This is a genomic window from Paraburkholderia sp. A1BS-2L, from assembly GCF_051125205.1.
Lineage (GTDB): Bacteria > Pseudomonadota > Gammaproteobacteria > Burkholderiales > Burkholderiaceae > Paraburkholderia.
Genome location: NZ_CP120430.1, coordinates 56,109 through 112,063 on the forward strand (window position 1 = coordinate 56,109; position 55,955 = coordinate 112,063).

Consider the following 55,955-nt stretch of genomic DNA (forward strand, 5'->3'; position numbering starts at 1 on the left):
TCGCGACGGTCGATCCCGCCACGGGAGCGCGAACCGATCTGTTTTCGGCCAACCCGTTCCCGGTGGACAAGCAGGGCACATTCGGCATTGGATCGAGCTATGCGATCGGCAATGTGACGCTGATGGGTAACTTCACGTACACCGCGATCAAGGGTCTTGGCGTGACGTCGCACATGAAGGTGGGTGAGGGCGGCGCCAGTTGGCAGGTGACGCCTGCGTTCAGTGTGATCGGCGGCTATCAGTACACGAACTTCGAAGGGCACCACTGGAATCAGGGCTCGCTCGGCGCGCACTATCTGTTGTCCAAGCGCACGGATGTGTATATCTCCGGTGACTATCTGAAGGCGTCGAGTGGCGTGGACGCGGTGATCGGCTATAGCTTCACGCCGTCGACCTCGACGACTCAAGCCGACGTGCGGATCGGGATGCGGCATTCGTTCTGAGTGCGCCGCTCGCGCCTACGTCTCGCTCCAAAGCCGCAAAAGATTGTGATAGCAGCCCACGAGACTACGGCGCGCGCCGGCGTCCGCGTCGCTGGCGTTCAGCCGCTGGATGGCGGTATCCATGTCGAACAGCAGCGCGCGTTTCGTGTCGTCGCGCACGAGGCTTTGCACCCAGAAGAAGCTCGCAACGCGCGCGCCGCGCGTGACTGGCCTGACCTGGTGCAGGCTCGTGGCCGGATAGACGATCATGTCGCCCGCAGGCAGCTTCACTTCCTGCACGCCATAGGTGTCTTCGACCACGAGTTCGCCGCCTGCGTATTCCTCGGGCGATGAGAGAAACAGCGTGACCGAGACGTCGGTGCGCAGCTTCAGCCCATTGGGCAGCACGCGCACCGCGCCGTCGACATGGCTGCCGAACGTCATGCCGCCTTCGTAGCGATTGAAGAGCGGCGGATACACCTGGTTGGGCAGCGCCGCGCTGATAAAGAGCGGATGGCGCTCGATGGCCGCGAGCACCACGTCGCCCAGCTCGCGCGCGAGCGGCGTGTGCTCGGCAATCTGCCGGTTGTGCTTGACGGGCGCGCCCGACCATCCGGCCGTGGCGCGGCCATCGACCCATGCATCGCCGGCATGATCGAGCCGCTCGCGCAGCGCGCGCACCTGCTCGGGCGTCAATACGTTGGGAACATGGATCAGCATCGCGTGCTTCCTTTTCGAATCAGAAACGATAGTTCGCCGTAGCGAGGAACGTGCGGCCGACGCCCGGCACCGAACGTCCGCCATCGGAGGGAACGAGTGCGTCGTAATAGAACTTGTTGGTGATGTTCAGCAGATTGAGCTGCACGTCCCACTTCTTTGCGTGATACGCGGCCATCGCATCCCAGCGCGTATAGCCGCCCGTTTCCACATAATTCGTGTTCGACGCATAGCGCGACGACATATAGGTCGGCCCGCCGCCGATTTCCCAATGCGGCGTGAACGCATACGTGGTCCACAGCGTGAAGGTGTTGCGCGGCGTGTTGGCCGGCGTGTGGCCCTGGGTGCCGTCGAGCGCCTTGAGGATCACGCCGTCCATATACGTGTAACCCGCGAACACTTGCCACTTGTTCGTGATGTGGCCCGTGGCGCCCGCCTGAAAGCCGCGCACGCGAATGTCGCCTTCGAGCATGTATTGGCCGGTCGATGTCTGCGTGCGCGCATTGTCTTTTTCCTGCTGGAAAAGCGCCGACGTCACCGAGAGATTGCCGCCCAGCAGATCCCATTTGCCGCCCACTTCATACGATTTGCTGCTCTCGGGCGCGAGGTTCTGCGTGTTGTTCGTGACCGTGAGCGCTTCGAGCGACGGATTGAACGAGGTGCCGTACGAGAAGTAATACGACTGCCAGTCGGTGGGCTGGTAGATCGCGCCGGCGCGCACGCTCGTGAAGGTATTGGTCTGGTCCGCGTAGGCGGGCGCGCTCACGGTGTTCGCAATGTGCGCCTGGAAGCGATCCCAGCGCACGCCGCCGATGAGCTTCCAGTGCTCGCCGATCGACATGGTTTCATTGAAGTACGCGGCCAGCGAGGTCGCGCCCGATTCCGCATGATTGCCCACGGTCTGCGTGACGTTCGAAGGTGTCGGAATATAGACGGGGTCGAGCAGCGAGACGATCGGCAGGTTGTTGCGCGTCGTGGCCTGGTTCGTATAGCTGTCGTGGCCGATTTCGACGCCCGCAATCATCTCGTGCTTCACGGCGCCCGTGGAGAACTTGTATTGCGCCATCGTATCGTTATAGATCGAGTGGTTCTCGATCACGCGGTCGTGGCTCGCGAGCTTCACGTACAGCGATGAAAGCGGCAACGTCGTGTAGTTGCCGTTTTTCAGCGCCGGGCTCGAGGCGAGCGGGCCGGTCAGCACGGCGCCCGGAGCGGTCTCGCGCGCATCGGTGCGCGAGTGCGAGAACTGCGTCTGGTTGCTGATCTTGAACTGCTCGTTGAAGGTGTGATCGATGCGCGCCGACACCGTTTGCACGTCCTGGATCGTGCGGTCGTCGGTGAGGCCGTAGAAAGTGCTCTTCGACGGCGCGAACGGATGCCCGTTAATCGACTGCACACCATAATCGGGCATATCGCGGTTGTGCTGGATGAGCGCCGAGAGCGTGATCTCGGTGGGGGTGCCAATCCCGAAGCGCAGCTCGGGAGCGAAGCCGTAATCCTTGTTCTTCATCTGGTCGCGCGTCGAACCCATCGACTGGCCAAACGCGTTCAGGCGGAACGCGGCATGGTCGCCGAGCGGGCGGTTCAGGTCGAGCGTCGTGCGATAGCGGTCGTCGGTGCCGAGGGTGGCCGAGACTTCGGTGAACGGCTTGCGCGTCGCGTGCTTGGTCACCTGATTGATCACGCCGCCTGTCGAGCCGCGTCCGAACAGCATCGACGAAGGACCGTAAAGCACTTCGATCGACTCGAGGTCGAAGGTGTCGCGGTAGTACTGGTTGCGGTCGCGAAAGCCGTCCAGATAGATGTCATTCTGTGCGGTGAAGCCGCGCAGATTGATGTTGTTGCCGATCTGCCCGCCTTCCGCGCCGCCGATCGTGATGCCCGGCGCGTTGCGCAAGGCGTCCTGAAACGAGGTGGCGCCCTGCGACTGCATCACGGCCTTGTTGATGACGGTGACGCTTTGGGGGATGTCGCGCAGCGCCGTGGGCGTTTTTGCGCCCACGGTCGAGGTCTCAGCCTGGAAGTCCTGATTATGCTGGCCGGGGGCCTGGGCCGAGACGGAGATGGCGGGCAGCGTGGCGTTATCCGTGGCCGGAGTCGCCGGAGCTGGCGGAGTGGCCGGAGTGGCCCGAGTTGGCGGAGTGGCCCGAGCTGGCGGGGCAGCCTCGCTCTGCTGCGCGGCAACCGGCGCGCTCTGGGCGAGCGCGGACGAAGCAAAAGGTACGGCAAAGACCAGCGCGAGCGCACTCGCGAGCGGCGTCCTGTTCGACATGGGGGCCCTGTGCAAGGAATAATCCGCGCGATCGATTGCGCACGCATGGCGCAACAGCGCGGGCGGGGTGGCTGGCTGAGCCGCCCCAGATGCACGGGGAAACGACGCTAGGCTGGCTGGTCCTGGTTTAAACGTCCCGAATTCTGCCGGGAAATGAGAATCGATATCATTCCATATATTTCAGTCGGTTTCAATCAGTTGGCAGCATTTCAGCAACACTTTCAGCCGCTCATCGCGAGGGCCGCCGTGTCGCGGTGGGTGATCGCCGTCGAATTAATGGGCCCAAGCAAAAGACGGATGCGCTGACCCTCGTAGGGTTGGTCATCATGCTGCCGGACCGCCCGCAGAACCGTCTGCTTTCCCAGCTGGAAGGCGAGCCGGATCTGCGCTTCAGTGTGGTCGGCTGCGCCCAGCGTTTCGCAGACGACTTCATACGGAATGGCAAAGGCACGGTATCCCCACGCAAACCCGTACGCGGAAAACCACAATTCGGTGCCGTGAGAGAGGACGGGCGCCGTAAGCCAGATGGTTGGCTCATTCATGGAGTTCACCTTTCAGAAGACATCAAGTCATCGATTTCGCGTTTCCCGTGCCGCTCGGTTGTGTGCTGGGCGTTCTGATGTATCGCCGAACAACAGGCTATGCCTCGAGAGCAACGTTCGTTTGACGTATATCAATGTCGTGCGAGCGCCTGAAAAATACGGGCATTGATCTGCGATGCCTTGGAAACGAGGGGGAATCGCTCATACGTGCATTGCTGGAACGATCGACGGCCGCGAAATCTCAGCATGCTCCGGCGATCACGGCGGCGTTGATATGCATCAACTGGCGAAGGGGCAAGGGCGAGTCTAGTTCCAGATAGCGGCCGTACCTGGACGAAGGAGGGTGAAATGGCCTGGAACCGCCGATACAGCCTGATCAGCCACGTGCGCTCGTCGCTGTGGATCGTACCGGTTTTCGCGGTGATGTCCGCCATGATTCTCAAACGTGTCGCTGTTGCCGTCGGCGAGTGGCTCATCAGCACGCATGGCTATGACGTTGAGAACGGATTCCTCTCCGTGAGCGCGGATGAGGCCCACGCCATACTCGACCGCATCTTCACGCTCAACCTGTCGTGCCTCGTATTTACCTTCAGCTCATTGCTCGTCGCGATCCAGATCGCGGGGGGGCAATACACGCCACGCATCATCGCGACAACCCTGCTCCGGAACAACGTCATCCGTTGGGTGGTGGGGCTATTCGTCTTCTCGATGCTCTGGACCCACAGGACGATGACCGAGCTCGGCCAGGGCACGCTCATACCGCAATTGCAGGTTGCCCTTGCCACCGCGATCGGGCTCGCGTCGCTCGTGGCGTTCATCCTGCTGATCGACTATTCGGCGCGACTCCTGAGGCCAGTGAGTCTCGTGGGCCGTGTCGCCGAGCTGGGATTCATCGTCATCCGCAATGTGTATCCCGACAAGTTGTCCGAGCAGGGAGACGCCGCCCTGGCGGACGACGCCGCGGCCGCGGAAGTGGACAGCGCACGAATGAGACGTGAGCCGGCGAACCGCGTCGTTTGCCTGCGCGGCAGGTCCGGCGTCGTGCTGGCCGTCAATCTGCCAGGCCTTGTGCGCGAGGCGCAGCGTGCGGATTGTTTTATTGAATTCGCGGTTCAGGTCGGCGATTTCGTTGCAACCGATGAGCCGCTTTTCTATTTGTATGGCAATTCCTGGGCGCTGGACGGCCGTCGGCTGGAAAACCTCGTCGCACTCGGCTCCGAGAGGACGATGGAGCAGGATCCCATGTTCGCGTTCCGCATCGAGGTGGATATCGCGCTGAAAGCGCTGTCGCCGGCCATCAACGATCCGACGACAGCAGTTCTGGCAATCGATCAATTGCACAGGCTGCTCGGGATGATTGGAAAGCGCTCGCTGGCCAACCGCGAAATCTACGACGAGAGCGGGCAACCCCGGGTGGCCTTTTACACGCCTGACTGGGAAGACTATGTTCATATGTGCTTCAGGGAAATCCGGATGGCAGGAGCCGGAAGCATCCAGATTGGCCGGCGCCTTCGGGCCATGATCGATAACCTGACGACGACGTTGCCCGCATCGCATCACGCCGCTTTACGCAGCGAACGTGACCTCCTGGACGCAGCGATTGAACGGGAGCACATTCTGGCCGAAGACGCGATCCTGGCGCGTATCGGCGACACCCAGGGGCTGGGCGGCTCGTCCGTCGCGTCCAGCGCAAGGAGCCGGCCTCGACTCATTGTCAGCATGGACCCCGACCACACATCAGAGCCGGAAGCCACCACGCATGCGGGGCGATAAAGAAGCAGGCTGCCTTGCGGCAGGCAACTGACCTGCATCAATTGCAAGGTCCGGTGCATGATTATCGTGGATCGATGATGGCCGGTTACATGGGACCGGGCAAACCTTCGACGACGCGATCGGCAAATTCCGGTTGAATGGCCGGGTAGGAGGACGCGATGGACAAAGAGCACGTTCCCGCCGCGAGCACTGACGCGACTTCCCCTGCCAGAGGCTGGCGCGCGATACTCGTGCCGGCGCAATGGCTGCCCGATTACCGGTTGCCGTGGCTTTCATCCGATCTCGTGGCCGGGGTCACGCTGGCTGCGTACGGAATACCCGTGTCGCTTGCCTATGCGACGCTCGCCGGTTTGCCGGCCCAATACGGCATTTACTGCTACCTGGTCGGCGGCATCTTCTACGCCTTGTTCGGCACCTCCCGCCAACTGGCCATTGGGCCGACTTCGGCGATTTCGATGCTCGTTGGCGTGACGGTCACGGACATGGCAGGCGGCGACCCTGGGCGGTTCGCCTCCATTGCCGCATTGACGGCGATCCTTATTGCGATCATGTGCCTGATCGGCTGGATTCTGCGGCTAAGCTCGCTCGTCAACTTCATCAGCGAGACCATATTGCTGGGCTTCAAAGCGGGCGCCGCACTGACTATCGCGCTAACCCAGTTGCCCAAGCTTTTCGGGGTCAAGGGGGGCGGGGAGCAGTTCTTCGAACGCGTTTCGATCCTGTTCGGGCAGCTTCCAGACACCCAGCTCGTTGTGCTCGCCTTCGGGGTTGGTGCGCTAGCCCTGCTGGTTCTCGGCGAAAAATTTTTGCCGGGGCGTCCCGTCGCGCTGTTCGTGGTCGCGCTATCCATTGTTCTGCTTTCGCTGACGCCGTTGGGCACGATGGGATTCAAGGTCGTCGGCGCATTGCCGCGCGGTCTGCCGGATTTTCACCTGCCCTCGCTGCGCATTCGCGACGTGGACGGCATTGTTTCGTTGGCGTTTGCCTGTCTGCTGTTGTCGTATGTGGAAAGCGTGTCTGCGGCTCGCGCCATTGCCCAGAAAAATGGCTACGAAATCGATCCGCGTCAGGAACTGCTCGGACTCGGCGCGGCAAACCTCGCCGCGGGTCTCTTCCAAGGGTATCCCGTCGCGGGTGGCTTGTCCCAGTCGTCCGTCAACGACAAGGCTGGGGCCAAAACTCCGCTCGCGCTGGTATTCGCTTCGATCGCCATCGGTCTATGCCTGATGTTTCTCACAGGCTTGCTGACCAACCTGCCCAACGTCGTACTCGCAGCCATCGTGCTGGTGGCGGTCAAGGGTCTCATTGACATTCGCGAGTTGCGTCACCTTTGGCGCGTCAGCCGCTATGAGTTCATGGTGTCGATGGTCGCATTCGTTGCGGTCCTGTTGCTGGGAATTCTCAAAGGGGTGATCTTTGCGGTGCTGGCGTCGATGCTTTTGCTCATCCGGCGCGCGGCACATCCGCACGTGGCGGTTCTTGGCCGCATTCCCGGCACGCACTTCTATTCGGACATCGAGCGCCATGCCGACAACGAACAGATTCCCGGCGTGTTGATGTTTCGCGTCGAGGCGTCGCTGCTTTACTTCAACGCCGACCACGTGCGCGCTGCGATTACGGCGAGAATCTTGTGCGCAACTTGCCCCGTGAAACTGGTGATACTGGACCTCTCGAACGCTCCCGCGGTGGACATCGCGGGAGCGAGGATGCTGGCCACTTTGCACACGGACCTTGCCAGCGCAGGAAGGCGGCTGCGCCTCGTGGCTGCTCATGGCAGCGCGCGCGATATGTTGCGCGCCGAAGGACTGGAAGAACTCGTTGGCGATATTAGCCGACGGGTCTCCGTGGACGACGTCATCGAAACGTACCTGCGCGAGATGGACATGAAGGATATCGAATCGATATCTGAAGAGCATCGAGATGCCGGAATGGCGCCTTCATAGCGCAGGTTTGTGAAAGTGTCGCGCGTTGCGGTCTGCCTGCCCTGATCGACAATTTTTGCGTATCGCTAAAGACTGGTGCGGGCGATGCCATCGCGCGGCAAGGCCCTTCTCTGATTGACGAGGGTCAACCAGGTGGCGATGAGCGAGCTTATCGTAGATGCAGGCTGTGCCGTTTCCGAAGATAGCCTTTATCTGCACTCCAAACGTTATCGATTACGAACTGCTAGCGGGGAGCATGGCCCGAATGCGGGCCCACGATGACCATGGTGAATACGCCTGCACCTATCGTGTCCATCGTCGATGGCGATGAGCACGTCCGCAACGCCCTGTGGCGCCTGCTTCGCGCCAGTGGTTACACCACGCGGGCATACGACAGCGCAACTGCGTTCCTGCAGGACGTAGACCTGGAGAACTCGCCTGCTTGCCTGCTGCTCGATCTCGAGTTGCCGGACTCGAGCGGCATCGAATTGCAGCGTCGGCTCGACGGCATCGTGCCGATCGTGTTCATCTCCGCGCACGGTGACTTGACCACCGCTGTGGCCGCGATGAAGGCGGGCGCGACCGATTTTCTGGCGAAGCCAGTCGATGCGCTGACCCTTCTCGACGCCACAGCGCGCGCCGTCGAGCGCGCCTGCCAGCTATTTGCACGCCGCAAGGAGCGTGCTGAGATTCAGAGCCGCGTCGACAGGCTGACCCCGCGCGAACGCGAGGTCATGGCGCTGGTGGTCAAAGGCCGCCCTAACAAGCTCGTTGCAGACGAACTGGGCGCAGCAGAGAAGACCATCAAGATCCACCGTGCACGCGTGATGGAGAAGATGCAGGTGCGCTCGCTGGCCGATCTGGTTCGCCTCGTAGTGGGCGCGCAGGCCGATGACGAGGCGTTTCTGGCCGTGCCCGGCCGCGCGCGAGCGATGGCTTATCGCACACATGATTTGCATAGAAGGGGATCTTCATGATCAATGCACTTGCCAGGTGGCACGCCGATCACGTCAATTTTGTGCGGCTACTGGATCTGCTGGACGAACAGGTGGGGGCCTTCCATCTGGGAGAGACTTCGGACTACGCTCTTATGAGCGATATCCTTTACTATCTGCGAGACTACTCGGATCGTTATCATCACCCCCCGGAGGACGTTGCCTATGCGCGGCTCGTCGAACGCAATCCCGGGACTCGGTTGATAGTGAACCGGCTTCTGCAAGAGCATCGCGTGATTGCCACGGCTGGAGAAGAACTCTTCAATCGCCTGAATGACGCAGCGGCAGATGTACTGGCGCCGAGGGCGGATCTCGAGGCGGCCACGGCTACCTATCTTGTGTACTACCGCCACCATATCTTCTCTGAGGAGCGCGATATCATGGCCAGCGCAGCTCAGGCATTGACCGAAGAGGACTGGGCTGAGGTAGCCGCGGCGGTGCCAGCCGGTCCCGACCCGCTCTTCGGCGACAATGTGCTGGAGCGCTTCGTCTCGTTACGCAGGAAGATTGCCCCTGACGTCTGAGATCGGTTCTCGTCCGCGTATATTCAGGCGCGCTCATCGCGCCCTGCGTTCCCGGCTGCGTTTCAGCGCCTGCTGAGCGATGGCCGCCATCTCGCCGTCGCTAAGGGTGTTCGCGACGGCGCACGCGTAGGCATGATGCTGCTGCGTCATTGGCACGCACAAATCACGCGCATCCATATAGCGCAGCAAAGCGATCCGCTTGTGTCCGGCTGCAATGCTGTGCTCGTACAGTGACAGAGCGGCCTGCGGGTCGCGGCCCTGCGCGACCCGCTTGACGAGGACACTCGTTTCGGTGCGGTTCATTTTTTTGCGGTCTTCGCGTTACCACGCCGGCCTGGCGACCGGCCATCATCCCAACGCAGTGCGCTTCTTCTTCTCAGGGTCGTCGAAGGGCAGAGCGGCCGTCACGCCGCGCGTCTCGATACTGCCCCTGACTTCCAGCGCGATACCGTCGCGTGCCTGGTCCACGTCCACGCGTGCGATCGCGAGAGAGCGCTTCGTGAGCCGCGAGTACATCCCGCAGGTAATGACGCCAACCTTGCGGCCGTTTTGCCACAACGTGTCGCCTGCCGCGGTGGCGCGCGACGCACTGACATCGACGCCGTAGATCTTGAAGCGCTCTTTATTGGCGAGACGGAAATGCTCGGTGGCGCCGCAGAACTCCGTCTTTCCCGGTGACACGGTGAAGTCGAGGCCCAGTTCCCACAGCGTGTCTCCGGCTTTCTCGTCGCTGAATGGCCAGGTTTCCGAATTATCGTAGGGATAGAACAGCAGATAGCTCTCCACGCGCAGCCAGTCGAGCGCCGCAAACGCACAGGGAATGATGCCGAAGCCCTTGCCTTTGGCGAGGATCGTGTCCCAGATCAGCGGCGCATCCACGGCCTTGCAGAAAATTTCGTAGCCGCGCTCGCCCGTGTAACCGGTGCGCGAGATGGTGACGGGCCGGCCGAAAAGGCGCGTCTGTATATGGTGGAAGTAGGGCAGTTCCCGTATGCCAGCCACATGCTCGGCAAGGAAGTCCACAGCGGCCGGCCCTTGCAGCGAAAGGTCATGCAAGTCGTCGTCGAACAGCACGGCAACCTGACGGCCCACGGCGGAGCGCACAAGCCGTTCGTAGCCGGTGCCTGCGCCATGCACGACCATGAAGGCGTTCGGGCCGGTGCGGTAGACGATGCAGTCGTCGATGAACTTGCCGTCTTCGTTGAGGATGGATGCGTAGGCCGACTTTCCCGGGTAGAGCTTGCTGATGTCGCGCGTGGTCGCCCAGTTCAGCAAACTCTCGGCGTGCGGGCCGACGTAATGAACTTTCTTCAGGCCCGAAACATCCATGAGGCCCGCCTTGGTGCGGATAGCCTCGTGATGGTCCGCGAGATCCGCTGCATAGCTCCATGCCATGCCCATGCCGTTCCAGTCTTCCAGGTTGGAACCCAGCGCGCGATGACGGTCCGCGAGTGCCGAAATACGCCATGAATTTGCCATGGATAACGCTCCGTAAAGTAGCGATGAGGGATTGGCGAACCGCGCAGCGCCGGCAGTCTTCGATACTGCCGGCGCACGCAGTTTCCTTAACCTGCATTTTTGACGAACGCAGTTGGGGCCGCTATCCAGAAGAGGGGGTATGCCCAACGTGGTAGCGGCGCTCGCCACACGCGCAGTGCCTGGCAATGCTTCGAATATCCATCAGGATTGCATTAGAAGCGATGCAGAAAGCCGATGCGGACCACAGCCTGGTTCTCGCTCGAAGAGAGGTCCGCTGCACCGACAATGTGTGCCGCATCGAGATCGGTGCCCGTCTTGCCGTTCGTGTGCTGATAAGCGCCTTGCGCGTAGACCGAGGTCCGCTTGCTGAGCGAATAGTTCAGCGCCAGCGCGACCTGGTGCCAGTTCGGACTCGATCCGCTCGCCGTCTCCTTGAGGTTGCCGTGCGTGAAGGTGTAGGCGGCGGCGACGGACAGCGCAGGATCGATGAAGTACTGACCGTTGATTTCGACGTTGTCGAACTTCCACGACGACCACGCTTGCGTGCCGATGTCGGGCGCATAGGCGTTGCCGGTTGGGTCATAGACGTCGACATGCGAATAGGCAAGGCCGATGTTCGAACCGTCGCCGAAGGTCCATTTCACGCCCGCGCCGATATTCTGCTGGCGCGCGGCGGTGAAGACGCCGTCGCCGCCCACCGCGCCGGTGCTGTTCAAGTTGCCGTTGGACTGACGCGTGTAGGCCACCGTGGCCGAGAAAGGGCCGGCGCCATAGCTGATCCCCGCGCTATAAGCGCGGTTGTTGGCGAAGTTGGTGGCATTGCTGAACCCATACACGCCTTCTGCCTGAAACCCGGCGAACGTCGGACTCACATATTTGACCGCGTTGTTGAAGCGGAAGTCCTGGTCCGCGTTGTCGTTGTCGAACGGATGCGATGCGAGGTCGCCGATGGTGTTGCCCGCCGCCGTGAATGGGCTCCACATGTCGACGATTGCGTCGTACTGGCGTCCGAACGTGAACGTGCCATAGTTCGCTGAACTGAGCCCGACGAATGCCTGGCGGCTAAAAAGCGTGCCGTTCATGCTCAATGCGCCGTTGTTGACATTGAAGCCGTTTTCGAGGGTGAAGATGGCCGAAAGACCGCCGCCAAGATCCTCGACGCCCTTGAACCCGAAATTCGACGCGTTGGAGTCGCCGCTGACCATGGCGTAAGCGCTATGGCCACGCGCGTTCGACGTGTAGTTCAAGCCGTCGTCGATCACGCCATAGAGCGTGACGCTGCTCTGCGCATGGGCGTGGCCGGCCACGAAAAGTGCCGCGAGCGCGGCGCAAGGAAGGTGCTTGTTCATGAGCTAGCGTTGGCTCCTGATTTGACGGGCGAGACAGGGGAGTTCGTACTGGTGCTGGAGTTTCGTCGGGCGCCCGGAACCCGTACAGAACTGCATTGATAGCTCGCCGGTGATGCGAACGACGGCGGCGAAACATTCACCATGAACCGATGATGCGGGACTTCCACTTGCATTCTTCCCACTCGCGCGACGGGTCGGAATCCATGACGATGCCGCCGCCCACGCAGTACACGCCCTCGCCGCTGCGATCGAGAACGAGGGTGCGTATGGCGACGTTCATCGAGAACCGGCCATCTGGCGCGAGCCATCCGATGCTTCCGCAATAGACGCCTCGCGGCGCGATTTCGAGGCGGCGGATGTGGCGCATCGCGGCAATCTTCGGCGCGCCGGTGACCGAACCGCACGGAAAGAGCGCGCGCAGGATGTGTTCGAGATTCGGCTCGCCGATATCGGCGGTGATCGTCGAGGTGAGCGTCCAGACCGTTGCGTATCGTTCCAGCGCGAACAGGTTCTCCACCGCGACCGAACCGGTGCGCGCAATGCGCCCGAGGTCGTTGCGCAGGAGATCGACGATCATGAGGTTCTCGGCCTTGTCCTTCGTGCTCGCCTGCAATTGCGCAGCAAAGCGGTCGTCTCGCCCGGGATCGGGATCGCGCGGCGCGGTGCCCTTCATGGGCCGTGTCGTGAGCTTGCCGTCGCTGTGCTTAAGGAACAGTTCCGGAGAAAACGAAAGAATCCGGCGATCGCCGTCTTCGATATACGCCGCATGCGCAGACGGATTCGCGCTGGCCAGACGCCGGTAGAGCGCCCCGGTATCGCCGCGCATGCTCACGTCGAGCGGAAACGTATAGTTGATCTGATAAACCTCGCCCGCGGCGATCAGGCTGCGGATCTCGGTCACCTGCTCCATATAGCGATGCTTGCCGATGCGTGGCGTGATCGAGATGATCTCGCTTTGCGCATCGTTCGCGAGGGCCTCGCACGATGGCGCTTCATTCGCATCGTCGAAAACGAGCGCGGTCAGCGGCGCTTGCTGTGCGTCTTCCTCATTGCTGCGTTCATGCAATGACGGCTCGAGCCAATACCCCACCTCATAATCGGCGATCAAGGCAATCCAGTGTCCTCGCGCGCGCGCCGTGTCGATTTCCTGCATCGCCCCCGCGAACTCGCGGCGATTGAGGGCCGTGATCCGCGAGTGCGGGCCGCGCATGACGAGCGCACGTCCAGCAACGAAATCGTCGAATCGGCAAGTGTCCATGGACGAGGAGAAGTTGAACCACGAATCAATGCGCCGAGCATCGACGACCAAAAGTGCTTCATCAATGATTCGTAGTAGGTATCCCCCATGGGGTAGGCGCGATGCGCCCGTACGCGCCGGGCGCACGGTGCAGGCGCGGCATGGCGGCAATGGGTAGCGCGCTTCTACCCGCTTCTACCCCTTAGGGGAGACGCGGCGGCCGCGCACCGTTGTCTATGCTTCGCGCAGGCATCACCCGGTATCGGGACACTATGAATCCGAGGAAATCGTGGAGACAAGACATCGAGCAGCGGACCAACGCGCCCCGACCGTGCATGAGATGATAGGCGGCGAGGCCGCGCTCGCGCGCCTTGTCGAGACGTTCTACGACATCATCGAAACCGATCCCGAAGGCGCGCGCATTCACGCGCTGCATTTGAAGGGCTTTGGCCTCGCCCATGTCAGGCAGGCGCAGTTCGAATTTCTCTCGGGCTTTTTCGGCGGCCCGCATTACTACCTCGAGCGCATGGGGCACGCGAATCTGCGTACCATGCACGCGCACATCGAGATCGGGCTGGCGGAGGTCGAGGCGTGGCTGACGTGCATGCGCAAAGCCATCGCGCAACTCGGCTATGACGACGACGTCGCGGCGACGCTGATGCGGCACTTCACACGGTCCGCGCAAGCGCTGCGCAATACCGGCTAGCTCGCACTTCCAGGCCGATACCGGGCGTGCGGCCACCCAGGGTCTCTATCTACCTACAAAAACAGTATTGACACTCGGGGCTCCATCCACAATAAATACCACGGTGAAACTTTGGTTCCGAAAGGGAAACTCGACCAGATCGGTCGAAATTCCCCAATCGTTTCGCCGTGACTGATGGAGGGATTGAGCATGAGTTACCGCTTGAGAAAGCGCATCGACAGCATGTTTGCCCGGGACCGTTGGATGGCAGGCACCGCATTGCTTGCGCTATGGGTTGCGCTGGGCTTCGTCTACTTTGCGGTGAGCATGTCGGTGGCGGATCCTGGGGTCCGGATTGCGCTGACGGTTGGCGCCACCGGCGTGGTCGTGTTCAATACCGCGTCGGTGACGGCGATGGTGCGGCACTACAAGGAAGACAAGGACCATATTTACGGTCTGGACATCCACCATCTCGACGAGAACCGTCTGCGCAAGGCGGCGCTTCGCGACAGCGAGCAAGAAGAAGTGCTCGCCTGACTTCCCCGCCGCTGGACCACACAACGCAATGCCGACCGAAGAGGAAACTCGTCATGGCATCCGTATATGTTCCCCCTGTGCAGAAGGGCTTCGGGCAGCTGGTGGATAGCCTGTTTCTGCTGGTGCTCGTGTATTGCAGCCTGCTCGGGCCGCTGTTGCTCAAGGTGCCGGACAAGCAGCCCGATCAGGCACAGGCCGCGACCAGCCAGGTGTCGTGGCAGACGCTGGGCCAGAATCCCACCATGCAGGCGCAGTGGCAGAAGCTCGGCTACAACGCCGGGCAGGCCAAGCCCATCATCACCACCCGGTTCGACTACGTAGTGGAGCCGGGCTCACTGATCGTCACGGCGCTCGTGATCGTCGGCTATTTCGTATTCGTGCTGCGCGTGTCAGAGAAGCAGTATCGACAGGTGATCGCGGAAAAATTCGGAGAGTGACGCCATGAACTTCTGGTCATTGCTGAGTCATGCCGCCTGGGCGCTCGCAATCCTGCTGTTTGCGTGGATTCTTGTCGATGCGCTGCGGGTCTCCCGCACATACGACGACGATTTCCTGATGAGTTCGACCGAAGGCAGCGAGTAACCCACGCGATAACCCCCGCGACGGATCCGCCTCAACCCGTCTGGATAGCCAATCTGTACAGGAGCGGTGCATGAGCGACGCAGCAACGGCAGGACAGTCCGGAGAGCGCATTGCCCTCCTGAAAGTACTGGGACCGATTCACGTGTGGGCGCTCGGCGTGGGCATCGTGCTCGTGGGCGAGTTCATGGGGTGGAACTTCTCGGTTGCCAAAGGCGGTGCATATGGGTCACTGATCGCCTGCTGGATCATCGGGCTGCTGTACACCTGCGTAGCCATGATCGACTCCGAAGTGACCTCGACAGTCGCGGCGGCCGGCGGCCAGTACACGCAGGCGAAGCACATCATCGGGCCGCTCATGGCGTTCAACGTAGGCCTCTATCTGGTGATGGCCTATACGATGCTGGAAGCGGCCGACGCGCTCGTGGTGGGCGACCTCATCAAGGCCGTGGCGGCGGATTCGGGTTATGCCGTCGACTCGCGCCCGTTCGCGCTCCTGACGATTGCCTTTCTCGCGTGGCTCAATTACCGCGGCGTGTTCGTCACGCTCACGGTCAATTTCGTGATCACGGCGATTGCCTTTCTCGCCATCGTCGTGCTGTTCTTCGGCGTGCAGCCGTGGAATCCGGGCCAGGTCCTGCTCCATCATCAGTTGCTGACGCAGTTGCCGTATGGCTGGCTCGGCGTGGTCGCCGCGCTGCAGTTCGGCATGTGGTACTACCTGGGCATCGAAGGCACCTGCCAGGCCGCCGAGGAGGTGCGCTCGGCAGGACGCTCGATTCCGCTCGGAACCATGTGCGGGATGATCACGCTGCTGATTGCCGCCGCACTGACCTGGTATGTCGCCACCGGGCTCATGCCGTGGGAGTATCTCGGCCAGGCAGTGACGCCGCTCTACGACGCTGCGCGCCTCACGGGCAACAAGGGGCTGCAAACGCTGCTGTTCGTGGGCACGCTGTTCTCGGCCATCGCATCGGCCAACGGATGTATCAACGACGCCTCGCGCGCCTGGTTTTCGATGTCACGCGACCGCTATATGCCGATGTGGTTCGGCGCGGTGCATCCGCGCTATCGCACGCCATACCGCGCGATCATCTTTCTGGTGCCGATTGCGATCTCGTTCGCATTCACCGGCTTGCTCGATCAGGTCATTACGTTTTCCATCCTGTCCGGGCTGCTCGGCTATACGTTCATGTCGATCAACATCGTGAAGTTTCGTCGCAAATGGCCGCTTGGCAGCATCAATCGAGGTTACGTCCATCCGTTTCATCCGATCCCGGCGATCGTGCTGGCCTGCCTGTGCTCCGCGACCTATTTCGCCACCTATCTCGGCTATGGCGCCTCGCTGCTGTCGATCATGGCGTTCTATATCGTCGCGTCGATCTGGTTCGCGCTGCATCGCTACAAATACGTCAAGCGTGGCGACCAGTTCACGATGAACTGGCCGCGGCCGAGGGACTATTGACGGGCATTGAAATCGACGCTAGCCGTGGCAGCGGCGCGGGCGGGTCATACCGCCCGCGCCGCATTCGTATAGGGAGGGTTCCGTCATGTGGCTCGCAGGCAGCGCTCCTGCCACGGCGTTTTCTGCCGTATTGACTGCCGTATTCGTCGCGGTATTTGCGCTGACACTCGCCATCCTCAATCGACGCGCGCGCGAATCGCTCAGGACGCGACGCCGCAAGCTGTTCGATGGGTGCTTCGCGCTTTTCGATCACGCCACCTTGACCCAGGACGACGTCGCCTTTCCCGTGCTCACGGGCTCGTATCGCGAGCATAGCGTCAGGATCGAACCCATCGTGGATCAGGTCGTGTTCCGGCAGGTGCCGTCGCTCTGGCTGACCGTATCGGTGAGGCAGAACTTGCCCGTCGCCGGAACGTTCGATCTGCTGGCGCGCAGGGCGAACGTCGAATTCTGGTCAGACGCCGATGCATTGCCGCGGTGCGTCCCGCTCCCGCGCGATTGGCCGGGCCATACCTCGCTCAAGTCGGATCGCGAGGCATCCGAATTGCCGCTGCGCATACTCGATCCGCACGTGAGGACACTGTTCTCCGACCCGCGCTCGAAAGAGCTGGTCGTGATGCCGCGCGGCGTGCGCATCGTCTATCAGGTTCAGGCGGCGGATCGCAGCGAATACCTGGTGCTGCGCCGCGCGACGTTTCATGGGGCGCACGTGAGCGTGGCGCTGCTCGAGTCGCTGCTCGAGCGCGCGACGGCCGTATGCGCCGATCTGATGCAAGGAGGCGAGCATGCAAGCGCACGAAATCGAAGCAGCGCAGAAACGTGTTGACGAAGCAACCGGAGAAGCCGTCGAGAAAGCCTCAAAGCGGCCCCCGGATCCAGTCGTGCGCCGCCCTTTGCACCCCTGGGTCGTGCTGGCCGCCGCGGCGGTATTGCCGGGCGCAGGGCAGGTTCTCAACCGCATGCCGAGGCGTGCGCTCATCATGGTGTTCTTCATGCTGTTGCTGGGCTTTGTGACGCTGCAACTCGCCGCGCCCGGGCGATCGTTCGCCGGCCGTCACGCGGGCGGCATCTTTGTCTATGCGATTGCGGTGCTCGACGCCTACGCGGTCTCGCGATATCGCCGCGAGTACTTCGTGCAACGCCAGCGCGCAGGCGACATGTAGCGCGCGGCAGCGGACGGCTCGCATTTTTCTACCCCCAGAAGGGTAGTGCTTACCCAGTGGGCTATACCCCTGATTGGGTTCGTGGCAGGAAAAAAAGTTTATTGGCGTTGACAAGTGAAATTCCGCTGATTACTTTTAATCCACGTTCAATCCTGTCGAGAAATGGGTGCCCCTCATGTCAGAAACGCGCCGCTTTACACTGACGTTGTCATGCCCCGACCGGATCGGCATTGTCGCTGCCGTCAGCGCGTTCATTGCCGAGCATCACGGTTTGATCATCGAGGCGACTCACCACGCCGACGAAATCGAAAAGCGCTTTTACATGCGCCACGAGATCGCCACCGACTCGCTGCCGGTCAGCCTCGAGACGTTTCGCGAGCGCTTTGGCCGCATCGGCCGCGAGTTCTCGATGGACTGGAAGGTGACGGATCATTCGCAGAAAAAACGTGTGGTGATCCTCGTTTCGAAGCTCGAGCATTGCCTCTACGACCTGCTCGCGCGCTGGAAGGCGGGCGAGCTCGACATCGAGATTCCGTGTGTGATCTCGAACCATGAAACGTGGCGCAGCTTCGTCGAATGGCATGGCATTCCGTTTCATTACGTGCCGGTCACGCCGGACACCAAGCAGCAGGCCTACGACCAGGTGCAGCGCCTGTTCGAGGACGCGCGCGCCGACACCATGGTGCTCGCGCGCTACATGCAGGTGCTGTCGCCCAAGCTGTGCGCGGCATATCCGGGCCGCATCATCAATATTCATCATTCGTTCCTGCCGAGCTTCGTTGGCGCGAAACCGTATCACCAGGCGTATGCGCGGGGCGTGAAGCTCACCGGCGCAACCTGCCATTACGTGACGGAAGATCTCGACGAAGGCCCGATCATCGAGCAGGACGTGATTCGCGTGCGCCATTCCGACCGGCCCGACGATCTCGTGCGTCTTGGCCGCGACATCGAAAAAGCGGTGCTGGCCCGAGGCTTGCGTTACCACCTCGAAGACCGCGTGCTGATACACGGCAACAAGACGATCGTTCTGCGCTAAAAGCAGCCCTGCTGTCCAACCCGGTTTGCCCGCGCGCCGCTGTGCGCGCGGATGAGAACAAGGAGTGAGCCATGCCGTGGCGTCTCGTGCGTTTTGCCATGTCGAAGAAGCACCCTGAGCCGAGGATGTTCACCCGGCATGACACTTTGCGCAGTTCTTATGACGTTGTGATCATCGGCGCGGGTGGCCACGGGCTCGCGAGCGCCTACTACCTCGCCCGTGAGCACGGCATCAAGAACGTGGCGGTGCTGGAGAAAGGCTATATCGGCGGCGGCAACACGGGCCGCAACACCACGATCATCCGCTCGAACTACCTGACGCCCGAAGGCGTGAAGTTCTACGATCAATCGGTCAAGCTGTGGGAGGACCTCTCGCAGGACTTCGACCTGAACCTGTTTTATTCGACGCGCGGCCACTACACGCTCGCCCATACGGATTCGGCCATGCGCACGATGCGCTGGCGCGCGGAGGTGAACAAGCACTTCGGCGTGGACTCGGAGGTGGTCGGCCCGAAAGAGGTCAAAGAGGCCGCGCCGATGATCGACCTCTCGTGCGGCGGCGTGGCGCCCATCCTCGGTGCGCTGTATCACGCGCCGGGATCGGTCGCGCGCCACGACGCCGTGGCATGGGGTTATGGGCGCGGCGCCGACCAGCGCGGCGTCGAGATTCATCAGCAAACCGAAGTACTGGGCATCGACGTGGTGGGCGGCAAGGTGAAGGGCGTAAAAACCTCGCGGGGCTATATCTCGACCAACAAGGTGCTGTGCGCGGTGGCGGGCTCCACGCCGCGCATCACCGACATGGTCGGGCTGCGCACGCCCATCTTCATCCATCCGCTGCAGGCGATGGTGAGCGAGCCGCTCAAGCCCTGGCTCAATCCGATTCTGGTTTCGGGGAGCCTGCATGTCTACATCAGCCAGTCGGCGCGTGGCGAGCTCGTGATGGGCGCTTCGCTCGACCCCTACGAGCTGCATGCCACGCGCTCGACGCTCGATTTCGTGGAAGGGCTCACGGCGCACATGCTCGAGATGTTCCCGTTCCTCTCGACCGCGAAAGTCATGCGCCAGTGGGCGGGGATGGCGGACATGACGCCGGACTTCGCGCCCATCATGGGCAAGACGCCGGTGGAGGGCTTCTATCTGGACTCCGGCTGGGGCACGTGGGGCTTCAAGGCCACGCCGGTGTGCGGCAAGACCATGTCGTACACCGTTGCCAACGATACGAACCATGAGCTGATCAACGGCTTCACGCTCGATCGCTTCCGCCGCTATGCGCTCACGGGCGAGAAGGGCGCAGCATCGGTCGGACACTGAGCGGAGAACACGACGATGAAGATCATGACCTGTCCTGTGAACGGCGCGCGGCCCGTTTCGGAGTTCGTCTACTGGGGCGAAATGCGCGCGATGCCGGACCCGGCAAAAGCGAGCGACGACGAATGGGCCGACTACGTGTACTGCCGCAACGGCGCTGCCGGCGTGAAGAAGGAGTGGTGGTGCCATACCCCGAGCAACACCTGGTTCATCGCCGAGCGTGACACCGCGAAGGATCGTGTCATCCGCACGTATCTGAATGACGAGGAGGCGTAAATGCGTCTGGCACCGCATGCAGGCGAATGGATCGATCGCAGCCAGCAGATCGAATTCGGCTTCGAAGGGCAGCGTTACACGGGCTTTGCAGGCGACACGATCACGAGCGCCCTATGGGCGTCGGAGGTTTCGGTGCTCGGGCGCAGCTTCAAGTATCACCGCCCGCGCGGCGTGCTCTCGCTCGCGAACCACGACGTGAACGCGATGTTCCAGGATGGCGCGCGCCTGAACGTGCGCGCCGACGTGACCGAGCTGATCGCCGGTGCGAACTGGCACGCGGTCAACACCACGGGCGGCGTGGCCAACGACCGTAACCGCTGGATGGGCAAGCTCGCGCCGTTCCTGCCGGTTGGCTTCTATTACAAGGCGTTCTACAGCAAGCGCTGGTTTCCGCGCTGGGAGCGCATGTTCCGCAAGATGGCCGGGCTTGGCGTGGTCGACCTCAAGGCGCCGCACGTGCGCACGCCCAAGCGCTACGGGTTCTGCGACGTGTTGGTGATCGGCGCGGGGCCCTCGGGTCTGATGGCGGCGCTGGAGGCGGCGCAGCAGGGCGCGGACGTGGTGATCGTCGACGAGAATGCGCGCTCGGGCGGCAGCGGCACGTATCAGGCCGGCGGCGACATGGAGCGCCTGGAAGCCGTGCGCGCGCTCGAAGCCCAGGTTCGTGCGCATCCGCGCGTACGCATGTTCAATCGCACGCTGGCCGCGGCTTATTATGCGGACCACTGGGTCCCGCTCGTCGAACCGGATCGCATCACCAAGATGCGCGCGAAGGCGGTTGTGGTGGCAAGCGGCGCGTTCGAGCAGCCCGCTGTGTTCCGCAATAACGACTTGCCTGGCGTGATGCTCGCCTCGGCGGCGCAGCGGCTCGCGTGGCGCTACGGCGTGGCGCCGGGCCAGCGCGCGGTCGTGCTGGCCGCGAACGCCGATGGCTATCGCGCGGCGCTCGACATGCTGGAGCGCGGCATCAAGGTGAAGGCGCTGATCGACCTGCGCGCGACACATGGCTGCGGCGTGCTCGCCCGCGAGCTGGAGGTGCGCGGCGTGGAGGTTCTCGGCTCGAGCTGCGTGGTCGAGGCCGTGCCCGACACGGAAGGCAAGCGGCTTGCGGCCGTGCGCGTGGGTGCGATGCCGCCCGCGGGCATGACTGCCCCGGTCGACCGCACCCGGCAAATCGAATGCGACACGCTGCTGATGAGCGTGGGCTGGGCGCCGGCTGCCAATCTGCTCTACCAGGCGGGCACGGCGATGCGCTACGACACGGGCGTGGAGCAGTTCGTACCCGATAAGTTGCCCGAAGGCGTATTCGCGTGCGGCCGCGTGAACGGCGTGTACACCTTCGAGAGCAAGCTGCAGGACGGTCGCCGTTCAGGCGCGCTTGCGGCCGCGCATGTCGGCTTGCTGGGGGGCGCGCCCGACTCGCGCAGCACAGCGATCGCGCGCGAACCCGAATCGCCCTCGCATGCGTGGCCGATCGTGGCGCATCCGGCGGGCAAGAACTTCGTCGACTTCGACGAAGACCTGCAACTGAAGGATTTCGAAAACGCCGTGCAGGAAGGCTTCGACAACATCGAGCTGCTCAAGCGCTTTTCGACCAACGGCATGGGCCCGAGCCAGGGCAAGCACTCGAACATGAATGGGCTGCGCGTGCTCGCACGGTTGACCGGCAAGGCGCCGCAGGAAGTGGGCACGACCACGGCGCGCCCGTTCTTTCATCCGGTGCCGATGGCGCTGCTTGCCGGGCGCGGCTTCAATCCCGAGCGCCGCACGCCGATGCACGCGCAGCACGAGCGCCTCGGCGCGAAGTGGATGCCGGCCGGAGTCTGGCAGCGGCCCGAGTACTACGCGGTGGCGGGCAAGGATCGCGCGCGCTGCATCCAGGAAGAGGTGCAGGCGGTGCGCACCGGCGTGGGCATGATCGACGTGGGGACGCTCGGCAAGCTCGAAGCGCGCGGGCCGCAAGCCTCGCAGTTTCTCGAACGCGTCTACGTGTCGAAGTACGCGGGGCTCAAATCCGGCATGACGCGCTATGCGCTGATGTGTGACGAAGCCGGCGTGGTGATCGACGATGGCGTGATCGCACGCCTCTCCGACGATCAATTCTACTTCACGACCACGACCTCGGGTGCGGCGGCGATTTACCGCGAACTCTCGCGCCTGAACACGATCTGGGGGCTCGATTGCGGCATCGTCAACGTGACGGGCGCCTACGCGGCCATCAACCTCGCGGGTCCATACTCGCGCGCCGTGCTCGCGAAGCTGGTCGACCTTGATTTGTCATCCGAAGCATTTCCGTATCTTGGCATCCGCGTGACGGGCATCGCGCTGGGCGCCAACCGCGTGCCGGCCAGGCTGATGCGGGTGGGCTTCGTCGGCGAATGGGGCTACGAGATTCACGTTCCCGCCGAATATGGCCCGGCGCTGTGGAACGCGCTTTATGAAGCGGGTAGGGAATTCGGCATCCGTCCGTTTGGCGTGGAGGCGCAGCGGCTCTTGCGGCTGGAGAAGGGCCACGTGATCGTGAGCCAGGACACCGACGGCCTGACGACGCCGCGCGATGCCGCCATGGAGTGGGCAGTCAAGATGGACAAGCCGTTCTTCGTCGGCCAGCGCAGCTTGCAGGCCATCGACAGCCAGGCGCAGCAGCAACGCCTCGTGGGCTTCGCGCTGGATGATGGCGTGAAGAACGACGCCTTGCGCGAGTGCCACCTCGCCATCGAAGGCAAGGAGATCGCAGGCCGCGTGACGAGCGTGTCGTGGAGCGAGACGCTGAACAAGACGATCGGCCTCGCGTTCGTGCGGCCCGCGATGGCGAAACCGGGCACGCAACTGCGCTTTCGCCTGAGCGACGGCACCATGGTGTCGGCCACGGTGGTGCCCACGCCGTTCTACGACCCAGAAAACCTGCGCCAGAAAGACGCCGCACCCGCGCACGCCGCCGCACCGAGGGAGGAGACCGCATGAGCGCATCGAACCTGGCAGGCGCAGCAAATTTCCCGCTGCGCACGAGTCCCATACGCGACGCCCAACACGCCGCTGAAGCACGGTGGAGCACGGTCGAGAACATGCAGATCGTCGAGCGCCACGGCGCGAACGACGAAGCGCGCGCACGCAACGCGGGCATTGCGGATGTCTCGCACCTGTCCCGCATGGGCTTCAAGGGCCAGGGCGTGGCCGCCTGGCTCGCGGAGCAGGGCTTGCCCGCGCTGCCCCAGCCCAACACATGGGCGCCGCTCGCGAGCGGCGGGCTGATCGCGCGTCTGGGCCTCACCGAGTATCTGATCGAGGACGGCATGAGCGGCCGCGCGTCGTCAAAGCTGGCCCATCGCGAGCCGGCGCTGCGGGTCTATCCGGTGCTGCGCCAGGACCTGGCGCTGGTGCTGTGCGGCGAGGCGATCGACGAATTGCTGCTGCAGACCTGCAACGTCAACTTTCGCGCGCTGGACCTCGCAACCCGACCCGTCGTGCTGACTTCGATGGCGGGGGTCGCCGTCACCGTCCTGCCGGGCGAGCGGCTGGGCCGTCCGTACTACCGTCTGTGGGCCGATGGGACATACGGTGTGTACTTGTGGGAAACCCTTGCCGGCATCGCTGCCGAATTGGGAGGCGGGCCGGTCGGTCTCGCCGTGATCGACGCAATCGACCAGGCACCATCGCACCAGGCCAGCAGCTAACTCACCAGGCCTGCATCAGGCTTATCAGGCTCATCTGGCACCCCGGGCGAAAGCATCCGGCGCAAGCAGGCGCCGGGCGTTTTCTCGACACCGCATCACGACGCTTGAGGACAATCGACATGACACCCGCAGAAGCCAAGCAGTTCCTCGCAGATAACGACGTCAAGTACATACTCGCGCAATTCGTCGACATTCACGGCGTCGCGAAGACGAAGTCCGTGCCCGCTGCCCACCTCGACCTCATCCTGACCGATGGCGCGGGTTTCGCCGGCTTCGCGGTATGGGGCCTCGGCATCGATCCGCAAGGGCCGGACTTCATGGCGGTGGGCGATCTCGACACGCTCACGCTCATGCCGTGGCAGCCGGGCTACGCCCGCATTGCCTGCGACGGCTACGTGAAAAAGGAGCCGTGGCAGTTCGAGAGCCGCGTGACGCTGAAAAAGCAGGTCGCCCGCTTGCAGGAGCACGGCTGGATCCTGAACACCGGGCTGGAGCCCGAGTTCTCGCTGCTGCGGCGCGCCGAGGATGGCCGCATCGTGCCGTGCGACGCCTCCGATGCGCTGCCCAAGCCGTGCTACGACTACAAGGGGCTCTCGCGCTCGCGCGAATTTCTCGAGCGTCTGACCGAGTCGCTGATCAAGGCTGGCATCGACGTCTATCAGATCGACCACGAGGACGCCAACGGCCAGTTCGAAATCAACTACACCTACTCGGACTGCCTGAAATCCGCCGATTCATACGTGTTCTTCAAGATGGCCGCTGCGGAGATCGCCAACGAGCTCGGCCTGATTTGCTCGTTCATGCCCAAGCCGTTCTCGAACCGGCCGGGCAACGGCATGCATATGCACATGTCGATCTCGGACGGCGAGCGCAACCTCTTCGCCGACAAGCACGACGAGCGCGGGCTCGGGCTTTCGAAGCTCGCCTATCACTGGACGGCCGGCCTGCTCAAGCATGCGGCGGCACTCGCGGCCATTTGCGCGCCCACGGTCAACTCGTACAAGCGTCTCGTGGTGGGCCGCTCGCTGACCGGCGCCACGTGGGCGCCGGCCTACGTGAGCTACGGCGACAACAACCGCTCGTCGATGGTGCGCATTCCCGGTGGCCGCATCGAGTTGCGCCTGCCCGATGCCGCGTGCAACGCCTATCTCGCGACTGCCGCCGTGATCGCCGCGGGCCTGGACGGCGTGAACAACAAGCTCGATCCCGGCGCGCCGTGCAATCTGAATCTCTACGAGATGTCGCCGCAGGAGCTGCGCCAGCGCGAAATCAGCATCTTGCCGCAGAACCTCCAGGATGCGCTTCGCGAACTCGAGCGCGACGAAGTCATGATGGAGGCGCTCGGCCCGGCAGGCGCAGAGTTTCTCCGCCTCAAGCACATGGAATGGATCGAATACATGCGCCATGTGTCGGATTGGGAGCAGAAGACCTACCTCGAATTTTTCTGAGCTGGCGTCGCTGCGCCAGCCGTCCATGAAACGCAGGAAATACGTGCAGGAGATTAATCATGTGTGGAATTGTAGGATTACTTATAAAGCAACCATCGTTGCGTGAGCGGCTGGGCGAGCTGATGGTGCCCATGCTGCTCGGCATGACGGAGCGCGGGCCCGATTCGGCAGGGCTGGCCGTGTTCACGGAGCCGGTGGACGAAGACACCCGCAAGATCAGCCTGTATTCCGGCCTCACGGAAGAAGCCGCTGATTTCAACTGGCAAGGGCTCGTGCACGAGATGAACGCACATCTGGGCGCCGGCGCCTCAGTTCAGGCCAAGGGCAACCATGCGGTGCTGAGCGTGAGCACTGCGCCGGAGACCGCGAAGCGCTGGATCGCCGAGCAGCATCCGAAGCTGCATATCCTCTCCACGGGCCGCGCCATCGACCTGTACAAGGATATCGGCACGCCGAAGGAAGTTTCGGACCGCTACGCGTTCCAGAACCTTTCAGGCACGCACCTGGTCGGCCATACGCGCATGGCCACCGAGTCGGCGGTCACGCCCGACCGCGCCCACCCGTTCACGGCCGGCGAGGACTTCTGCCTCGTGCATAACGGGTCGCTCTCGAATCCCTTCGGCGTGCGCCGCATGCTCGAACCGCACGGCATTCACTTCGATACGGACAACGATACGGAGGCCGCCTGCCGCTTCCTCGAATACCGGCTGCGCGAAGGCGACGATCTCGAAGTGGCGCTGCAACAGGGCTTCGAGCAGCTCGACGGCTTCTACACGTTCCTCATGGGGACACCCGACAAGCTCGCGCTGATTCGCGATCCGTTCGCGTGCAAGCCCGCGGTGGTGGCAGAGACCGACGATTACGTGGCGATCGCCTCCGAATTCCGCTCGCTGGCGCATCTTCCCGATATCAAACATGCAAGCGTGTTCGAACCGGCTCCCGAGGAGATGTACGTATGGAAAGTCTGAACTTTGACCTGGCAAGCACGTCAGTGACCGAACTCAACCGGTTCCTGCACAAGGACGCCGCCGGCAAGGGCGTGCAGGCCGTGCGCATCGCGAACCCCGATGGCGCGCACAACATCGCGGTCGGGCTCGATCTGCCGATCGAGGTCGAGATCGACGGCCACGCCGGCTACTACGCGGCCGGCATGAACAAGGAGGCGAAGGTGACCATCGCGGGCAGCGCGAGCACCGGCGTCGCCGAAAACATGATGAGCGGGCGCGTGCACGTGAAGGGCTTCGCGTCGAATGCGGCGGGTGCGTCGGCGCAAGGCGGCCTGCTCGTGATCGAAGGCGATGCGGGCCTGCGCTGCGGTATCTCGCTCAAGGGCGCCGATATCGTCGTGAAGGGATCGGTCGGCAGCTTCTCCGCATTCATGGCGCAGGCCGGTCGGCTGGTGGTCTGCGGCGACGCCGGCGACGCACTGGGCGATTCATTGTACGAAGCGGTGCTGTACGTGCGCGGCAATATCAAGTCGCTGGGCGCGGACGCGCGCGAAGAGCCGATGACTGCCGCTGACATCGAAGCGGTGGCGCAGTTGCTGCGCGCGGCAGGCCCCGCATTCTCCGGCTTCGAACCGAGGGACTTCAAGCGCATCGCCTCGGCACGCTCGCTCTATCACTGGAACGCCGACGCGAACCAGGAATATTGACCCAAGGATCCCGACCATGGAAATCAAGCCCATCCACATGAAGCAACTGGCCACCGAAGAATCCTGGGGCTTCGACCGCAAGACGATCAACTATATCCAGAACGCCGCGGCACACGGGCTGTATGAAATCCGTGGTCTCGGCGCGAAGCGCCACGTGCCGCATTTCGACGATCTGCTGTTCCTCGGCGCGTCGCTCTCGCGCTATCCGCTCGAAGGCTATCGCGAGAAATGCACCACGAAGACAGTGCTGGGCACGCGCTTCGCGAAAAAGCCCATCGAGCTCGCGATTCCCATCACCGTCGCAGGCATGAGTTTCGGCGCGCTATCGGCGAACGTGAAGGAGGCGCTGGGCCGCGCGGCGACCGAGATGGGCACCTCCACGACCACCGGCGACGGCGGCATGACCCAGGAAGAGCGGCGCTCGTCCAGGACGCTTGTTTACCAATGCCTGCCGTCGCGCTACGGCTTCAATCCCGACGACGTGCGCAAGGCCGACGCGATCGAAGTGGTGATCGGCCAGGGCGCGAAGCCGGGCGGCGGCGGGATGCTGCTCGGGCAAAAAATCTCGCCGCGCGTCGCGAAGATGCGCGTGCTGCCCGAAGGCGTCGACCAGCGCTCGGCGTGCCGCCATCCCGACTGGACCGGCCCCGACGATCTGCTCATCAAGATCCATGAGTTGCGCGAGATTACCGACTGGGAAAAGCCGATCTACGTGAAGGTGGGCGCAACGCGCACCTTCAACGACGTGAAGCTCGCCGTGCACGCGGGCGCGGACGTGATCGTGGTGGACGGCATGCAGGGCGGCACCGCAGCCACGCAAACGTGCTTTATCGAAAACGTCGGGATTCCTACGCTTGCCGCGTTGCGCCAGGCCGTGGATGCGCTCGAAGACCTCAACATGAAGGGCACGGTGCAGCTCATCGTCTCGGGCGGCATCCGTAGCGGCGCCGATGTCGCCAAGGCGCTGGCGATGGGCGCCGATGCCGTGGCCATCGGGCAGGGCGTGCTGGTCTCGCTGGGCTGCAACAGCGCGTCGTATATCGAGAACGGCCAGCACGTGCAGGCGCTCGACGATTACGCCAACCTGGGCACGGCGCCGGGCTATTGCCACCACTGCCACACGGGCAAGTGTCCGGTGGGCATCACCACGCAGGATGCCGTGTTGCAGGAGCGGCTGCAGCCCGACGTCGGCGCGAAGCGCCTGCGCAATTATCTGAAGACGCTGAACATGGAGCTCACCACGATCGCGCGCGCCTGTGGCAAGCAGAACGTGCATCACCTGGAGCCCGAAGATCTCGTCGCGCTCACGGTCGAGGCAGCGGCGATGGCGCGTGTGCCGCTCGCCGGCACCAACTGGATCCCGGGTGTGGTCTGACGCGCCATGACGGCACAGATCATCGATGGGAAACACCTGGCGCGGCGCTTGCGGGCGCGCTTTCGCGAGCGCGTCGCCGCGCTTTCCATGCGCGGCGTCGTGCCGGGTCTCGCCGTGGTGCTGGTGGGCGACAATCCGGCCTCGCAGGTCTACGTCGCGAACAAGGTGAAGGCGTGCGAGGAGAGCCGCGTGCGCTCGTTCATGCACCGGTTCCCCGCCAGTTGCACGGAAACCGAGTTGCTCGAGCGCATCGGCGAACTGAATCTGGACCCGGCCACGCACGGCATTCTCGTGCAATTGCCGCTGCCGCCACAGGTCAACGTGCGGCGCGTGCTGGAGAGCATCGTAGTCGACAAGGATGTGGACGGCTTTCATCTCTACAACGTTGGCGCGCTCGTGGTCGGCAACTCGATCTTTCCGCCTTGTACGCCTTACGGCGTTCAACTGCTGCTGGAGACCACGGGCATCGAAGTCGCGGGCAAGAACGTGGTGGTGGTCGGCGCGAGCAATATTGTCGGCAAGCCGATGGCGCTGATGCTGTTGCAGAAGGAAGCCACGGTCACCATTTGCCACGCGAAAACCCGCGACCTCGCGCATCACACCATCCACGCGGACATTCTCGTGGTAGCGGCGGGCAAGCCGGGGCTCATCAAGGCGGAGATGGTGAAGGAAGGCGCGATCGTGATCGACGTGGGGATCAACCGCCTCGCCGATGGGCGCATCGTGGGCGACGTCGATTTCGATGCAGTGCGCGAGCGCGCCTCGTGGATCACGCCGGTGCCCGGCGGCGTGGGGCCGATGACCGTCACCATGCTGATCGAGAACACGCTGCGCTCGGCGGAGCGTTTCGCGCAGGGCGAGGCGTTTCATCCGGCACAGCCGTTCTGGCAGGTGCCGGCACGCTAGCGAGGTGCAAGCTGCGCGACCACGCGGCGTCATCAGGGGAAAGGAGCCGCTGTGGCCGAGTTGATCAGGATGCCGGACGATGATGCGTGCACGGCGCTGGACGCCGCGCACCGGCACGCACTGACGTTTCATCGTACCCGCGCGACGCGCCCGCCCGCAGCAACGGCGGGCTTCGCGGCGTTGCTCGACGCGTTTGGCGGACCTGCGCCCGAGGCGGGCCTGCCCGCGAGCGAGGTGATCGAGCAACTGGCCGCCGCGGCCGGTCCGGGCTTGATGGGCACCGCGGGCCCGCGCTTTTTCGGCTGGGTCGTGGGCGGCTCGCACCCAGCCGGTGTCGCGGCCGACTGGCTCACGAGCGTCTGGGGGCAAAATGCCGGCTGCTACGAGGGCGCGCCCGCGGCCGCCGTGGCCGAGCAGGTGGCCGGGCAATGGCTGGTCGATCTGCTGCGGCTCCCCCCCGAATGCTCGGTGGGCATCACCACAGGCGCGACGATGAGCAACTTCGTCTGCCTCGCAGCGGCGCGTGGTGCACTGCTGCGCCGCGTGGGCTGGGATGTCGAGGCCGACGGCCTGTTCGGCGCGCCGCCCATTGCTGTTCTTATCGGCGACGATGCGCACGCGAGCGTGTTTGCCGCGCTACGCTATCTGGGTTTTGGCGAGCGCTCAGTCATGAGGATTGCTACGGATGACGCGGGGCGCATGCGCATCGACGCGTTGCGCGCCGCGCTCGCGCATTGCCGTGGGCCGCATCTCGTGATCGCGCAGGCGGGCCACATCATGACCGGAGCGTTCGATCCCGTCGGGGAGATTGCCGCACTGATGCGCGAGCGGTGCGAGCGCGGTGGCTGGCTGCACCTGGACGGCGCCTTCGGCCTGTGGGCGAGGGCATGTCCGGCGCGCGAAGCGCTGGCGCAGGGCATCGAGCATGCGGACTCGTGGGCGACAGACGCGCACAAGTGGCTGCAGGCGCCCTACGAGTGCGGGTGCGCTTTCGTGCGCGACGCCGATGCGCACCGGCGGGCGATGACGATCGGCGCAGGCTACCTCCCGCCCGCCGAAGACGGCGGCGCGCGCGACCCCGTGCATTACGCCCCGGAGTTGTCGCGGCGCGCGCGCGGGTTCGTTTTGTGGGCCCTGTTGCGCACCCTTGGCCGGCGCGGCATCGCGGAGATGATCGAGCGGCATTGTGCGCTTGCGCAGCGGTTGGCGCGTCGTCTGGCCGAGGAGCCTGGTATTGCGGTGCTCAACGAAGTCGAGTTGAATCAGGTGGTCGTGCGTTTCGGTGCGGATGAGCCTGTTGCGCTTGGCGACGTGCTCACGGACGCCACGATCGCGGGCATTCAGCAGGCGGGCGTATGTTTCGCGGTCGGCGCACAGTGGCGTGAGCGCCGCGTAATGCGTATTTCGGTCATTGCATGGCCTACCACCGAGGATGATATCGACCGCGCCGCCGACTCGATGATCGAGTCTTGGCGCGCGGTGGAGCGCGTGCGCGTTGATGCGCAGAGCGTCGCGGCGCACGCGTAGGCGTCCAATTTCAGCGCTTGCCCTCTGAGCCCGCGATCGCCCGTGCAGTGGAAAGCAGCGCCTCTGCCATCCGAATACTGGCCGCGTCGATCAACCGGCCATCCAGCGACACGGCCCCCTTGCCATCTCTCGCCGCCTGAGCCATCGCATCCATGATGCGTTGCGCGCGCGAAACTTCGGCATCGCTCGGCGTGAACACGCGGTTCGCCAGCTCGATCTGCGAGGGATGAATCGCCCACTTGCCGTCATAGCCGAGCACCGCGGCGCGCTTCGCAGCGGCGTCGTAACCATCGGGATCGCTGAAATCCCCAAACGGTCCATCGATCGGCCGCAATCCATAGGCGCGGCATGCCACCATCATGCGCGTTTGCGCGGCGTGCCACTGGTCGCTCCAGAAGTATTCGCGCTCGCCATTGGCGTCCTTGTCGCTCAGCACACCGTAGTCGCGGTTCACACCGCCGATCACGGTCGTGCGCGCACGCGTGGAGGCCGCATAGTCGGCGACGCCGAACGACATCGCCTCAAGCCGGCGGCTCGATTGCGCGATTGCCTCCACGTTCGCCATGCCCAGCGCGGTTTCGATGAGGACTTCGAAGCCAATGCGCTTTGTGCGCTTCTTCGCCGTCTCGATCTGCGTGACGAGCATGTCGATCGCATAGACGTCGGCCGCCACGCCAACCTTCGGAATCAGGATCATGTCGAGCCGCGGGCACGCCTCAACGATATCCACGACGTCGCGATACATGTAGTGGGTATCGAGCCCGTTGATGCGGACCATCACCGTCTTCGCGCCCCAGTCGATGTCGTTCAGCCCTTCGATGATGTTCTTGCGGGCCTGCTCCTTGTCGTCGGGCGCGACCGCGTCTTCGCAGTCGAGAAAAATGATGTCGGCGGCCGAGCGCGCGGCTTTTTCGAACATCGCGGGGTTGGAGCCCGGCACAGCAAGCTCCGAGCGGTGCAGCCGCGGCGTGGCCGGTTCGATTGCGGTAAAGCTCATGGGTAATCTCCTCGATAGTGGAGGCGCGCGGCCCTAGCCCGTCGCGCCGAAGCCCGATGCGATGCAATTAATGGAGAGCAGGAGCGGCACCAGATAGCTGCGCCGCTCCTGATCGGCGCTGGCCGAGCGGTACAGACGCAGCAACTCGATCTGCTGCCGGCTCACGAGGTTGATGGCCGGCAGCCGGCGCGCGAGCCGCTCGCAAAACTGTGGGAAGCGGTCCGCGGCGGCGGTGCCGCCACTCACTTTCAGCACCATCTCCGTGGTGAGGCGATACTCGGCCTCGATTTGCGCGAAGATCGTTTCGCGTACGCGCGCGTCGGGCACGAGGTCCGCATAGCCGCGCGCGATGTCGAGATCGACCTGGGCGAGCGTCTTCTCCACTTCGTCTACGATCAGCCGGAACAGGCGCGATTCATTGAACAACCTGTGCAGCAGATCGAGGCCGCGTTCCTGGCGCACCCCGAGGAACGACGAGATCGCGCTGCCCACGCCATACCAGCCCGTGAGCGCGTGGCGGTTCTGCGACCACGCGAACACCCACGGAATCGCGCGCAGGTCTTCGAGGCTGCGTGCCCCGAAGCGCCGGGCAGGGCGCGAGCCCATGTTCAGCATCGAAAGCTCTTCGAGCGGGCTGGCTGCCTGAAAATACGCAATCAGCTCGGGCTGCTCGACCAGCTTCACATAGGCCGCGCGTGAAGCGCCCGCGAGCGCTTCCATCGCGTCATCGAACTCGCCGCGCGGCAGCAGTTCGTCTTCGTGCTCCGACTTGAACGTATGCTCCAGCACGCTCGACGCGAGCAACTCGACGTGATACTGCGCCGTGCCGCGGTTCGCGTACTTGTACGACACCACCTCGCCTTGCTCGGTTACGCGAAAGCGTCCGTTGACGGAGCCCGCGGGCAGCGCGGCTATCGCGCGGCCCGCCGGCACGCCGCCGCGGCTCACCGAGCCGCCACGGCCGTGGAAGAACGAAATCGTGATGCCCAGTTCGCGTCCGACGCGCGTGATCTTCGTCTGCGCCTTCGAGAGCTCCCAGTTGCTCGCGAAGAACCCGCCGTCCTTGTTCGAATCGGAGTAGCCGATCATGACCTCCAGCACCCCGCCTTGCGCACGGATGCTGCGCTTGACCATCGGCACGGCCAGCAGTTCGCGCAGGATTTCGGGCGCGCGCCGCAAGTCGTCGATGGTTTCGAGCAGCGGCACTACCGGCAGCGTGCAACTTTCCACGCCGGCGGCATCGCTGAACAGCCCCGCCTGCTTCGCGAGCAGATAGACGCCGAGCACGTCGGTCGCGTGGTGCGTCATGCTCAGGATGAACGCGCCAAAGGCATTGCGGTCTACCTGCTGGCGCATTGTGCGGACCATGCGGAAGATCTGCACCGTTTCCGCGTCCACTTCCGCGAGGGATTCGGGCAAGGCGTCCGTGGCTTCGCCCGGGGCGAGCGGGCGCGCGAGCTCCGCGAGCAACCACGCCTTCCATGCTTCGGAGTTCAGATCTGGTGGCTCCGAGCCTGGCTTGGCGCGAGACCGCCACAGCGCGAGCAGGGTCTTGTTGATGACCGTGGAGTTCTCGCGCAGGTCGAGCTGCACCGTGCTGAAGCGGAACGTTTCGACCTCATGGCGCAATGGCCGGACATACGAGTCGGCAAGCGTGTCGCTGCCGGTCGCGAGCAGGGCCAGTTCCATCGCGCGCAGCTCGGCGGCCAGTTCGTCGGCGCTCGCGTAGCCGCCGGAAACAGCGGTGCCCGCGCCGCGCCGTTGTGCGTCGGCGAGCGTGGTGTCGAGCTTGCGCAGCATGCAGGTCAGGTACTGGCGGAACACCTCGCCTGGATTGCGCGTGGCAATGGCCGTGCCGTCGCCGCTTTGCTCGAGCATGCGCGCGAGCTCGGCACCGAACGCTTCAGGCACGGGCAGTGCCTCGGCGGTGATGCTGAGCGTCTGCGCGAGGTCGAGCAGTTGTTGCCGGTAGCGCTTGAGGCACGCGAGCCGGTTATCGTAGAGCGTCGCGCGCGTGACCTCGTTGTTGACGAACGGATTGCCGTCGCGGTCCCCGCCGATCCACGAGCCGAACTGGAAGAAGCGCGGCATCTCGAAGTGCTCGCCCGGGTAGAACTGGTGCAGCGCCTCTTCGAGCCGCTCGAACAGCAGCGGCACGGCCTCGAACAGCGTTTCGCCGAAGAAGTGCAGCCCCCACGCCACTTCCTGCGCAACAGTGGGCTTCTCGCGACGCAACTCGCCGCTCATCCAGAGCAGCTCGATTTCGTTGCCGAGCTGCCCGACGAGCTTGCGCCGCTCGCGCGGCGTCCAGCGCGGCGACTCCAGATCCATCAGCTTGCGATAGATGCGCCGGTGGATTTCGAGCACGGTGACGCGCTTGGCCTCGGTCGGGTGCGCCGTGATGACCGGGCGGATCTTCAGATGCTGGAGCACGGTGCGGACTTCGTCAGCGGGCACGCCGGCCGCAGCCGCATCGGCCACTACGCGCGAGAACGAGGCCGTGAGCCGCGCATAGCCGCTCTCGATTTCGATCTCGCGGCGGCGGCGCATGGCGGTGCTCTGCTCGGCCACGCTCAGCAGCTGGAACCAGATGCCCTGGGCCTGCAGGCTGCGCCGCCACACCGCGCGCGGCACATCGGGAGGCAACTGCTCGCCGCGCAGCGCGAGTTCGACCTGGGGCTGGCGGCGCCGCGCGACATCGCACAGCAAGCCGAACAGCAGGTCGACCACACACGGTTCGTAAGCCTGAGCATCGAGCGCGGGCAACGCCGCAGAAGCCGTGGCGAGAAGGTCGAGCAGCGAAGGCGGCGCTGCGGAAGAAGGCGCGGACGAAGACTGTGATGCAACCGGTCGATGGCGCGGCGCCTCCACGCCACGCAACGTCACGGTGCGAGCCTCGGCCCCGGCAGCCTCCCGGGCCTCGATGGCATCAAGCGACGCGGCGGGCATCATTTTGCGTCAGCGCCGCAGCGACGGTGGAGCCCAGCTCGGAGGCGCTGGGTGCAACGAGAAGCCCGTGGGCACGCATGATTTCCGCCTTCTCGGCGGCGCTGTCACCGGCGGCCGAGATAATCGCGCCCGCATGGCCCATGCGGCGGCCCTTGGGCGCCGTGAGGCCGGCAACGTAGCCCACCACCGGCTTGGTCATGTTCTCCTGTACCCAGCGCGCCGCTTCGGCTTCCTGGGGCCCGCCAATCTCGCCGATCATGATCACGGCCTCGGTCTCGGAATCGTTCTCGAAGAGCCGCAGATGGTCGAGGAACGAGCTGCCGTTGATCGGATCGCCGCCGATGCCCACGCTCGTCGTCACGCCGAGACCCAGTGCGTTGAGTTGCGCCGCCGCCTCGTAGCCGAGCGTGCCCGAGCGCGAGACGATGCCGATCGAGCCGCGCCGGTAGATGTTCCCCGGCATGATGCCGAGCATGGCCTTGCCCGCGCTGATGATGCCCGCGCAGTTCGGTCCGACCAGCATGGTGCGGCTTTCCTTCGGATAGCGAAGCAGATAGCGCTTCACGCGCATCATGTCTTGGGCCGGAATGCCATCGGTGATCGAGCACACGAGGCGCAGGCCCGCGTCGGCGGCTTCCATGATGGAGTCGCCGCAAAAGGGCGGCGGCACGAACACGAGACTCGCCGTGGCGCCGGTTGCCTGCACGGCTTCCTTCACGGTGTTGAATACGGGACGGTCGAGATGGCGCTGGCCGCCCTTGCCGGGCGTCACGCCGCCCACCACATTGGTGCCGTACGCGATCATCTCTTTCGCGTGGAAGGTCGCCTTGTCGCCGGTGAAGCCCTGCACGATCACGCGGGTGTTTTCGTCGATCAGGATGCTCATGGGTACGCTCCTATTTGCTCTTTCTGGCGCGGTGCGCCTTGGACGCCTCTACGGCTTTCTGGGCCGCTTCGAGCAGCGTTTCGGCCGCGATGATCGGCAGCCCGCTCTCGCGAATGATGCGGCGCCCCTCTTCGACATTGGTGCCCGCGAGCCGCACGACGAGCGGCACGCGCAGGTTCTTCGCGGCTTGCACGACGCCCTCGGCCACCCAGTCGCAGCGGTTGATGCCCGCAAAGATGTTGACGAGAATGGCCGAGACGTTGGAATCGGAAAGCACCAGCCGGAAGGCCGCGGCAACCCGCTCGGGCGATGCGCCGCCCCCCACGTCGAGGAAGTTCGCGGGCTCGCCGCCGGCGTACTTGATGGTGTCCATGGTGGCCATCGCGAGACCGGCGCCGTTGATGATGCAGCCGATGTCGCCGTCGAGGCCCACATAGTTCAGCCCGAACTGCGCCGCCTCCGATTCGCGCGGGTCTTCCTGCGAGGCGTCGCGCATCTCCGAGACATGCGGGTGCCGGAACAGGCCGTTGTCGTCGAAGGTGACCTTGGCGTCGAGCGCGAGCACGCGGTCGTCGGCGGTGACGACGAGCGGGTTGATCTCCACCATCGTTGCGTCGAGGTCGCGAAACGCGCGGTAGGCGCCCATGATCGCGGCCACGGCGCGGCTCACCTGTTTGATGTTCAGGCCGAGGCCGAAGGCCAGCTCGCGCGCCTGGAACGGCTGCAGGCCCACGGCCGGTTCGGCGATTACTTGCAGGATGGCTTCGGGATTCGTGCGCGCGACTTCTTCGATATCCATGCCGCCCTGTGCGGAGACGATCACGCGCACGCGCTCGGCCTTGCGGTCGAGCACGATGCCCAGATAGATCTCGCGCTCGAACTTCTCGGCCACTTCGATATAGACGCGCTCGACGACCTTGCCTTCAGGGCCGGTTTGCGTGGTGGCAAGACGCTTGCCGAACAGCGCGGTGGCCGCCGAGTGCACGTCGTGATAGGTCTCGCAAAGCTTGATGCCGCCGGCCTTGCCGCGCGCGCCCGAGTGGATCTGCGCCTTGACGGCCCAGTGCCAGCCGCCGAGCTCGGTGGCGCAATAGACGGCCTGGTCCGGCGTATAGGCGACGAGCCCGCGCTGGATCGGCACGCCGAAGCCGGACAGCAGTTCCTTCGCCTGATATTCGTGGATGTCCATGATGGTGTTCCGTGCGAATGAGAAAAGCGGTATGAAATTGAAAACGCCGCCCGATGCTCAGGCGACCAGATGTTGCGGTTCGCCGCTCACGTAAGCCTCGATGTTGTCGATCAGCTGGTCGGCGAGATACTGCATGGCGCCGTCCGATGCCCAGGCCACATGCGGCGTGAGGATGAAATTCGGCAGATCGAGTTCGAGCAGGGGATTGCCCGCCTTGGGCGGCTCGCCGGTCAGGACGTCGAAGCCCGCCCCCGCGATCAGCCCTTCGCGCAGGGCCGTCGCGAGCGATTGCTCGCAGACGAGCCCGCCGCGCGCCGTGTTGATGAGCAGCGCGCTGCGCTTCATCGTCTGCAACTGCTCGAGCGCGATCATGTTGCGGGTTTCGGGACGCAGCGGCGTATGCAGCGAGACGATGTCCGACTCGCGCAGCAACTGCTCGAGCGGCATGAAGGCGACGTCGCGCGGCTTGGTCCTGGTCGACGCATGCTCGGCGAACACCACGTGCATGCCGAAGCCGCGCGCGATGGCTGCGGTGCCGCGGCCGAGCGAGCCGTCACCAATGATGCCGAGCGTCGCGCCGTGCAGGTCGCGAATCGGATGGTCGAAGAAGCAGAATTGATTCGACGCCTGCCAGCGGCCGCGCCGCACGTCGTCGCGATACGCGAGCAAATTGCGGCGCAGCGCGAGGATCAACGCGAAGGTATGCTCCGGCACCGTGTGCGTGGCGTAATTGCGGATATTGGCCACGGCAATGCCGTGCGCGCGGCAGTACGCCGTGTCGATCACGTCGTAGCCCGTGGCCGCCACCGCGATCAGCTTGAGACGCGGCAGCTTCGCCAGCGTGTCGGCACGCAGCGGCACCTTGTTGGTGATCGCAATGGTGGCCCCTTCGAGACGCTGGGCCACCTCGTGCGGCGCACTCACGTCGTACTGCGTCCAGCGGTGATCGAAGGCGGGACGCCGTACATCGGCCTTCAACGTGGAGCGATCGAGAAAGACGATTTCATGACGCATGATTTCGGTATCCTGCCTTTTTTCGTGAGACGTTGAGAGCGCGGGATGCGGTTATGGCCCGCGGCGAACAGGGCTCAGGCGGCCGCCACGCGGCGCAGCGGCTCGACTTGATCCGCGGGTTGCGTGTTCTGCGTGTGTTGCGTTTGCGCCTTGCGCGGGTCGTGCGTGCGCCAGTACTGCGTGGCCGCGCCGGTGCCGCTGCCGGGGCGCACGTCGATACCCACGTCGAGCATCGCCATTTCCGCGCCCGCAATGGCGCTCGTGAGCATCAGTTCGTTCAGGTCGCCGAGGTGGCCGATGCGGAACACCTTGCCCGCGACCTTCGAGAGGCCCGCGCCCAGCGCGAGGTTGTAGCGCCGGAAGGCCGTGTCGATCACGTTGGCCGCATTGAAGCCCTGCGGAACGACGATGGCGCTGACCGTATCCGAATACCACTTCGGCGCCTTGGCGCACAATTCGAGCCCCCAGCCTTCGGTCACGGCCGCGCGCACGCCCTGGGCGAGGTAATGATGGCGCGCGAACACGTTATCGAGTCCTTCCTGGAAGATCAGGTCGAGCGCAGCGCGCAGGCCGTAGAGCAGGGACAGGGCAGGCGTGTACGGGAAGTAGCCGGTTGCGTTGGCCTTGATCATGTCGCCGAGATCGAAGTAGCAGCGTTTTGACTTCGCATGCTCCATCGCCTTGAGCGCCTTCGGGCTCACGCACAGCATGCCCAGGCCCGCCGGCAGCATGAGGCCCTTTTGCGAGCCGGTCACGGCCAGGTCGACGCGCCAGTCGTCCATGCGGAAGTCGATGCAGCCGATCGAACTCACGCCGTCGACGAACAGCAGCGCGGGGTGATGGGCATTGTCCATCGCGTGGCGCAGTGCGCCAATGTCGCTCGTGACGCCGGTGGCGGTCTCGTTGTGGCAGGCGAGAATGCCCTTGATCTGATGCTTCTTGTCGGCCTTGAGCACCTCTTCGATGCGCTCGACGGGCACGCCCTCGCCCCAGTCGACGTCGACGATCTCGACTTCGAAGCCCAGCCGCTGCGCCATGTCGGCCCACAGATGGCTGAACTGCCCGAAGCGCGCGACGAGCACACGGTCGCCGGGCGAGAGCGTGTTGGTCAGCGCGGCCTCCCAGGCGCCCGTGCCCGAGGACGGAAAGATGAACGGTTGGCCGCTCGTGGTTTTGTAGAGGCGCTTGAGGTCGCTCAGCACGCCGTTCGCGAGCTCGGGAAAGCGCGTTGAGCGGTGGTCCTCCATCGACACGACCATCGCGCGCAGCACGGCGTCGGGAATGTTGGTGGGGCCGGGCACGGCGAGAATGTTGCGACCCGGGATACGCGTTCCAGTGGTATTCGACATGTCTGCACTCCTGAGTGACGGGATGATGGCCTTAGGTAGGTACGTAGGTACGAAGCTATGAAACGTCCGCTCGGGCGGTTGAATCAGACGGCGGGCCGTTGGGCCGTGGCGCTGTGCAGCTGCGCGGGCGCGTCGCCGTAGACCGGGAAGCGCGTCGTGAGCGCGTGCACGGCGTCGGCCACGCGGCGGATCACGAGATCGTTCGCGGGCGCTTCGAGCACGTCGGCGATCAGATTCGCGAGATGCCGCGCTTCGGTTGCGCCAAAGCCGCGCGTGGTCATCGCGGGCGAGCCCACGCGGATGCCGCTCGTGACGAAAGGCTTTTGCGGGTCGTTCGGAATGGCGTTCTTGTTGACGGTAATGCCCGCCTTGCCGAGCGCGGCTTCGGCATTCTTGCCGGTGATGTTCTTCGCGCGCAGGTCGACGAGAAAGAGGTGCGATTCCGTGCGCCCCGAAACGATGCGCAGCCCGCGCTCCTGAAGCGTCTCGGCCATGGCGCGCGCATTGATCATGACCTGGCGCTGGTAGTGCTTGAACTCGTCGCTCATCGCCTCGCGGAACGCGACCGCCTTGGCCGCGATCACGTGCATGAGGGGGCCGCCCTGGATGCCGGGGAAGATCGTGGAGTTGAGCGCCTTCTCGTGCTCGGCACTCGAGAGGATCAGGCCGCCGCGCGGGCCGCGCAGCGTCTTGTGCGTGGTCGAGGTGACGAAGTCGGCAATGCCCACCGGGCTCGGGTAGAGGCCCGCCGCAATCAGTCCCGCGTAGTGTGCCATGTCGACGAAGAGCCACGCGCCCACGCTGTCGGCAATCTTGCGAAAGCGTTGCCAGTCGATCGTGAGCGCATAAGCCGAGGCGCCAGCGACGATCATGCGCGGCTTGTGCTCGTGCGCGAGGCGCTCGACTTCGTCGTAGTCGATTGCTTCGGTATCCGGATGGAGTCCGTAGGCCACGGCGTTGAAGAGCTTGCCGCTCACGTTCACCGACGCGCCGTGCGTGAGGTGGCCGCCGTGCGCGAGCGACATGCCGAGGATCGTGTCGCCGGGCTTGAGCACGGAGAGATAGACGGCCTGATTCGCCTGCGAGCCCGAATGCGGTTGCACATTCGCATATTCGGCGTTAAAGAGCTTTTTCGCGCGGTCGATGGCGAGCTGCTCGGCCACGTCCACGTGTTCACAGCCGCCGTAGTAGCGCTTGCCCGGATAGCCCTCGGCATACTTGTTGGTGAGGAGCGAGCCTTGCGCCTCCATCACGGCGGGCGACGTGTAGTTTTCCGATGCAATCAGCTCGATGTGATCTTGCTGTCGCGTGGATTCCGCAACGATGGCCTGACGCAATTCCGGATCGGTTGCTGCGATGGTCTGCTGGAAGCTGAACATGTGGGTCGCCCTGGTGTCGATGGTCGGTGTCGGAAACTTGAGATCGATGGTAGTGGCACCGCGCCAAAAACACTCATTCCGGTTTGTTATCCAACCCATAACCCGGCCTGGAAGCCAATGCCGGCGGGGCTCCGGCACGCGGGAATACCTCATCGTGGGCATTGCCGCACTGGCCTGCGCTGGTAGAGTGAGGGCATGGGATGGACGCCTTTTTCAGGAGTCCAGCGGAGGCTGATGGCCTCAAGAGGAAGCGGAAGAGGAAGCGGATGCTTAACCTGACATTGCGGCAACTGCGCGTTTTCGAGGCGGCGGCGCGTCACCTGAGTTTTTCACGCGCGGCCGAAGAGCTGCATCTGACGCAGCCCGGTGTGTCCGCGCAGCTCAAGCATCTCGAAGAGACCATCGGCATGAAGGTATTCGAGCAGATCGGGCGGCGTATCTTTCTTACCGAGGCGGGCCGCGAGGTCTACAGCCATTCGCGCTCGATTCAGGAGCAACTGTCGATACTCGAGGAGTCGCTCGATCAGTTGCGCGACACCACGCAGGGCAAGATTCGCGTTTCGGCTGTAACGGGTACGGCCGGCCATCTCTCGCTGGCGTGCATTTCGCGCTATACGAAGGCGTTTCCGGGTGTGCGCGTGCGGTTGAAGTTCGGCAATCGCGAGAATGTGCTTGGCGCGCTGGCCGGTAATGAAGCCGATCTGGCGATCATGGGGCAGCCGCCCGAAGGTCAGGGGCTCATGGCCCAGCCTTTCATGAAGAACCCGTTGGTGGCGATTGCGCCGCCCGATCATCCGCTTGCACGGCAACGTGCGATTCCGCTCGCGGCGCTCGAGGACGAGGTTTTCGTGGTGCGCGAACCGGGCTCAGGCACGCGGCGCGCGATGGAGCGCTTCTTTGCGGAGCATCGCATCCGGTTTCGGCCGGGGTTAGAGGTGAGCAGCAACGAGGCCGTGAAGTGCTGCGTGCACGTTGGCATGGGGCTCGCCGTGGTGCCGCTGCAGACGGTGCTGCCGGAGCTGGAGACGCTGCGCCTGAAAGTGCTGGATGTGGAGCGCTTTCCGATCGTTCGGTATCTGTATATCGTGCATCGCGAGAGCAAGCATCTCTCCGCAGCCGTGGAGGCGTTCAAGCGGACCCTGCTGGGCGAGGCGCAGAAGGTGATGGACGAAGTGTAGGGAGGGGGGCTTAGGTTGCGGGGTGCGTGCGTTTCGTGGCGCACCGCGACCTGGGCTCACGTGGCAATGAACACCTCGCCCCTGCCGTCCACAGAAACATCGCCTGCGAGCCGCCGCGGCGTCCATTTCGCGAGATCCCCGAACGCACCGCCTTCTTTCGCGAGGCTGCGTGTGACGAGACGCCAGAATACGCTGACCTCGGCGTGAATCTCCACGAACCGGTTCGTTGCCGGGACGTTCCGCGCATCAGGCAAGATCAGCGAACCGCGCCGCATGCCGTATGCGAGATGCTCGCCCACGCTGCCTGCGATGCCGATCGTACCGGCCACCATGCGCGAGGCAGCAAACGCACCGGCATCGCCGAACACGAGCGCCGTGCCGCGCCGCATGCGGTCGCCAAAGCGCTCGCCGGCGTGACCACGCACGATAAGCGTGCCGCCGCGCATTCCGTCCATGCTGCCCGGCAACGCCGCCGCCGCGAAATCGCCGGTATTGCCGCCAATCTCGATGCGCCCGCCCGCCATCTCGCAGGCCGCGAAAGCGCCGCTGCTGCCGCGCACGGTGAGCGCGCCGGCACTCATCTGCGCGCCCGCGAGATCGCCCACGTCGCCGTCCACGACAATCGTGCCGCCATCCATCGCGCAGCCCACGCGATCGTAGCGCCGCAAGTCGCCCTCGAAGGCGATGCAAGGTTCCGCGTCGGGCGTAGTGTGCATACGCACATCGAAGAGGTCCGCGAGCGCGATGCGCTCGGTGCCGTGCCAGAGCGGCAGGCGCGCGACTTCGCTGTCGCTCAGGGGGGCGAGTGCGGCGGGCAGGAGCGAGCGCGCGTCGATGCGCAGCGCGGGCGCCGTCTTCACGCGCAGCGTGATGCGCTTCATGGGGTTTCTCCGTTACCGCACAGACGATGCAGATGAAAGTGGAATGGGCCGAGCTTGCCGCCATAGTTTCCCGCGCTAATGCGCGTGACGCCGGCTTGTGCGCCCCGCGCGGTCACGGCTTCGATACCGGCGCGCATCGCATTCGCGACGTCAGCTTCGCTGAGTCCGTCGACGACGATCTCCAGCACGCAGCGTGTCTCGTCGGTCAATGCCGTGCGCGGGGCGAGGCCCGCGAGCGTGGGACAAAACGCGTCGTTGGTCGAGGCGGGCAGGGCGGTGTACTTCGAGCCGACCTTCGAGCCGGAGCGCACCACGCCGCCGGGAAACGGCATGATGATGCCGGGCACGCGCCGCATCGCTTCCACGGCCGCTTCCGCGCCCGCGAGCGCGGCGTCGGGGTCGCGCGCGAGCAGCAGCAGGTTGCCGCCGCCCACGCCCTTGATCACGCAGGTCGTTTCCTGCGCAACGAACTCGCCGTCCATCACGGGCACGCGCCAGTAGCGCACGCCGTCGATCAGCTTCGAGATTTGCCAGCCGTCGCCGAAAAAGCGCAGGTTCTTGCCGAGCGCGATGGCCTCGCCCTCGGTAATGCCCGCATAGACGGCCGTGGTCGGGCAGGTCAGCACGCACTGGCCCACGCGCCGCTCGACCTGCTTGGCCAGCTCCTTGCCCGACATCGAGAAGAGCAGGACCGCTACGCCTGGCCTGCCGTCGGGTGACGCGTCCGGCTCGATCTCGCGTTCGATGGCAGCCTCGCAGCCGCAGGCGATTACCGAGGTCGCAAAGCCGGTCGCAGCCACGGCTGCGTGGCGCGCCCAGGTGCGGTTGCGCGCGGTGATCACGAGCCGGGTGGCCTTCATCGGAAAGGCTTCGGCGAAGGTGTCGTCGATGGTGACGCCGTTGATGGTGAGCGGCGGATGCTCCGCAATGCTCGCGCTTGCGCTCATGTCGGCTGTTCCCCTGTGCTGTTGCCGTGTGCGACGCAGGTCGCGGGCAGGAGCCGCCCGCCGTTGCAGCACGAGCAGAGCTCGTCGCGGCTGATGGCGGCGTGACGAAAGTTGTACGCGAGGTGGCGTTCGCCGTATTCGTCGAGCGTGCGCTCGATCGAACGGTCGAACTCCGGCGCGACGAAATGCGTGCCGCCCACGGGTGTTGCCACGATGCGCCCGTTGCGCGCGACCAGCTCGCCATCCTTGAACACATATTCCGGTGTGCTGAACATGACTTCGAGGTTGGCGTCGTCGCGATACACGGCGATGTCGGCGGCGGCACCCACGCCCAGGCGGCCACGGTCGCGCAGCCCGAGCAGCCGCGCGGGCGCGGCGCGCGTGAGAATCGCGATTTCCTCGAAGCTCAGTTCGCGCGTCATGCTCGCGAGCGCCGATTGCTGCGCGACCTCGGGATGCAGCTTCGCAAGCTGCTCGTCGCGGAACGATTTGTCCATCAGCAGCCGGATCAGATGAGGGTAGCTCGTGAACGGCCCGCCGTTCGGGTGATCGGTCGTGAGCGTGATCTGCCAGGGGTTCTTCACCATCAGGAACAGTTCGAGGCCAATCGTCCATTGCAGCGCGTTGACGTAGCTTTGCTCGCGATAGCGGAACGGCACGACCCCGCAGCCCGCATCGCATTCGATGTCGCCCGCGATCCATTTGCGCGGCGAGGCGAACTCGGCCTGCTTGACCTGTTTCATGATGTCGCCGGAAGCGGTGACGGTCTGTCCGAACATGATCTGGCCTACGTCGATCGAGATGTTCGGATGGGCGTTGACGGCCTCGGCAATGCGTTCTGCCGCCGAGGAGAATTTGCGCGGGCCTTCAGTGCCGTAGCTATGGAACTGGATATGCGTGAGGTGGCCCGGCAGCCCTTCGAGCGCGTCGATCGTCGCGAGCGTGGAGTCGACGTTGCCTGGCACACCCAGGTTGCTCGCATGAATGTGCAGCGGATGCGGCACGCCCAGCTCGGTGAGTGCGCGCGCGAGCGCATGCAGCACCTGGCGCGGCGTGATTGCGTAGTGCGCGTGCGTCTCGTCCACATTCAGGCTGCGCTGGTTGAACTTGAAGGCCGAAATCCCGCCCGGGTTCACGACCTTCACGCCCAGAGCCTTCGTGGCGTTGATGGACCAGCCGACGTAATCGCGCAGGCGCTCGAAATCCTCGCCTTGCGCAAGCATGCGCAGGAATAGCTCGTCGTTGCCGAGCATCACGTAGGCGCCGTGATCGATGATCGGCGTATCGCCCATCTCCAGATGCGTGTGGCGCGCATTAGAGGCGATCATCGCGGGTTCGAATGCCGCGGTGTAGCCCATCTCGGCGTAACGGTAGCCCGTCGCGAGCGTGCCGGGCGTGCAGACGCCGCACGAGGCCAGCTCCAGTTCGTTTTCGGCCTGCTCGCGTTGCATCCGGATCCGGTGATCCTCGGGCATCAGCATCCGCGCGAGGTTCACCTTGCCGCCGCCGATATGCGAATGCATGTCGATGCCGCCTGCCATCACCGTCATGCCGGTGACGTCGTATTCCCGGTCCACGGCTTCCTCGTCGCCCAGATGAACGATGCGGCCGTCGCGCACGCAGAGGTCGGCAATCTGGCCGTCGATGCGGCTTGCCGGGTCGAACACGCGGCCGCCGCGCAGACGAAACGTGCTCATGCTGCGTTCTCCTTGCACGATGCGAGCTTTGCGTCCAACTGTGCCGCGAATGCGGCCACCGTCGGCAGCGTGTCTGCGTAGATGGGCGTGAGCGGCAGCACGACGCCGCCGTCGGCGCGAAACAGATGGCCTGCGGAGCCGATGCCCGGCGTGGAGACCGGCACGAACACGGTCGGACCCTCTCGGTCGGCGCAGGCTGCGGCGAGGCCTGGATGGCCGAGCACGATCGTCGGGAGAGGGGTACGCGGCGGCGGCAGGTCCGCGCCGAAGCTCGCGACCCAGACCAGCGCGTCAACGTCGCGATCCGCGAGCAGGCGCGCCGTGTCGTAGCGCTGCGGCGCATGCTCCAGGCCGCTGCGGTGCACGCCCGTGCGCAACGGCAAGCCGGAGAGCCAGGTGAGTGCCTGGTTGACGCTCGCGCCGCCGTCGTCGCCGCCGAGTGCAAGGCCGCCCGCGCGCCGCATGCGGTTGAGCGTTTTCAGCAGCCGGTCGAGTCCCTCCACGAGCAGCGCGGCATGAGCGCCCGGCAGGTCAGCAGGAATCCATACCATTGCCGTATAGTCCGCCGCGAGCATGCGCTCCACGAGCGCGGCCAATGCGGGATCGGCGGGGGCGCGCAGGGATTTGCCGGCGAGCAGCGCGTTGAGCATGGCCACGGTGTCGTAGAGGTCGCCCTGCAGCGGCACGGCGAGCGTCTCGACTCCGGCGCGTTGCGTGAGCGCAGCGTCGATCTCGCAACCGAGAAAGACGACGGTGCGCTGTGACGGTCCGACGCCATCCGTCTCGCCACCCGTTTCGCTACCCACCGCGCAACGCGAGAAAAACTCGGGATAGCGCGTCGATGGCGAGGAGCCGATGCAGACAATCAGATCGGCGCGATTGCGGATCTCGGCAAAGGTCGTCGTGAACGCGCCGCGGTCCTGCATGGCCGTCAAGCCGTGCATCAGCGCGCGGCCATGCGCATGGTCGACGATCGCGCCGCAGGCGTTGGCGACGCGATAGAGCGCGCGCGCGCCGGCAACGTCGGTGGCCATGCCGCCGAAGAGCGGCTGGCGCGCGCGGGCGAGCCACTGCGCGGCGGTGTCGAGCGCGGTCTGCGCGTCCACCGGTTGGCCGTTCACGGCGGGTGTCGCCGAGGACGGCGTGCCGCCGAATTGGGCGAGTGCGCGCGCGGCGCGCGGGCAGCTCGTGCCCGCCGGCGTCAGCGTTTCGCCTTGGGCGACGCCAAAGCGGTCGCACAGCAGCGCGCAGAACGGGCAGGTCCAGGGTGGGGTGTCGAGAGTCGCATCCATGCCTGCCGATCTGCAAGGGCTATGCCATGAGCGATATTGCGGCGGCACAGGCGCCAGCTACGCGCCTTGCGAGCCGCCATGCAGGAGGATGGGCGTCTCGCGTCGCCCGCCGGGTGCGCCACGGCGCGTGCCGTGCGCGGTACACAATGCGCACGGGAATTCGCGAGCGCGTCACACACTGTCACGTCAGGCTCGTACCCACGCCTTATCCGCGCAAGGGGCGATCTGGCTGGCGATTCGTCGCCGATGCCATTGCCGGTTCATTGCTGATTCACTGTGACGAGCCGCGAAACCGTGGCGCGGTGGTATGCGCGCGCCACTGGCACGAAACGTGATTGTGGCGATGTGGCAGGCGCCGCGCGCGGGTCGCGCATTCAGGATGCAGCGGGAATACGCCGCTCGTGCAAGGCGGAGGCCACAAGCCATGCAGTCGCGCCCGAGGTGGCCGCCGCTTGCAGATCGTCCGCGTGGCGAATGCCGCCCGCGCCGATGATCTGCCGCTGCCCAGCGCGTTCGCTGACCTCGGCGATCGTGTCGAGCGCAGGGCCGTCGAACGAGCCCACGCGCTCGAGCGTCATGACGATCAGGCGTGCGGGCCAGTGAGACGTGTCGGTCCAGCAGCGCGGATCGCCGAGCGGCGTGTCGTGACGGCGGTCGAGCGAGAGCAGCGCGTCGGCGGGCAGATGCGTCATTGCGCCGGGCTGCAGCGATTCGCTGCCGAAGACGGGCGTGATGGGCGCATTGCGGGAGGCGCTTGGGGTGCCGTTCGCGATGTCGCTGCGGGTGCCGCATTCGCGCACTAAGGCAAGCAGTGCGCTGGCCGCATGAGGATCGGCAAAGCCCGCATCGAGCCACAACTCGATGCCGGGCAGCGCACCGGCGAGCCGGGCAAGCAGGTCGAGTTGCGGTGCGCCGTGCATGATGCCGTCGAGATCGGCGACATAGAGCACGGAGGCGCCGCAGTAGTCGAGCAGAGCGTGGGCGGCGTCCACAGGATCGCTGCCGCTGCAGAGTTGCGATTCGAGGGCGCGATAGCGGCTGCGTTCGCCGCGTATGGCACGCACGGCGGTGCCGCCGAGCACGTCGATAACGGGAATGATTTGCATGGGGGAGCGAGCGATGACGAAGGTGCTGGTCTACGAATATATCAGTGCTGGCGGCGATGAGGCAGCGGCTGCCAGGCCCGAACTGCTCGCGATGGGGCGCGCGATGCGCAATCCGGTGGCGAGCGACCTCGCGCGCATTCCCGGCGTGGAGGTGACCTGCATCTGTGCGGCTGGCGATACCGCCACTGCGCCGCGCGCGCCCTCGCTGACGTGGCACGTGCCGCCGCGCGCGCACGACGCCGTTGCGTTCGTGGGTGCACAGGCGCAGCGCCACGACGCGGTCTGGGTCATCGCGCCCGAGACGGACGGCGTGCTGGCCGCGCTGTGCGGGGCGGTGGACGCGTCGCGCTGGATCGGTTGCAATGCCGCCGCGCTCCAGGTGGCGGGCAGCAAGCGCAGGACGGCGCGGCATCTCGCGCAAGCCGGCATTGCGGCCACGCGCGCCTGGTCGGCCGACGCGCCGCTGCGGCCCGGCGCGAGTGCATGGGTCGTGAAGCCCGACGACGGTGCCGGCGCAATCGATACTCATGTCTATCACGACTTTCGCGCGGCCCAGTCTGCGTTCCTCGCGCGCCTCGCGGCGCAGGAGGACGTGACTTTCGAGGAATGGGTGGAGGGCGACGCGCTGAGTCTCTCGCTGCTGTGCACGCGGGGCCGCGCGGAACTGCTGAGCGTCAACTGGCAGCATGTGAACGTCACGCAGGGGCGCCTCGCCTATGAGGGCGTCACGGTAGGCGCCATCGCGCTCGACAGCCTCGTGGGCCGCGCCTGCACGGAGCTGGCCGCGCGGGTCGCGCACGCGCTGCCGGGATTGGCGGGCTTCGTTGGCGTCGATGTGGTCTGGCATCGCGAGCGTGGGCCGGTGATCGTCGAAATCAATCCGCGCGTGACCTGCGCCTATGCGGGGCTGGCGGCGCGGCTTGAGATGAACCTGGCCGCGCGCGTGCTTGCGGCGCACCTCGAAGCCCAGCACGAAGCTCAGCACGACGCGAACGACGGGGTTCGCGGCACGGCACACGACGGCGCCGAACAGGTCTGCCATGTTGGATGACCTCGTGATCGGCTGGGACATCGGGGGCGCGCACGTGAAGGCGGCGCGCGTGGAGCATGGCTGCGTAGTCGAAGTCGTGCAGTGGCCTTGCCCGCTCTGGCAAGGCCTTGCGCAACTGGACGCCGTGCTGGCCCAGGCCGCCGCACGCTGGCCCGATTACCGCGAGGCCGGCCATTCCGTGACGATGACGGGCGAAATGGCCGATCTCTTCGAGCATCGCGAGGCCGGCGTGGCTGCGCTCGCGCAGCGGCTCGCCGCACGTTTGGGCGAGCGCGTGGTTTTCTATGCAGGGGAGGGGCGCTGGTGCGCGCTGGACGAGGTGGCGGCGCACTGGACGGACATCGCCTCGGCCAACTGGCTCGCCACGGCTCAGGTGGTCGCGCGGCGCCTGCCTGATGCAGTGCTGGTGGACATCGGCAGCACCACGACGGACCTGATTCCGGTGCGCGGCGGCCGCGTTGCCGCACGCGGCACCGACGACGCGGCGCGTTTGCGCACGGGGGAGCTGGTCTATCAGGGCGTCGTGCGCACGCCGCTATGCGCGCTCGCACAGCGCATCGGCTTTCGCGGCGAGACCTGGAACGTCATGAACGAGCTCTTCGCAACCACTGCCGACGTGTACCGGCTCACCGGCGAGCTCGCCCCCATGCACGATCAGCATCCGGCCGCGGACGGCGCAGGCAAGGACGCCGTGGCTACGCACCGGCGGCTCGCGCGCATGATCGGCCATGATGCGCGAGATGCATCGGAATCCGAATGGATTGCCTTCGCCTGCCAATGGCGCGATCTGCAGCTCGGGTATCTGGCCGCGAATCTCACGCGCATGCTGGGCAAGGTCGGGCCGGCGCGCGGTGCCGTGCGGCTGGTGGCGGCGGGCTGCGGCGCATTTCTGGTCGAGGCGCTCGCGCATTCGTGCGGGTATGAGACGGTGCGCTTCGGCAAGCTCATCGAGGCGCACGGCGGCGCGGCGGGCTGGGCGCAGGTCTGCGCGCCCAGCGCGGCGGTTGCGCTGCTGTTCGCGGAGACTGCCGATGCAGCGCTCGCGTGACGCGGCGGGATGGCCGATGTCGTTGGGGGAGCGCCTATGTGGGTGGTGAAGATCGGCGGGAGCCTGAGCCGCGACCCGTTGCTGCAGAAGTGGCTGCGCGAATTGAACGAACTGGGCGGCGGGCGCGTGGTGATCGTGCCGGGCGGCGGCGGCTTCGCGGATCAGGTGCGCGAGCATCAGGCGGTCTGGCGATTCGACGATCTTGCTGCGCACAACATGGCGGTGCTCGCGATGGCGCAGCACGCGTTGATGATGCAGGGCTTGTGCCGCCGCCTCGTGATCGCGGCGACCGAGCCTCAGATCCGCCACGCGCTGCATGAAGGCCGGACCGCCGTGTGGGCGCCGTTTGGTCTGCTGCGGCAGGAGGCCGATACGCTCACGAGCTGGGACGTGACGTCGGATTCGCTGGCGGCGTGGCTTGCCAATCGGCTCAACGCCGAGCGTTTGATGATTGTGAAGTCGTGCGAGATCGATTCGCAATGGAGTGTTGCGCAACATGCGGAGAAAGGCGTGCTCGACAAGCGCTTTGCCGAGCTTACCAGGGAGGCTTCTTATCCGTTGGATATCCTTAATAAAAAGGACTGGCCGCGTGTTCGGGAATTGCTGATGCATGCGGCTACGTCTTGAGGGGGCGAGATATAGCGTTTGGCTCGCTTCCTTGTATTGGTGTCCGTATTCCACCGCAGCCTCGGGACGGGGAAGTCTCTTTCATTCTCTAGTCATGCCCAGGGCGGGCGGAGCGCAGTCCACGGCTCGCGGCTACTTCGCTATCATCGGTCTAGCGTATTTGCCCATGAGTCTGACAAACGTGGCGGCCTTTTCATCGACTTGCCCGCCTTGGTCGAGCGATAGCAAACGAATCGTCGTCTCACCCTTGGGAACTTGGAGCATGTTCATCCCCACGGCCAATGCCACTCTCTCAGGAGAGTCGAAGTTTGATCTACGTAGCTGAAGTCATCGTGGATCAGCTCCGCGCGCCGGATGCCCGTGCTGTAGAACGTCTCCAGTATCGCCCGGTCACGGATGCCAAGCGCGCTGGTCACGTCTGGCACGTTCAGGATCCGCTCGGCCTCGTCGGCACTGAGCACGTGCTTCGGCAGGCGCTTCTCCACGCGCGGCATTTCCAGGTCCGCCGCCGGGTTCGACAGGATGCGGTGGTTCCTCACCAGCCACCGGAACCACAGCTTCAGCGGCACCAGCCGCATGTGCTGGCTGCGCCCCGAGAGCGCCTCACCGTTGGCCTTGCGGTACAGGAACAGGTGCCGCTGGTAGCGCTCAAGTACCGGGCGCGTCACCTCCTGCGGACGTGTCACGCCGCGCTCGTCGCACCACGCGATGAACCCGCGCAGGTGTGTCTCGCGGTGCTCAACCGTCTGTTCGCTGTAGTTGCGCGTGCGCATCCATTCGAGGAACGGGCGCATCTGGTGGTACAGGCTCTGCGGATCGTCTGCCGGGCCGATCACCGGCAGCGGCGCGCGGGGCGTGAGCTTCTTTCTCATTCGGTATCCTCAACAATGCGGGCGTGACTACGATGGCGTTCGGGGGCTGCTTTTTTCTCCCTGTATACGGCTTTTACGCCATCTGCCGCGCTGGTTTCCGGCTCGGCCTTGTCCGGCGAGGCTTTGCGGGTCGTTTCACTACCCTGACTTGCCCCTGACCTGGGGGTGACTTGGCCCTGACTTGGGGCTGACTTGCGCTCTCCAGACCCTGACTTGCGTTCATCGTTGTCGAGGTTTTCCGCTTCGAGCAGGCCCGCAAGTCGCGGTTCGTCGTCTGCGCCACCGTCGTACATCAACTCGTATTGCAGCAGGTGGCGCATCGGGCGTGCGTGGGCGGTCTAGCAGCGCGAGTGCCTCAGCGAGCTACGTCTCGCGTGCCTTCATGTAGCGCTGCGATATGCGGCTGTCTTTATGGCCGAGCAGCCGCTGCACGTGAAACTGCGAAGCGCCTTCATTGATCATGCGCGTAGCCGTGTGATGCCGCGTATCCATGAACCGGAAGTGCTCGATCTGCGCTTCCCTCAGGATCTTCTGCCAGTCGCGCACTTCGCGCAGCGGCTCGCCGATCTCATTCGCGAACACGCGCGCGAACGTCACCTGGCGCCGCCACGCCGTCAGCGTCGCATACGCCTCGGCATTCATCGGGATCACGCGCGAGCGTTTGACCTTTGATGTCGCCGGCGCGACGGTGATCGTCCGCGCCCTGAAGTCCACTGACTTCCATTCGAGTCGCATGATTTCACTGCGCCTCAATCCGGAATTAAGCGCGAGCAGGATCGCGGGCTTGACGTGATCGACGAACGCATGATGAGCGGCCGGCAGGTTCGTGAGCCTGCGACCACTGCGCACGCTCGCCTCCGCCTTTGCCCGGATACGCGACTCGCGCGCGTCGAGCGCAGCACGCAATCGCGTTTCCTCGTCGGCTGTCAGTTCGCGGCCGTGCGCCGCTTCTTCCTCGGGGTCGGTCTTGCAGCGGAGCCTCGCGCACGGATTGCTGTCGATGATCTCGTGCTCTATGGCGTGACTGAATAATCCGCCCAGCGCGCCGAGTGTGCGGTTAATGCCCGTGGCCTTGCAGCCTGCCGCGACGCGCGCCTCGATCCACTTCTTCATCATTGGCCGCGTCACTTCGTCCAGTCGTTTCGGCAGCAGGTCAGCGAAGTCGCGCTGGATATTCTTCAGGTTCTGTTCGGGCGTTTCGCTTTTCGTCGTGCCGAGCCAGTAGGTTCGATAGTCGCCATCGAGGTAGCTGCCCACTGTTGGCATCGCGCAGTGCCTTGCATCGGCCATGCGCCGCTCGTGCTTGGCGACACGCGTGGGCATCGTGTCGGCCTTGTGATCGGTGCGCCCGATGAATGCCTTCGCCGCCGCACGCGCTTCCTCCACGGTCTGCGCAGGCCAGCGGCCCACGGTCCGCTTCTGCTGTCCTTCGGGTGCGCTCCAGCGGTACACGAACGACACCGAGCCGTTAGGCCGCATGCGCAGCCCGAAGCCGGTCAGCGTGTCGTCGTAGATGTCGCGCAGCTTCGGCACCTCGCCTCGGGCCAGCGTCGCCAGGCGCTCGCCTTCGAGCCCCCGGATCAGTTCGCGGTTGATACGTTCCTTCGCCATTTTTCTGTCCTCAAGTGGGCGGTTCACGGCGCGAGGACTATTCGAGGACAGTCCGTGCCGCTTACCGCAGTAGACTCAGAGATACCCTGAGATACTTAAGGCATTGATTTAATTGACAAAGTTTACTCTGGTACACCGCAAGAGACCAGACATTTTCCCCGCACAGGGGCAGACCTGGTAGACCTGCACGAATTCAAGTAACCCCGCAAAGCGCAACCCACACAAAGACTGCAATCAGAATTCAGTGTGAATCACGCGGCCTGCAGGGGCTCATACCGTGCCGCCTGCATTTCACCTTTTAACGCGCCGCGCAGCATCCGCACCCGCGCGCCCTCGAGCCTGCCCGTCCGGGCCCCATCGCACAACGCGCTCCGAAACCCGGCAAAATCCGGCAACAGCGCCCGCACGCGTGGCACATGCTCGACACGCAGCGCGCCCGCGAGCCCCACCATCACTTCATGCGCACGCGCGATCTGCACCATGCTATCGAGCACGGCGAGCGGCACGCAGTGAAAGAGGCTGCCGGCTTCCTTGCGCTGCGTATCGGCCATCACACCGGCGAACCCCAACTCGCACGCATATTCAACCAGCCTGAGATCGAGCCCGTCGTCGCACAGCAGCACCGGTACCATGCTCCAGCGCAGCGCACGCATGCGTTCGAGCGTCTCGCGCGCCGCGGGCCCCGGGGCCACGCCCGCCTTCACGTAATCCACGCCGCAGCGGCCGATACGGTTCGCATGATGCGCCACGGCCGCGTGGTCGCCGGGGCGCAGGTCGCCAATCGTCGCGCTCACGGGCAGGCCCGGATTGCTCTCGCGCAACGCGTTGACGATGCTCGCGACGCGCGTCGCTGGCAAAGCGCCCAGCGCGCCCGCGCGCGGTTCCTTGAGGTCGATGAAATCCGCCCCTGCGGCGGCTGCTTCACGCGCCTCGGCGAGGTCGCGCACACTGGTGAGGAGTCGGATCATGTCGGTTCGCGCATGCACGCGCGCTCGTTGTGTGAATCGTGGAGGGAATCGTGGTTTGAATAGAAAGCGGCCGTGGCTTCGCTCAGCCACCGCCAGGCTTCGCGCTCGGCGGGGCCTGCCGTTTTATCGATGGCGATCGTGAGCCACGCCATTTCCGCTTCGATCTTTTCGCGCGGCAGCAGATGCAGGCGGCTCACCAGCACGGCGGCTTCGACTACGGCGGCCTGCGCGCGGTTAAAGCCCGTGAAAGGCGCGTGCGTGGCCTCGGCCACGCGGCGTAGCGTCAGCACCGGGCGGGCCGGGTCGCCGCTCGCGTCGACGAGGCGCAACTCGGTATGCGCGAGCGCCCCCGCGAGACGCACGCCCGGCACCGTGCCGCAGGGCAGCGTCGGCCAGCTTCGACGGCCCGTCACGCAGCCGGCGAACACGCGCACGTCGGTGGTGAAATTCATCACCGCGCAGCCGCTCGCCATGATGTTGTCGTAGGTGGTGGACGGCGTGAACGGCATCAGCACGACGCTCTCGCGCTCGAGGCGCGCGCCCATTGGCGCGATATGCGGCGTGCCGTCGGCGGAGCAGGTGGTGACTACGGTCTCGTGGATCATTCAGGCCTCCTTGCGCAGCGTCGTGCCTGGCGCGCATTGTTCGAGCAGGTTTTCCGCATCGCGCTCGGCGGCGCAGCCCCAGTCGAGCGACTGATCCTGCGCGTAGCGCTTGCCGAGGCGCCACGCCACTTCGGCGCGTGCCAGTTCCACGCCCATGTAGAACGCATGCGCACCGTCGCTTTCGAGCTTCAGGCGCGGCCAGAGCGCGAACGGGTCGACAGCCACATGATGGCCGTCGCGGTTGTAGACGTGCACGCCTGCGCTCGAAACCTGCACCCGAAAGTTCGGATCGCGGATCGCGCGCGCGGTGTCGGCAATTTCCTCGGGCGAGTCGGGGAAGGGCCGTTTCGCATGAACGGTCATCAGCGCGTCCGAGATGCCCTTGGGCAGCGTGCGCTGCTCGCGCGCGGCGTACATCACGCGCCGCGCGACGTCCGCTTCGCGAATCGCGCGGCGGGCGTGCTGGCTGACCTGGGTCGTCAGGATGGCGGCAATGCCCAGCTCCGCGCCCATGCCGAGCAGCACGGCGTTGATGCCGCACGTATCGGCCTCGGTGAGCTCGGTGACGTTGCCCACGCCCATCATGATGGGCGCATCGGGGAACGCGTCGCGCACGCGCTGGTAGCGCACCAGCGACTTCAGGAGGCCGAATGGAATCGGGTCGAGAATCGGATCGGCAAGAAACGGCCGTCCCATCGCGCTCACGGTTTCGATCGCGGTGAAGAGTGACGATTCGTCGGCGGGCTCGCGCGCCACCAGGATGGGCGTCGATTCGACCTCGTTGAGAATCCACAGCGTCTCGGTCGAGAGACTGAGCAGATAGTCGGCGCCGGCGCGGCCGCCGCGCACGAGCTCCTTCGCGTCCATCGAGTCGACGCTGACCGTGAAGCCGCGCGCCTTGAGCGCGCGCACCGCGGCGGCCAGATGCGGGAATGGCGTGGAGGGCAGGCAGCCGAGATCGATCACGTTGGCGCCGTCGGCCTGGAGTTGTGCGGCGCGCTGGCAGATGGCCTCGACGTCGAGGCGGGGCGCGTCCACGATCTCCGCGAAGATGGCGATGTCGTACTTCGAGAGGTCGACCGGCCGCGCTGCGCGGTTGAAGTAGGCCGGCAGATCCTTGAGCTCCTCGGGGCCGCGCGCGAAGGGGATGCCGTAGTGAGCCGAGAGCGCATCGAGGTCGCCCCGGCAGCGGCCAGGCACGATCACGCGGTCGGCCGCGATGGGCGCGCTCACGCGGCGGCGGATCATGTCGGCCGTCATGAGCGCGGCGACTTGCAGGCCGATCTCGCGGATCTCCCAGGTGAACGGCGCGGGCTCGAGGCTGCGCAGCACCCGTTCGAGCCCGGGCTGGGCGAGGCGTCCAGTGAGAAAGACGATGTGTTCCATGGTGTGTGAGTCGGGCTCGCTTTGAATCGTCGCTGGGGTTGTCGCCTGGGTTTGTC

52 protein-coding genes (1 of these 52 only partly in view) are annotated in these 55,955 nt (G+C 64.8%); 27 read left to right on the top strand and 25 right to left on the bottom strand.

All coding sequences use genetic code 11. The annotated features are described in order from the left end of the window. Positions 1-443 carry the final stretch of a porin gene (locus P5W98_RS24790; RefSeq protein WP_421027417.1) on the top strand. It extends 700 nt beyond the left edge of the window, so 443 of the gene's 1,143 nt are visible here — the last part of the coding sequence; the start codon falls outside the window, past its left edge; it ends in the stop codon at positions 441-443. Between the two features lie 15 nt (positions 444-458). Here P5W98_RS24790 and P5W98_RS24795 read toward each other — a convergent pair whose 3' ends face one another. The 3 genes from P5W98_RS24795 to P5W98_RS24805 form a co-directional block, all read right to left on the bottom strand. Beyond that, entirely contained in the window at positions 459-1,142 is a 684-nt protein-coding gene (locus P5W98_RS24795; protein WP_421027418.1) for a Fe2+-dependent dioxygenase, read from the bottom strand. A gap of 19 nt (positions 1,143-1,161) precedes the next feature. Next, positions 1,162-3,411, bottom strand: a complete 2,250-nt coding sequence (locus P5W98_RS24800) for a TonB-dependent receptor (RefSeq protein WP_421027419.1) — start codon at positions 3,409-3,411, stop codon at positions 1,162-1,164. Positions 3,412-3,632: 221 nt separating this feature from the next. Further along, positions 3,633-3,953, bottom strand: coding sequence for a hypothetical protein (locus P5W98_RS24805; protein WP_421027420.1), 321 nt, complete (start codon positions 3,951-3,953; stop codon positions 3,633-3,635). Between the two features lie 348 nt (positions 3,954-4,301). On the opposite strand from P5W98_RS24805, the gene P5W98_RS24810 reads away from it, so the two are divergent. From P5W98_RS24810 to P5W98_RS24825, 4 genes are all read left to right on the top strand, one after another. Continuing rightward, entirely contained in the window at positions 4,302-5,726 is a 1,425-nt protein-coding gene (locus P5W98_RS24810; RefSeq protein ID WP_421027421.1) for a DUF2254 domain-containing protein, read from the top strand. A gap of 158 nt (positions 5,727-5,884) precedes the next feature. Continuing rightward, positions 5,885-7,669, top strand: coding sequence for a SulP family inorganic anion transporter (locus P5W98_RS24815; protein WP_421027422.1), 1,785 nt, complete (start codon positions 5,885-5,887; stop codon positions 7,667-7,669). A gap of 287 nt (positions 7,670-7,956) precedes the next feature. Further along, complete coding sequence (locus P5W98_RS24820; protein WP_421027423.1) at positions 7,957-8,625, top strand: response regulator transcription factor; 669 nt, start codon at positions 7,957-7,959, stop codon at positions 8,623-8,625. Further along, the gene (locus tag P5W98_RS24825) at positions 8,622-9,167 is read left to right on the top strand and encodes a hemerythrin domain-containing protein (protein WP_421027424.1); all 546 of its coding nucleotides are present in this window, start codon (positions 8,622-8,624) and stop codon (positions 9,165-9,167) included. Before P5W98_RS24820 ends, P5W98_RS24825 begins: the two co-directional genes overlap by 4 nt. 33 nt (positions 9,168-9,200) lie before the next feature. Here the strand turns inward: P5W98_RS24825 and P5W98_RS24830 are convergent, their stop codons facing one another. From P5W98_RS24830 to P5W98_RS24845, 4 genes are all read right to left on the bottom strand, one after another. Then, positions 9,201-9,470, bottom strand: coding sequence for a hypothetical protein (locus P5W98_RS24830; protein WP_421027425.1), 270 nt, complete (start codon positions 9,468-9,470; stop codon positions 9,201-9,203). A gap of 45 nt (positions 9,471-9,515) precedes the next feature. Next, positions 9,516-10,646, bottom strand: coding sequence for an aminomethyltransferase family protein (locus tag P5W98_RS24835; protein WP_421027426.1), 1,131 nt, complete (start codon positions 10,644-10,646; stop codon positions 9,516-9,518). 212 nt (positions 10,647-10,858) lie between these two features. Beyond that, positions 10,859-11,995 (bottom strand): porin, encoded by a 1,137-nt coding sequence (locus P5W98_RS24840; protein WP_421027427.1) that lies wholly within the window; start codon positions 11,993-11,995, stop codon positions 10,859-10,861. A gap of 136 nt (positions 11,996-12,131) precedes the next feature. Beyond that, positions 12,132-13,253 (bottom strand): aminodeoxychorismate synthase component I, encoded by a 1,122-nt coding sequence (locus tag P5W98_RS24845; protein WP_421028012.1) that lies wholly within the window; start codon positions 13,251-13,253, stop codon positions 12,132-12,134. 319 nt (positions 13,254-13,572) lie between these two features. On the opposite strand from P5W98_RS24845, the gene P5W98_RS24850 reads away from it, so the two are divergent. The 18 genes from P5W98_RS24850 to P5W98_RS24935 all read left to right on the top strand — a co-directional run bounded on the left by P5W98_RS24850 (position 13,573) and on the right by P5W98_RS24935 (position 30,867). Continuing rightward, positions 13,573-13,938 carry a group II truncated hemoglobin gene (locus P5W98_RS24850; RefSeq protein WP_421028013.1) on the top strand — a complete coding sequence of 122 codons (366 nt, stop codon included), beginning with the start codon at positions 13,573-13,575 and terminating at the stop codon, positions 13,936-13,938. A 189-nt stretch (positions 13,939-14,127) separates the two neighbouring features. Then, a complete protein-coding gene (locus tag P5W98_RS24855) occupies positions 14,128-14,454 on the top strand; it encodes a hypothetical protein (RefSeq protein WP_421027428.1) in 327 nt (108 codons plus the stop codon). A 53-nt stretch (positions 14,455-14,507) separates the two neighbouring features. Further along, positions 14,508-14,891, top strand: coding sequence for a hypothetical protein (locus P5W98_RS24860; RefSeq protein WP_421027429.1), 384 nt, complete (start codon positions 14,508-14,510; stop codon positions 14,889-14,891). Positions 14,892-14,895: 4 nt separating this feature from the next. Continuing rightward, a complete protein-coding gene (locus P5W98_RS24865; RefSeq protein WP_421027430.1) occupies positions 14,896-15,036 on the top strand; it encodes a hypothetical protein in 141 nt (46 codons plus the stop codon). 70 nt (positions 15,037-15,106) lie between these two features. Continuing rightward, positions 15,107-16,498 (top strand): APC family permease, encoded by a 1,392-nt coding sequence (locus P5W98_RS24870; protein WP_421027431.1) that lies wholly within the window; start codon positions 15,107-15,109, stop codon positions 16,496-16,498. Positions 16,499-16,583: 85 nt separating this feature from the next. Further along, positions 16,584-17,324, top strand: a complete 741-nt coding sequence (locus tag P5W98_RS24875) for a hypothetical protein (protein WP_421027432.1) — start codon at positions 16,584-16,586, stop codon at positions 17,322-17,324. Further along, a complete protein-coding gene (locus P5W98_RS24880) occupies positions 17,284-17,661 on the top strand; it encodes a hypothetical protein (protein ID WP_421027433.1) in 378 nt (125 codons plus the stop codon). Before P5W98_RS24875 ends, P5W98_RS24880 begins: the two co-directional genes overlap by 41 nt. Positions 17,662-17,836: 175 nt before the next feature. Beyond that, on the top strand, positions 17,837-18,697 hold the full coding sequence (gene purU / locus P5W98_RS24885) for a formyltetrahydrofolate deformylase (protein ID WP_421027434.1): 861 nt from the start codon (positions 17,837-17,839) through the stop codon (positions 18,695-18,697). A 71-nt stretch (positions 18,698-18,768) separates the two neighbouring features. After that, positions 18,769-20,010, top strand: a complete 1,242-nt coding sequence (locus tag P5W98_RS24890; protein WP_421027435.1) for an FAD-dependent oxidoreductase — start codon at positions 18,769-18,771, stop codon at positions 20,008-20,010. A 15-nt stretch (positions 20,011-20,025) separates the two neighbouring features. Beyond that, positions 20,026-20,283: a sarcosine oxidase subunit delta gene (locus P5W98_RS24895; protein ID WP_421027436.1), complete on the top strand. Its 258-nt coding sequence runs from the start codon at positions 20,026-20,028 to the stop codon at positions 20,281-20,283. Further along, positions 20,284-23,247, top strand: a complete 2,964-nt coding sequence (locus P5W98_RS24900) for a glycine cleavage T C-terminal barrel domain-containing protein (RefSeq protein ID WP_421027437.1) — start codon at positions 20,284-20,286, stop codon at positions 23,245-23,247. Then, entirely contained in the window at positions 23,244-23,957 is a 714-nt protein-coding gene (locus P5W98_RS24905) for a hypothetical protein (RefSeq protein WP_421027438.1), read from the top strand. The genes P5W98_RS24900 and P5W98_RS24905 overlap by 4 nt, the downstream gene beginning before the upstream one ends. Before the next feature lie 119 nt (positions 23,958-24,076). Further along, positions 24,077-25,405 (top strand): type III glutamate--ammonia ligase, encoded by a 1,329-nt coding sequence (gene glnT, locus P5W98_RS24910; RefSeq protein ID WP_421027439.1) that lies wholly within the window; start codon positions 24,077-24,079, stop codon positions 25,403-25,405. 59 nt (positions 25,406-25,464) lie between these two features. Next, positions 25,465-26,373 (top strand): amidophosphoribosyltransferase, encoded by a 909-nt coding sequence (locus P5W98_RS24915; RefSeq protein WP_421027440.1) that lies wholly within the window; start codon positions 25,465-25,467, stop codon positions 26,371-26,373. Further along, positions 26,361-27,059 carry a protein glxC gene (locus P5W98_RS24920; protein WP_035525493.1) on the top strand — a complete coding sequence of 233 codons (699 nt, stop codon included), beginning with the start codon at positions 26,361-26,363 and terminating at the stop codon, positions 27,057-27,059. Before P5W98_RS24915 ends, P5W98_RS24920 begins: the two co-directional genes overlap by 13 nt. A gap of 16 nt (positions 27,060-27,075) precedes the next feature. Then, positions 27,076-28,434, top strand: a complete 1,359-nt coding sequence (locus P5W98_RS24925) for an FMN-binding glutamate synthase family protein (RefSeq protein WP_421027441.1) — start codon at positions 27,076-27,078, stop codon at positions 28,432-28,434. A 6-nt stretch (positions 28,435-28,440) separates the two neighbouring features. Further along, the gene (folD, locus tag P5W98_RS24930) at positions 28,441-29,340 is read left to right on the top strand and encodes a bifunctional methylenetetrahydrofolate dehydrogenase/methenyltetrahydrofolate cyclohydrolase FolD (RefSeq protein WP_421027442.1); all 900 of its coding nucleotides are present in this window, start codon (positions 28,441-28,443) and stop codon (positions 29,338-29,340) included. Positions 29,341-29,391: 51 nt separating this feature from the next. Further along, the gene (locus tag P5W98_RS24935) at positions 29,392-30,867 is read left to right on the top strand and encodes a pyridoxal phosphate-dependent decarboxylase family protein (RefSeq protein WP_421027443.1); all 1,476 of its coding nucleotides are present in this window, start codon (positions 29,392-29,394) and stop codon (positions 30,865-30,867) included. A gap of 10 nt (positions 30,868-30,877) precedes the next feature. Here the strand turns inward: P5W98_RS24935 and P5W98_RS24940 are convergent, their stop codons facing one another. The 7 genes from P5W98_RS24940 to glyA all read right to left on the bottom strand — a co-directional run bounded on the left by P5W98_RS24940 (position 30,878) and on the right by glyA (position 40,630). After that, entirely contained in the window at positions 30,878-31,864 is a 987-nt protein-coding gene (locus P5W98_RS24940) for an HpcH/HpaI aldolase/citrate lyase family protein (protein WP_421027444.1), read from the bottom strand. 33 nt (positions 31,865-31,897) lie between these two features. Continuing rightward, positions 31,898-34,816 (bottom strand): phosphoenolpyruvate carboxylase, encoded by a 2,919-nt coding sequence (locus P5W98_RS24945; protein ID WP_421027445.1) that lies wholly within the window; start codon positions 34,814-34,816, stop codon positions 31,898-31,900. Then, positions 34,794-35,699, bottom strand: coding sequence for a succinate--CoA ligase subunit alpha (gene sucD / locus P5W98_RS24950; RefSeq protein WP_421027446.1), 906 nt, complete (start codon positions 35,697-35,699; stop codon positions 34,794-34,796). Before sucD ends, P5W98_RS24945 begins: the two co-directional genes overlap by 23 nt. A 10-nt stretch (positions 35,700-35,709) precedes the next feature. Beyond that, complete coding sequence (locus tag P5W98_RS24955; RefSeq protein WP_421027447.1) at positions 35,710-36,888, bottom strand: malate--CoA ligase subunit beta; 1,179 nt, start codon at positions 36,886-36,888, stop codon at positions 35,710-35,712. Between the two features lie 57 nt (positions 36,889-36,945). Then, the gene (locus tag P5W98_RS24960) at positions 36,946-37,902 is read right to left on the bottom strand and encodes a D-2-hydroxyacid dehydrogenase (RefSeq protein ID WP_421027448.1); all 957 of its coding nucleotides are present in this window, start codon (positions 37,900-37,902) and stop codon (positions 36,946-36,948) included. A gap of 74 nt (positions 37,903-37,976) precedes the next feature. Beyond that, positions 37,977-39,251, bottom strand: a complete 1,275-nt coding sequence (locus tag P5W98_RS24965) for an aminotransferase class V-fold PLP-dependent enzyme (RefSeq protein WP_421027449.1) — start codon at positions 39,249-39,251, stop codon at positions 37,977-37,979. 83 nt (positions 39,252-39,334) lie between these two features. After that, entirely contained in the window at positions 39,335-40,630 is a 1,296-nt protein-coding gene (gene glyA / locus P5W98_RS24970) for a serine hydroxymethyltransferase (protein ID WP_421027450.1), read from the bottom strand. A 266-nt stretch (positions 40,631-40,896) separates the two neighbouring features. On the opposite strand from glyA, the gene P5W98_RS24975 reads away from it, so the two are divergent. After that, entirely contained in the window at positions 40,897-41,808 is a 912-nt protein-coding gene (locus P5W98_RS24975) for a LysR family transcriptional regulator (RefSeq protein ID WP_421027451.1), read from the top strand. 56 nt (positions 41,809-41,864) lie between these two features. Here the strand turns inward: P5W98_RS24975 and P5W98_RS24980 are convergent, their stop codons facing one another. From P5W98_RS24980 to P5W98_RS25000, 5 genes are all read right to left on the bottom strand, one after another. Beyond that, positions 41,865-42,689 (bottom strand): formylmethanofuran dehydrogenase subunit C, encoded by an 825-nt coding sequence (locus P5W98_RS24980; RefSeq protein ID WP_421027452.1) that lies wholly within the window; start codon positions 42,687-42,689, stop codon positions 41,865-41,867. After that, positions 42,686-43,636 (bottom strand): formylmethanofuran--tetrahydromethanopterin N-formyltransferase, encoded by a 951-nt coding sequence (gene fhcD / locus P5W98_RS24985; protein WP_421027453.1) that lies wholly within the window; start codon positions 43,634-43,636, stop codon positions 42,686-42,688. Before fhcD ends, P5W98_RS24980 begins: the two co-directional genes overlap by 4 nt. Then, entirely contained in the window at positions 43,633-45,333 is a 1,701-nt protein-coding gene (locus tag P5W98_RS24990; RefSeq protein WP_421027454.1) for a formylmethanofuran dehydrogenase subunit A, read from the bottom strand. Before P5W98_RS24990 ends, fhcD begins: the two co-directional genes overlap by 4 nt. Then, positions 45,330-46,625, bottom strand: a complete 1,296-nt coding sequence (locus P5W98_RS24995; protein ID WP_421027455.1) for a formylmethanofuran dehydrogenase — start codon at positions 46,623-46,625, stop codon at positions 45,330-45,332. The genes P5W98_RS24990 and P5W98_RS24995 overlap by 4 nt, the downstream gene beginning before the upstream one ends. 374 nt (positions 46,626-46,999) lie before the next feature. Next, positions 47,000-47,731 carry a HisA/HisF-related TIM barrel protein gene (locus P5W98_RS25000; protein ID WP_421027456.1) on the bottom strand — a complete coding sequence of 244 codons (732 nt, stop codon included), beginning with the start codon at positions 47,729-47,731 and terminating at the stop codon, positions 47,000-47,002. Positions 47,732-47,744: 13 nt separating this feature from the next. On the opposite strand from P5W98_RS25000, the gene P5W98_RS25005 reads away from it, so the two are divergent. Genes P5W98_RS25005 through P5W98_RS25015 form a run of 3 tightly spaced genes read left to right on the top strand, consistent with a single transcriptional unit; the run spans position 47,745 to position 50,457 of the window. Beyond that, a complete protein-coding gene (locus P5W98_RS25005) occupies positions 47,745-48,782 on the top strand; it encodes an ATP-grasp domain-containing protein (protein WP_421027457.1) in 1,038 nt (345 codons plus the stop codon). Beyond that, the gene (locus P5W98_RS25010) at positions 48,772-49,830 is read left to right on the top strand and encodes a hydantoinase/oxoprolinase family protein (protein WP_421027458.1); all 1,059 of its coding nucleotides are present in this window, start codon (positions 48,772-48,774) and stop codon (positions 49,828-49,830) included. The genes P5W98_RS25005 and P5W98_RS25010 overlap by 11 nt, the downstream gene beginning before the upstream one ends. 36 nt (positions 49,831-49,866) lie before the next feature. Beyond that, on the top strand, positions 49,867-50,457 hold the full coding sequence (locus P5W98_RS25015; RefSeq protein ID WP_421027459.1) for an aspartate kinase: 591 nt from the start codon (positions 49,867-49,869) through the stop codon (positions 50,455-50,457). A 266-nt stretch (positions 50,458-50,723) separates the two neighbouring features. Here P5W98_RS25015 and P5W98_RS25020 read toward each other — a convergent pair whose 3' ends face one another. The 6 genes from P5W98_RS25020 to P5W98_RS25045 form a co-directional block, all read right to left on the bottom strand. Next, positions 50,724-51,329, bottom strand: coding sequence for a hypothetical protein (locus P5W98_RS25020; RefSeq protein WP_421027460.1), 606 nt, complete (start codon positions 51,327-51,329; stop codon positions 50,724-50,726). Continuing rightward, positions 51,326-51,649, bottom strand: a complete 324-nt coding sequence (locus tag P5W98_RS25025; protein WP_421027461.1) for a hypothetical protein — start codon at positions 51,647-51,649, stop codon at positions 51,326-51,328. Before P5W98_RS25025 ends, P5W98_RS25020 begins: the two co-directional genes overlap by 4 nt. A gap of 43 nt (positions 51,650-51,692) precedes the next feature. Next, on the bottom strand, positions 51,693-52,940 hold the full coding sequence (locus P5W98_RS25030; RefSeq protein ID WP_421027462.1) for a tyrosine-type recombinase/integrase: 1,248 nt from the start codon (positions 52,938-52,940) through the stop codon (positions 51,693-51,695). Positions 52,941-53,191: 251 nt separating this feature from the next. Then, positions 53,192-53,908, bottom strand: coding sequence for a (5-formylfuran-3-yl)methyl phosphate synthase (locus P5W98_RS25035; protein WP_421027463.1), 717 nt, complete (start codon positions 53,906-53,908; stop codon positions 53,192-53,194). Beyond that, complete coding sequence (locus P5W98_RS25040; RefSeq protein ID WP_421027464.1) at positions 53,905-54,513, bottom strand: DUF447 domain-containing protein; 609 nt, start codon at positions 54,511-54,513, stop codon at positions 53,905-53,907. The genes P5W98_RS25035 and P5W98_RS25040 overlap by 4 nt, the downstream gene beginning before the upstream one ends. Next, complete coding sequence (locus tag P5W98_RS25045; RefSeq protein ID WP_421027465.1) at positions 54,514-55,899, bottom strand: DUF6513 domain-containing protein; 1,386 nt, start codon at positions 55,897-55,899, stop codon at positions 54,514-54,516. Positions 55,900-55,955: the final 56 nt, after the last annotated feature.

What these genes read in the sequence shown, in the direction of transcription:
- P5W98_RS24835 (WP_421027426.1), bottom strand. Translation starts at nt 10,646, where the DNA reads ATGGCAAATTCATGGCGTATTTCGGCACTCGCGGACCGTCATCGCGCG.
- P5W98_RS24940 (WP_421027444.1), bottom strand. Translation starts at nt 31,864, where the DNA reads ATGAGCTTTACCGCAATCGAACCGGCCACGCCGCGGCTGCACCGCTCG.
- purU (WP_421027434.1), top strand. Translation starts at nt 17,837, where the DNA reads ATGTCAGAAACGCGCCGCTTTACACTGACGTTGTCATGCCCCGACCGG.
- P5W98_RS24795 (WP_421027418.1), bottom strand. Translation starts at nt 1,142, where the DNA reads ATGCTGATCCATGTTCCCAACGTATTGACGCCCGAGCAGGTGCGCGCG.
- glyA (WP_421027450.1), bottom strand. Translation starts at nt 40,630, where the DNA reads ATGTTCAGCTTCCAGCAGACCATCGCAGCAACCGATCCGGAATTGCGT.
- P5W98_RS24825 (WP_421027424.1), top strand. Translation starts at nt 8,622, where the DNA reads ATGATCAATGCACTTGCCAGGTGGCACGCCGATCACGTCAATTTTGTG.
- P5W98_RS25045 (WP_421027465.1), bottom strand. Translation starts at nt 55,899, where the DNA reads ATGGAACACATCGTCTTTCTCACTGGACGCCTCGCCCAGCCCGGGCTC.
- P5W98_RS24865 (WP_421027430.1), top strand. Translation starts at nt 14,896, where the DNA reads ATGAACTTCTGGTCATTGCTGAGTCATGCCGCCTGGGCGCTCGCAATC.
- P5W98_RS24880 (WP_421027433.1), top strand. Translation starts at nt 17,284, where the DNA reads ATGCAAGCGCACGAAATCGAAGCAGCGCAGAAACGTGTTGACGAAGCA.
- P5W98_RS24860 (WP_421027429.1), top strand. Translation starts at nt 14,508, where the DNA reads ATGGCATCCGTATATGTTCCCCCTGTGCAGAAGGGCTTCGGGCAGCTG.
- P5W98_RS25035 (WP_421027463.1), bottom strand. Translation starts at nt 53,908, where the DNA reads ATGATCCGACTCCTCACCAGTGTGCGCGACCTCGCCGAGGCGCGTGAA.
- P5W98_RS24875 (WP_421027432.1), top strand. Translation starts at nt 16,584, where the DNA reads ATGTGGCTCGCAGGCAGCGCTCCTGCCACGGCGTTTTCTGCCGTATTG.
- sucD (WP_421027446.1), bottom strand. Translation starts at nt 35,699, where the DNA reads ATGAGCATCCTGATCGACGAAAACACCCGCGTGATCGTGCAGGGCTTC.
- P5W98_RS25000 (WP_421027456.1), bottom strand. Translation starts at nt 47,731, where the DNA reads ATGCAAATCATTCCCGTTATCGACGTGCTCGGCGGCACCGCCGTGCGT.
- P5W98_RS24990 (WP_421027454.1), bottom strand. Translation starts at nt 45,333, where the DNA reads ATGAGCACGTTTCGTCTGCGCGGCGGCCGCGTGTTCGACCCGGCAAGC.
- P5W98_RS24850 (WP_421028013.1), top strand. Translation starts at nt 13,573, where the DNA reads ATGATAGGCGGCGAGGCCGCGCTCGCGCGCCTTGTCGAGACGTTCTAC.
- P5W98_RS24925 (WP_421027441.1), top strand. Translation starts at nt 27,076, where the DNA reads ATGGAAATCAAGCCCATCCACATGAAGCAACTGGCCACCGAAGAATCC.
- P5W98_RS24960 (WP_421027448.1), bottom strand. Translation starts at nt 37,902, where the DNA reads ATGCGTCATGAAATCGTCTTTCTCGATCGCTCCACGTTGAAGGCCGAT.
- P5W98_RS24890 (WP_421027435.1), top strand. Translation starts at nt 18,769, where the DNA reads ATGCCGTGGCGTCTCGTGCGTTTTGCCATGTCGAAGAAGCACCCTGAG.
- glnT (WP_421027439.1), top strand. Translation starts at nt 24,077, where the DNA reads ATGACACCCGCAGAAGCCAAGCAGTTCCTCGCAGATAACGACGTCAAG.
- P5W98_RS25040 (WP_421027464.1), bottom strand. Translation starts at nt 54,513, where the DNA reads ATGATCCACGAGACCGTAGTCACCACCTGCTCCGCCGACGGCACGCCG.
- P5W98_RS25010 (WP_421027458.1), top strand. Translation starts at nt 48,772, where the DNA reads ATGTTGGATGACCTCGTGATCGGCTGGGACATCGGGGGCGCGCACGTG.
- P5W98_RS24855 (WP_421027428.1), top strand. Translation starts at nt 14,128, where the DNA reads ATGAGTTACCGCTTGAGAAAGCGCATCGACAGCATGTTTGCCCGGGAC.
- P5W98_RS24840 (WP_421027427.1), bottom strand. Translation starts at nt 11,995, where the DNA reads ATGAACAAGCACCTTCCTTGCGCCGCGCTCGCGGCACTTTTCGTGGCC.
- P5W98_RS24915 (WP_421027440.1), top strand. Translation starts at nt 25,465, where the DNA reads ATGTGTGGAATTGTAGGATTACTTATAAAGCAACCATCGTTGCGTGAG.
- P5W98_RS24945 (WP_421027445.1), bottom strand. Translation starts at nt 34,816, where the DNA reads ATGATGCCCGCCGCGTCGCTTGATGCCATCGAGGCCCGGGAGGCTGCC.
- P5W98_RS24870 (WP_421027431.1), top strand. Translation starts at nt 15,107, where the DNA reads ATGAGCGACGCAGCAACGGCAGGACAGTCCGGAGAGCGCATTGCCCTC.
- P5W98_RS24810 (WP_421027421.1), top strand. Translation starts at nt 4,302, where the DNA reads ATGGCCTGGAACCGCCGATACAGCCTGATCAGCCACGTGCGCTCGTCG.
- P5W98_RS24800 (WP_421027419.1), bottom strand. Translation starts at nt 3,411, where the DNA reads ATGTCGAACAGGACGCCGCTCGCGAGTGCGCTCGCGCTGGTCTTTGCC.
- P5W98_RS24920 (WP_035525493.1), top strand. Translation starts at nt 26,361, where the DNA reads ATGGAAAGTCTGAACTTTGACCTGGCAAGCACGTCAGTGACCGAACTC.
- P5W98_RS24815 (WP_421027422.1), top strand. Translation starts at nt 5,885, where the DNA reads ATGGACAAAGAGCACGTTCCCGCCGCGAGCACTGACGCGACTTCCCCT.
- folD (WP_421027442.1), top strand. Translation starts at nt 28,441, where the DNA reads ATGACGGCACAGATCATCGATGGGAAACACCTGGCGCGGCGCTTGCGG.
- P5W98_RS25020 (WP_421027460.1), bottom strand. Translation starts at nt 51,329, where the DNA reads ATGAGAAAGAAGCTCACGCCCCGCGCGCCGCTGCCGGTGATCGGCCCG.
- P5W98_RS25015 (WP_421027459.1), top strand. Translation starts at nt 49,867, where the DNA reads ATGTGGGTGGTGAAGATCGGCGGGAGCCTGAGCCGCGACCCGTTGCTG.
- P5W98_RS24900 (WP_421027437.1), top strand. Translation starts at nt 20,284, where the DNA reads ATGCGTCTGGCACCGCATGCAGGCGAATGGATCGATCGCAGCCAGCAG.
- P5W98_RS24975 (WP_421027451.1), top strand. Translation starts at nt 40,897, where the DNA reads ATGCTTAACCTGACATTGCGGCAACTGCGCGTTTTCGAGGCGGCGGCG.
- P5W98_RS24905 (WP_421027438.1), top strand. Translation starts at nt 23,244, where the DNA reads ATGAGCGCATCGAACCTGGCAGGCGCAGCAAATTTCCCGCTGCGCACG.
- P5W98_RS25030 (WP_421027462.1), bottom strand. Translation starts at nt 52,940, where the DNA reads ATGGCGAAGGAACGTATCAACCGCGAACTGATCCGGGGGCTCGAAGGC.
- P5W98_RS24805 (WP_421027420.1), bottom strand. Translation starts at nt 3,953, where the DNA reads ATGAATGAGCCAACCATCTGGCTTACGGCGCCCGTCCTCTCTCACGGC.
- P5W98_RS24845 (WP_421028012.1), bottom strand. Translation starts at nt 13,253, where the DNA reads ATGGACACTTGCCGATTCGACGATTTCGTTGCTGGACGTGCGCTCGTC.
- P5W98_RS25025 (WP_421027461.1), bottom strand. Translation starts at nt 51,649, where the DNA reads ATGCGCCACCTGCTGCAATACGAGTTGATGTACGACGGTGGCGCAGAC.
- P5W98_RS24955 (WP_421027447.1), bottom strand. Translation starts at nt 36,888, where the DNA reads ATGGACATCCACGAATATCAGGCGAAGGAACTGCTGTCCGGCTTCGGC.
- P5W98_RS24895 (WP_421027436.1), top strand. Translation starts at nt 20,026, where the DNA reads ATGAAGATCATGACCTGTCCTGTGAACGGCGCGCGGCCCGTTTCGGAG.
- fhcD (WP_421027453.1), bottom strand. Translation starts at nt 43,636, where the DNA reads ATGAGCGCAAGCGCGAGCATTGCGGAGCATCCGCCGCTCACCATCAAC.
- P5W98_RS24995 (WP_421027455.1), bottom strand. Translation starts at nt 46,625, where the DNA reads ATGGATGCGACTCTCGACACCCCACCCTGGACCTGCCCGTTCTGCGCG.
- P5W98_RS25005 (WP_421027457.1), top strand. Translation starts at nt 47,745, where the DNA reads ATGACGAAGGTGCTGGTCTACGAATATATCAGTGCTGGCGGCGATGAG.
- P5W98_RS24965 (WP_421027449.1), bottom strand. Translation starts at nt 39,251, where the DNA reads ATGTCGAATACCACTGGAACGCGTATCCCGGGTCGCAACATTCTCGCC.
- P5W98_RS24830 (WP_421027425.1), bottom strand. Translation starts at nt 9,470, where the DNA reads ATGAACCGCACCGAAACGAGTGTCCTCGTCAAGCGGGTCGCGCAGGGC.
- P5W98_RS24980 (WP_421027452.1), bottom strand. Translation starts at nt 42,689, where the DNA reads ATGAAGCGCATCACGCTGCGCGTGAAGACGGCGCCCGCGCTGCGCATC.